A 55,598-nucleotide genomic window follows, 5' to 3' on the forward strand; every position below is an offset into this window, starting at 1 on the left:
TAGGTGTTTAATAGGAGGTGATTGTTGCAGTTCAGACTGCGGGTCAGGAACCCTGCCCGCCGCACTTCTCGGTCTTGGTGTTGTAGTTGCCGCACTTCTTGCCAACCCAGTCGCCGATCAGGTCCCTGGATCCCTCGAGCTCCTTCGACCAGGCGTCGCCGGCCACCAGGCCCGGGGTCTTCCACACCACGTCGAACTGGCCGTTGGCTTTGATTTCGCCAATGAAGACCGGCTTGGTGATGTGATGGTTCGGCAGCATCTTGGAGACGCCGCCGGTCAGGTTCTTGGCTTCGATGCCGGGCAGCGCGTCGATCACCTTGTCGACGTCGGTCGACTTCACCTTCTCGACCGCCTTGACCCACATTTCGAAGCCGATGACGTGCGCTTCCATCGGGTCGTTGGTCACCCGCTTCGGATTCTTGGTATAGGCCTGCCAGGCCTTGATGAACTTCTCGTTTTCCGGGTCCTTGATCGACTGGAAATAGTTCCAGGCGGCGAGATGGCCGAGCAGCGGCTTGGTGTCGATGCCGGCGAGTTCTTCTTCGCCGACCGAAAACGCCACCACCGGGATGTCGGTCGCCTTGACGCCCTGGTTGCCGAGTTCCTTGTAGAAGGGGACGTTGGCGTCACCGTTGATGGTGGAAACCACCGCGGTCTTCTTGCCGGCCGAGCCGAACTTCTTGATGTCGGCTACGATCGTCTGCCAGTCGGAATGACCGAACGGCGTATAGTTGATCATGATGTCTTCCTGCTTGACGCCCTTTGACTTCAAGTAGGCTTCGAGAATCTTGTTGGTGGTGCGCGGATAGACGTAGTCGGTGCCGGCCAATACCCAGCGCGTCACCTTCTCGTCCTTCATCAGATAATCGACCGCGGGAATCGCCTGCTGGTTTGGCGCGGCGCCGGTGTAAAACACGTTGCGCTCGCTCTCCTCGCCCTCGTACTGCACGGGGTAGAATAGGATGCTGTTCAACTCCTTGAACACCGGAAGCACGGATTTGCGCGAAACCGATGTCCAGCAGCCGAACACAACCGAAACCTTGTCCTTGGTGATCAGTTCGCGCGCCTTCTCCGCAAACAGTGGCCAGTTCGACGCCGGGTCGACCACGACGGCCTCAAGCTTCTTGCCAAGCACGCCGCCCTTCTTGTTCTGCTCGTCGATCAGAAAGAGAACGGTGTCTTTCAGCGTGGTTTCGCTGATGGCCATGGTGCCGGAAAGCGAGTGCAGGACGCCGACCTTGATGGTCTCTTGCGCCTTAGCGCTGGTGAACGCGGCCAAACCCAGAACCATGCCGGCGGTCGCCGCCAACCAACGGCGGCGGCTGAGCGTCGCTGTATCGTGAGTGAATTGTATAGGCATGAAATGTCATCTCCCTGACGCAGGCGTTGAAACGCTGCGAAACGGCCCCACGGCCGCCTGCGTTAACGGAATCGCAAGAACCGTGCCACGGCTCAGGCACCGTATAAGCCCATCAAATCGCTTTGGAATCTTCGTCGGACACAAAAACGTCGCGGCAGACTGCCTGATATTTGGACGCGAGAATTGTTGGCTTTGGAAGCAAACTGTACTTTTTATAGGCAATCCGAGCAATTTGGCTAAATTTCTTGCAGACCCTATCAAGCCGATCGTGCAAGCGGGCGCCGAGATTAGTTGGCAAACCTGAGAGTGCCGCCGGTTTTTTAACCTCGCTCGCAGCGGTTGCGGGATTTAGCTTGAAAGAACAGGCTGGGTACTCCATATGAACGAGGTGACCTTGAGAATCATCAGGTCCTTGCGAGCCGCGTGTTCTGATCCCGTTCAACGGTTTCTGGCTTGCCCCCTCAGCTAGCAAAACCGACGCCCCAAACACGCGGGTGTCTCTGACACCTCTCGCGCGCTCCTGGCCATGAAGCCGGGCGCCTGCCTTTTAATGGAAAGAACCCGCTTTTGACCTCCTTTCAGGATTTCGGCCTTGCCGATCCGATTTCGCGTGCGCTCAAGGAAGAGAACTATCTCACCCCCACGCCGATCCAGACCCAGACCATCCCTCTCGCATTGACCGGCCGTGACGTCGTCGGCATCGCCCAGACCGGCACCGGCAAGACGGCTGCCTTCGCGCTTCCGATCCTGCACCGCATTCTCGAGAACCGCATCCGCCCGCAGCCCAAGAGCTGCCGCGTGCTGGTGCTCTCGCCCACCCGTGAACTGTCGGGCCAGATTCTTGACAGCTTCAACGCCTATGGCCGCCATATCCGGTTGACATCGGCGCTGGCGATCGGCGGCGTGCCGATGGGCCGACAGGTCCGCTCGATCATGCAAGGCGTCGAGGTGCTGGTGGCGACCCCCGGTCGGCTGCTCGATCTTGTGCAGAGCAACGGGCTCAAGCTCGGCCAGGTCGAATTCCTGGTGCTCGACGAAGCCGACCGCATGCTCGACATGGGCTTCATCAACGACATCAGGAAGATCGTCGGCAAATTGCCGATCAAGCGGCAGACGCTGTTCTTCTCGGCCACAATGCCCAAAGACATCGCCGAGCTCGCCGAAGCCATGCTGCGCGATCCCGCCCGCGTGGCGGTGACGCCGGTGGCCTCCACGGTGGATCGGATCACCCAGCGCATCATCCAGGTCGATTTCGCAGCCAAATCGGGGGTGCTGGCACAACTCCTGAAACAGGAACCGGTCGACCGCGCGCTGATCTTTACCCGCACCAAGCACGGCGCCGACAAGGTCGTGAAGACCCTGGAACGGGCCGGCATCGCCGCCAACGCCATTCACGGCAACAAGTCGCAGAACCACAGGGAACGCGTGCTGGCGGCGTTCCGAACCGGCGAGATCCGCACCCTGGTGGCCACCGACATCGCGGCCCGCGGCATCGACGTCGACGGCATCAGCCATGTCGTCAATTTCGACCTGCCCAACGTGCCCGAAACCTATGTCCACCGCATCGGACGCACCGCCCGGGCCGGCGCCGAAGGCATTGCGATCTCGTTGATCGCGGGCGCCGAGGAGATGGGCTATCTGCGCGACATCGAGCGGCTCATCCGCATTACCTTGCCTCGGGAAGACCGTCGCACGCCCGGCAGCCGCGACACCGCGCCGGCCCCCGCGTCGCGCCCGGCGCAACACCGGGGCGGCAGGCCCGCCCCGCGCGCCCACGCCGGCAGGGGCCAGGACCCGCGGGTTCATGAGCCGAGAGGACACGAACCGAGGGGTCATGAATCCGCTTCGGCGACAAAAGGCCCTCGCCGTCCCCGGCGCGGTGGTGGTAATAATCCGCCGCCGCCGAGCCGACACGAACAGCCGCGTCCGGTCCAGCAGGGCGGCAAGAGCCAGGCGGGCCAGAGCGAGGGTATTCAGGGCGTCGCCTTCTTGCATCGCGAGAGCCGTCCGAATACCCAACCGAACCGTACCCACCGACCGCAGCGCTAGCCTCGATCGATCTGGAGACAACCATGGCTAAAGAAGAGCTGATCCAGTTCGAAGGACTGGTCACTGAAATCCTTCCCGACGCGCGCTATCGTGTGCAGCTGGATGCCGGACACGAGATAGTCGCCTACACCGCAGGCAAGATGAAGAAGAACCGGATCAAGACGCTGGCGGGCGATCGGGTCACGATCGAGATGTCGCCCTATGACCTGGAGAAGGGCCGCCTGATCTTCCGGCACAAGGACGAGCGTCCCAACACCGGGGCTCCGCGTGGTGGGCCGCCGCGCGGCGGCCAGTTCCGCCGCCGCTAGCTCCCCCGCCAAACGCCGGCGAAGCCGCGCCCGACCTCCGATGTCGCGCGCGATCACGGCCGGCTGGCCGGGCGAATCAAAAAAACGCGGCTGTCAGGATTGTTTTGGACCCTGCCATGGAATAATATTGTCCATCGATTTTCGGCCGGACGACATTAGCTATCCACCGGTACAGCCGGTTTAGACGCTGACGACCCTTCCAAAAATTCGATCTCACCAGCCCATCGAAAGGTGGGTTACGACCTGTATATCTGAGAAGGGACTACCCACGTGAGCATGGGAACCGTGAAGTGGTTTAACGCAACCAAGGGCTATGGCTTCATCCAGCCGGATGACGGCGGCAATGACGTGTTCGTGCACATCAGCGCGGTCGAGCGTGCCGGCCTTGGGACGCTTCGTGAAGGCCAGAAGATCTCCTACGAGATCGTGGCGGATCGCCGCTCTGGCAAATCTTCGGCCGATAATCTACGCGCCGCCGGGTAAGGCGATTTTCCGCGCGCTCAGCCTCCTGCGCCGGTTGCAGCGCGCCTTGAAGATTGGCTCTGAATGAAGCGAGAGGCCGCGCCCATGGTGCGGCCTCTTTCCTTCTTACGTCGTGGTGCAAACTGTCGTGTTGTACATGACGCATTTGGACTGGCGCGGTCGGGTGTAGGTGAAATCGCTGAGCGTGATCCCGGCTTTGGCCAAGACGTAGCCGATGGTCGGCTCAAACTTGTAGCTGACTTGGCTGTAGATCAGATAGGTGTCGCCGACCTGGAGCGCGGTCGGGATCGGGACCGCGGTCCCGGCCGTGAGCGGCACCGCGCCCTTGCTCCATTGCACCCGCGCCTGCTTCGTCGCCGGATCCACGTAGAGTTGCGTGATCGTGGATTTCACCGGCGCCGACGTGTAGGGCGTCATGATGGCGGTGCTGGCATTATAGAAATTGTTCAGTTGGGCGTCCGTGACGGCCATATTCTGCGACGTCAGGTCAGACAGTGTTCGCGCCATCAGCGTCACCTTGCGCTTCACGGCGACGCCGGTCGAGAACTCTTCGGTTCCGAAGAACAGCACCAGCATCAGCGGGACGATCATGGCAAATTCGACCGCCGCGACGCCGCGCTTGTCGTTGAACAGGCCGCACGCCATACGGCGCATGCGGAGCCATATTTTCATCATCGGTTTCATGCTCTGCCCTAGAAGGGTTCGTTCTGGAAGGCGGCGGTTGCGGTCAACAGTCGCTGGCTGTTGCCGATATTCGCGACGTTGAAGCCGAGCCCGGTGACGAACAGCGGCCACTTGTAGAACAGCCGCACTACGACGATGTCGCCGGCGACGCCGGGAAGATAATTGTTCGGAGGCACGAAATTCTTGCCGGCGTCGATCGGGTCGGCAATGTTGACGGACGAGAACGCGGGATAGCTCTTCACGTCGATGGAAATTCCGTTCACGCAATCGAACATCACGGTAATCTTGCTGCAAACGAGATTCTTGAACTGCGCCTGCGTCAGCGACGCGCTCTGCACCTGACCGGTCATGATCAGGCGCGCCGAATCCTGCGCGACGGTCTCGAGCACCTGGCTGGCAAAGAACACCATCGCGATCTCGATGATCGCGAACAGCAGGCCGAAGAACAATGGTGCAACCAGCGCGAACTCGACCGCGGCCGAGCCACGCCGGTTGCGGCGGAATCGGCGCAGGATGTTTGCCTTGGGAACTCCGGGCGACGGCATCGAACAAACCTCGGGGCGCGAGAGGGCTACCGGTAGGAATTACCCTGAATCGATTGTCGAAGTGTTGCGCCGGACCCAGCCAGAGCGGCCCGTTGGGTTAAGCCTGCGTCAACCATGTTGAGCGATCGCCACGCCCGCGAGCGCGGCGCCCTGGTGGCGCTGCTTCAGTTGGGCTTGGCCGCCGCTGCCGCCGCGGCGGCGGATCCGCTGGCCTGGCTGCTGAGTGAGCCGGCCTGATCGATTGCCGCGCGGAAATAGCCGACCCCGTCGCCGAGGGTGATACGGCGCTGGCAGACCGGCATGCAGCTGTAGGACTCCCGCTCGACGCCGCGATAGACAGTGACGAGTTGATCGCTGGGACCCTCGACCTGAATCTGACGATCCACCAGCACTTCGCCATTGCGGTCCATGGCGATGAAGTTGGTGGCGCCGTAACCCTTGCCGGTCACCACGACAATGCCGCCGCTCTGCAGCGTGACGTCCGCGATCAGCGGGTTGCCGACGACGATCGTGGAAACCTTGGCCGGAAGCTTCACGAGCTTGGCCTGATCGACATAGACGGCGATGCGGTCCGGATCCGGTGCGGCAAGGCAGACGGCCGGCCACAACAGCATGGCCGTTGCGAGGGAACGCAACCCAAACCGCGCACGCGCGCGACTACGCTGGGACTTCAACGGCATATTCCAACTCCGGGGCGTTACAAGCCGGCAATAGCGATACGCTGCGGAACCGGCGCCCGACGGGGTGAATCTGACGACAATTCATGAACGAAGTGCAAATGGCGGCGAATGAATGGCGCCGTCAGCGGCCGCTAGCTTTTCCTTAAGCATGATTTGCGCGCAAGCACCGGGCCGGAGTCGATCAGACGTCTGTGGGCGCCAGTTCTGACGCGGTTATCGCCGTTGCTTCCGGAACGGATAGACCAGTTGTCCGACGAGGTCGCCGGGGAAAGAGGACGGCTCGTCCAGGCCATACTGGTCCGGCAGCCGATTAGCCGGCAGCCGGAAGGTTCCGAACAGAATATCCCACACGGGAAAGGTCCCCGCGAAATTGGTGTCGCCACCTTCCATGCGGGAGGTGTGGTGCCAACGATGAAACACCGGCGTTGCTACCACGTATTTCAACGGGCCGAGCGTCCAGTTCAGGTTGGCGTGGACGAACGCCGAATGGAAGATGTTGAACGGCCCGAGCCAGAGCATCACGACCGGCGAAATCCCTGCCAGCAGCAGCGCGGCGTCGATGCCGATGGTTCCCAGCAGCAGGTTCACGGGGTGAAAGCGCGCCGCGGAAATCCAGTCCACGTCCTGGGATGAATGATGGATGGCGTGGTACTTCCAGAATCCGCCGCCATGAAACATCCGATGCAGCCAGTACATCATGAAATCGGCCAGCACCAGGAACACGATCGCCTGCAGCCACAATGGCAGCGTCGACAGCGGGCCATGGCCGTTGTCGTAGAAGGCGATCAGTTCGTCGGCGTCGCTGATCCCGAACAGCAGCCCGCTGCCGAGCACCAGCAGCCCGATCCGGAAGACGCGCGCAAACAACGGCACCAGGAACCAGTAGGAAATGTCGGCTATGAGTTCGCGCTTGCGCCACCAGGGCTTGCCGGGATTGCAGGCCCAGAAATGCGTCAACACCGAGAACACCAGCGCCAGCGCAAGCGTCACAGGCAGTACCTTGACGAGGGTCTGGCCGAGCATCTCAAGGATTTCCAGGCCCACGGACATTGCCGCCTCTCGTGATCAGCCTCAAGGCTTTGAAGCACAACGTGCAGCGAGCAAATGAGACAGTCAATTGGCCTTGCGGGCGTGTACCACGGATGTTTCGTCCACATGGACGCGCTGCCAGCCATCGAGATGATCGAGCAGCGTGATCGCGGGCGTCCCAGGCGTCAGCAGCACGGCGTCGATGTCGTAGTCCCGGAGAATATCGAGCAACTGGTTGACGTCCTTGAGCTGCAGCGCGCGAAAATATCTCGTCACGAACTTTTCACCGTATAGTTCGGATCGTCCGTCTATGAACACCGGCATTCCGCGCGCGATGAGGTATCCACCGAACGGAAGATCGTTGAGGATACGCTTGGCGTTCTCTCGTTTCAGTACGTCCACCGCGGCGGCCGGCGAATGGGCCGGCCTCGGCGTGTACTCACGGTGGGCAACGACCGCCCCGGTCAGGACCCCGACAGCCGCGGCCAGTGCGACCGCTGACGCGGCCGGAAAGCCGGCTCGCGCCGGCCCCGAGGTCCGCAGGCCGAACTGCTCCACTATCGGCTTCAGCACCACCAGCGGCATCAGCAGAGCGAATATCTCGAAGTTCCTGACGTGGGAAAGCGTCATGTGGAGCAGGACCAGCACCAGCAGGATACGCGGCGGCGACAGCTTGACACCCCAGAACAGGGCGCCGGCGATCGACAGCAGGATCACGCCTTCGAACGGGCTGAAGGAACTGAAATTGGCCGGCATCCATTCGGCGATCAGCTGCAACAATTCGCCGAGCTGAAGAATCTTGCGGGAGGCCAGGATGGATTCCCATCCGTAGGGCGTTACGCAGGTGGCGGCCAGCGCGCAGGCGCCGAACGCAGCCCAGCGCAGCCCCAGCGATACGGGCTGCGAAGATCGCGCATTCCACACCGCATCCAGCGCGAAGGCCCCAACCAAGACCAGTCCGAGCAGGAATCCGCCATGCAGATTGGTCCACAGCACGATCAGGGGCAGCAGCCAGAATGACGGCGCTTCGCCCCGCTCGCTCGCCGACATCAATCCGTACACCCATGCCAGCATCACCGGCAACGCCAGCACATGCGGCCGGGCGAACGCGTGCCCGATCGAAAGCAGCAACGCCGCGACTGCAATCATGATGACAAAGGCTGCGGGAACACGTCGGGAAAGAATGTAACAAAGAAGCGCGAAAGTCGCCGCGAACGAAGCCGCGGAGAGAACGACGGGCCCCGCCCAGCCCGCAAGCCGGTAGGCTCCGGCAAACAGCACTTGCGCAAGCCAGGCGGTTGAGATCCATGCTTCACCCGGCTTTGTGAACGAATAGATGTCGACGCGCGGCAAGGCGCCGTGATCGAGGACCCAGTTGCCCGTCGCCACATGCCAGTAGGTGTCGGTGTCGTTGAGCAGCAGGTTGCCGTTGATCAGTACGACCACGTACACCCAGATTCCCATCCAGGCCCAGGCCGGGACGTGCGCGAGGCTGAACGCTTTCGCTGGGCTGCCGGCTGCAACGGTCTCGGTCATCAAGAACGCTTTCCCCGACACGCTACTGCCGAAACGGATATGCCAGCTGACCACCGATCGCGGTGGGGATCTGATCGCTTACGCCGTAATCGTCCGGCAGCCGGTTCTCCGGCATGCGGAACGTCCCGAACAGGATATCCCAGAGCGGAAACGTACCGGCGAAATTGCTGTTGCCGCCTTCCTCGAGCGAGGTGTGGTGCCAGCGATGGAAGACCGGCGTGGCGAGCACGTATTTGAAAGGCCCGAGCGTCCAGTTCAGATTGGCGTGAACGAAGGCGGAGTGAAAGGTGGTGAACGGCCCGACCCACAGCATGATGTTGGGAGAGATGCCGGCCATCAGCAGGATAGCGTCCACCAGTATCGTTCCGATCAGCAGATTGACCGGATGGAACCGCGCCGCCGAAATCCATTCCAGGTCGGCGGAGGAGTGATGGATGGCATGATACTTCCAGAAGCCGCCGCGGTGAAACATCCGGTGCAGCCAGTACAGCATGAAGTCGGACGCGACCACAAACAGCACCGCCTGAATCCAGAGCGGCAGCTGCGCCAGAGGTCCATGGCCGTTATCGTAGAAGGCGATCAACGCGTCGGCATCGTGAATGTCGAAGAGCACCGCAGCGCCCAGCACCATCAGCCCGATGCGGAAGATGCGGGCGAACACCGGTACGAAGAACCAGTAGCAGACGTCGGTCACCAATTCGCGCTTGCGCCACCACGGCTTGCCGGGATTGCAGGCCCAGAAGTGCGAGAGAACCGTGAATACCAGCGCGAGCGCGATGGTGACCGGCAGGATCTTCGCCATCGTCTGGCCGACCATCTCGATAACTTCAAACGGCAAAGTGGACATGGCGGCCTCGCTGGACGGGACTTCCCAAGCGGTATCTGCTCGCGCTTAAAGAGCCATGAATGCTGTGCGCCCGTTGCTGCGCCGCGCGGCTAGCAAGCCCGCGTTTCGCAATATACCTCACGCCTTAATCCCGCATTTACTGTGCTCAAGAACAGCGGATTAGGGCTGTCTTTACCTGATCGAATTAACTGCGTCGAAATTGTCGCAACCTAGGTTACCGCCATGGTCACGGTGCTGAGAACGCCGGGGAGACCAATACTCGTTTGAACAGCCACTGTGTACACAGGAGCCATATGTATGAAGAACCTCGTTTCGCGTTTCGTGAAGGATGAGTCCGGCGCCACCGCCATCGAGTACGGCCTGATCGCCGCCGGGATCGCGATTGCGATCATCACCGCCGTCCGCGGCGTCGGCACCCAGCTGTCCGGCAACTTCGACAAGATCTCGACGTCGCTGAAGTAAGCGACCGTTCGCGCTTGTCGTCAAAGGCCCCGGCAATGCCGGGGCCTTTTTCGTCTTGTTTCCAGCCGGCGGCCCTGCGCAACTGCCGCGCCGCCGTTTCCCGATCATTTACCTGTCGCCAATAGGCTGCAGCGAAGTCCTGATCGCATCCTTATCCCAACGGACCGGCCGCCCCATGATGCTCGACATTGCGCGCTTGATGCTGTTCCCGGCCCTGATGGCGTTTGCGGCCTCGAGCGACCTGTTCACGATGACCATCTCGAACCGGATATCGCTGGCGCTGATCGCTGGCTTCCTGGTGCTCGCGTTGCTCGGCGGCATGAGCGCGCACGCCATGCTGCTGCATGCCGGCGCCGGCGCCGCCGTGCTGGCGGTGGCGTTCGCCTGTTTCGCGATGGGTTGGGTCGGCGGCGGCGACGCCAAGGTCGCGGCCTGCGTGGCGCTCTGGTTCGGTTTCGACCATCTCTTCAACTTCCTCATCTATGCCTCGCTGTTCGGCGGCGCGCTGACGATGTTGCTGTTGCAGTTCCGGCAGTGGCCGCTGCCCTACCCGCTTTCTGGTCAACCCTGGCTCAACCGGTTGCACGACAGGCAGAGCGGCATCCCCTACGGCATCGCGCTCGCGCTCGGCGCGCTGATGGTCTATCCGGACACCGAGTGGATCAAGGCGATCGACCTCACGCGCCTCGCGATGCGCTGAGTTGTCCTGGTAACGGACTGTTAAGGCAATTTACACACGCCTCATTAACCATGCTTTGACGAATAGCTGGTCAACTCCCGTTTGCGGCGACGGAAGCGTCGCGGCGTAATGTGGAAAGTGAAGCGTATGAATACCGCACGCATTGTCGTCCTGACCATCGCCGTCGGCGCTGGCGGCATTGCCGCGTATCTCGCCAGCGGGTCGGATCAGGCTGCGCCGGCCGCGCCCGCCGCCCAGATGCAGACCGTTGAGATCCTTGTTGCAAAATCGGACATTGGCCTCGGCCAGTCGGTCAAGTCCGACGATATGCAATGGCAGAGCTGGCCGGCCTCGACCGCCAGCAACAATTTCATCAGCCGCGCCAGCAAACCTGACGCCGTGAAGGAAATCACCGGCACGATCGCGCGCGCGCCGTTCATCGCGGGCGAGCCGATCCGGGAGCAGAAACTCGTGAGAGCCGATGGCTCCGGTTTCATGGCGGCGATCCTGCCGCGCGGGTTCAGGGCCATTTCCACCGAGATTTCACCGGAGACCGGCGCCGGCGGCTTCATCCTACCGAACGACCGCGTCGACGTGATCCTCTCCAAGCGCGAGAAGAACCCTGACCGCGCGGGCGCGGACGTCGTCAGCTCCGAAATCATCATGACCAATATTCGCGTCCTGGCGATCGACCAGGCGCCAAAGGAGAAGGACGGCAGCAGCACGATCGTCGGCAAGACCGCGACGCTAGAAGTAAAGCCCGAGCAAGCCGAAACGCTGGCGCGTTCGCGCCAGGCCGGCACCATATCGCTGGCGCTGCGCAGCATCGTCGACGTCAACGCCATCGAGAAGGTGGAAGAGCAGATCAAGCGCGGCGAAAGCCTCAACATCGTTCGCTATGGCGTCGCCATCCCGCAGACGATGCAGAAATGAGCAATAGGATGCACGAGATGAAATGCAGGGGAAATCGACCGATGCGGACGTTGGTGGTCCGCGCCCTGTCGTTTTCGGCCGCGGCTGCGCTCACGCTCAATCCGGCGCTGACGCCGGTCGTGGCCAGCGACTATCGCGCCGTCGCACCTGTCGCCGCCGACGGACAGCTGGGCGCGCGCTCCCTTTCGCTCGGAATCGGAAAATCCATCGTGATCGACCTTCCGCGGGACATCAAGGACGTGCTGGTCGCCGATCCAAAGATCGCCAACGCCGTCGTCCGCTCCACCCAGCGGGCCTATATCATCGGCGCCGCGGTCGGCCAGACCAACATCATCTTCTTCGACACCGCGGGCCAGCAGATGGCGGCCTATGACATCGCGGTCAAGCGCGACCTCAACGGCCTTCGCGCCGCGCTGAAGCAGTCGCTGCCCAATTCCGATATCCAGATCGAGGGTGTCGGCGAAGGCGTCGTGCTGAGCGGCACCGCCGCGTCTCCGATCGAAGCCCAGCAGGCCGCCGACATGGCGACCCGTCTGGTCGGCGGCGGCGACAGGGTCGTCAATTCGATCGCAGTTCGCGGGCGCGACCAGGTGATGCTGAAGGTGACCGTCGCTGAAGTCGCGCGCAACATCGTCAAACAGATGGGAATCGACCTCACTGCCAGCATGACCTATGGCACGGCGGTCGTGAATTTCAGCAACGCCAACCCGTTCACCGCCTATGGCCGGTCACTGGTCGGAACCAACAGCTTGAGCGGATCGTTCGGCAGCGTTCCCTCGGTGACCGCAACCCTCCGCGCCATGGAGAGCGCCGGCGTCGTGCGGACGCTGGCCGAACCCAATCTGACGGCAATCTCCGGCGAATCCGCGACCTTCATCGCCGGCGGCGAGTTTCCGGTGCCCGCGGGCTATTCCTGCGATCCGGTCACGCGCGTCTGCACCACCCAGATCAACTTCAAGAAATTCGGCATCTCGCTCAACTTCACTCCGGTCGTTCTGACCGAAGGCCGCATCAGCCTCCGCGTGATGACGGAAGTGTCCGAATTGTCGAACGACAATTCGATCACGCTGTCCCAGGCCGTCAGCGCCACGGCAACGAACTCGCTCACGATCCCCTCGATCAAGACCCGCCGGGCCGAGACGACCCTGGAGATTCCCTCGGGCGGCTCCATGGCGATGGCCGGCCTGATCGCAGAACAGACCAAGCAGGCCATCAACGGCCTTCCGGGCATGTCGCAGATTCCGGTTCTCGGCACGCTGTTCCGCAGCCGTGACTACGTCAACAACCAGACCGAGCTGATGGTCCTGGTCACGCCCTACGTGGTCCGCGCGGTCGCCCAGAAGGACCTGTCGCGTCCTGACGACGGTTTCGCCAGCTCATCGGATCCCCAGGCCGACCTGCTTGGCAGCATCAACCGGATCTACGGCGTTCCAGGTCGGGCCGAACCGGCGCGGGCACGGAATTATCGCGGCACCTACGGCTTTATTACGGACTGAGACGGGACGATGACAGCACAGACGAGACCCAAGAGACCCGCCGGTCACCTCCGCGCTCCCCGGCTGGCGATAGCGCTGGTCGGCATTGCCGTGGCATTGACAGCCTGCAAGCATGCCGCCGAGGACCTGACGACCGCTGGCGTGCCGGACGACTACCGCCTGCGGCACCCGATCGCGATCCAGGAGGCCGACCGCTCCATCGTCGTATTCGTCGGTCGCGGACGCGGCGGGATTTCCGCCGCGCAGCGCGCTGACGTGATCGGCCTGGCGCAGGCATGGCTTGGCGAAGGCACCGGCGCCATCAGCATCGACGTGCCCGTTGATACCCCGAACGCGCGGGCCGCCCAGGATTCCTTGCGGGAGATCCAGGCAACCCTGGCCGCGGCTGGATTGCCGCCGCGCGCGGTCACTGTCCGCCCTTATCGCCCGGATGATCCGCGGCACATGGCGGCGATCCGGCTGAATTATCCGAAGATTTCTGCAGTGGCCGGCCCGTGCGGCCTGTGGCCCGAGGATCTCGGTCCCTCGATCAACAACAAGGGCTATTTCGACAACAAGCCGTATTACAATTTCGGCTGCTCCAACCAGCGCAATCTGGCGGCGATGGTCGACAACCCGTCGGACCTGGTGCAGCCGCGTCCCGAGACACCCGCCTACACGCCGCGGCGCAGCATCGGCTTCGACAAGTATCGCCGGGGCACCACCACCGCCACCTCCTATCCCGAGTCCGACAGGGCCAAACTCAGTGACGTCGGCAAATGATCAACCACGCGCGCCATAACACGCAATTGCAGGCGGACGGCTCGGCTCCGGCTACCGACGATCACATCGCGCCAGCGCCGCGGGTGTCGGTTCAGGCGTTCTGCGAGACGGTCGAAACCGCCGCTGCCGTGCAGGCGGCGGGCGAAGACCGTCGCCTCGGCAAGGCCCATCTCAAGATTCAGATGGGCGGAATGGCCGCCGCCATCGAGGCTTACCGATCGGCGCCGACGCCGAACGTGATCATCCTGGAAACCGAAGGCCGCACCGAGATTCTCCACGGCCTGGACCAGCTCGCCACCGTGTGCGACGCCGGAACCCGGGTCATCGTGATCGGCCGCATCAACGATGTCACGCTCTATCGCGAACTGGTGCGTCGCGGCGTCAGCGACTATGTCATCGCCCCGGTCGCAACCATCGACGTCGTCAGGTCGGTTTGCAACCTGTTCTCGGCGCCGGAGGCCAAGGCCGTCGGGCGCATCATTGCCATCATCGGCGCCAAGGGCGGCGTCGGCGCGTCCACCATCGCCCATAACGTTGCCTGGGCGATCGCACGCGATCTGGCGCTGGATTCCGTAGTTGCCGATCTCGATCTTGCTTTCGGCACCGCGGGCCTCGACTACAATCAGGATCCGGCGCAGGGCATCGCCGACGCGGTGTTCTCGCCCGACCGCGTCGATACCGCCTTCCTCGACCGCCTGTTATCGAAATGCACCGACCATCTCAGCCTGCTGGCGGCGCCGGCGACGCTGGACCGGGTCTACGATTTTGGCGCGGAGGCCTTCGATTCGATCTTCGACACGCTCCGCACCACCATGCCCTGCATCGTGCTCGACATTCCCCATCAATGGTCCGGATGGACCAAGCGGGCGCTGATCGCGGCCGACGACATCCTGATCGTCGCGGCGCCCGATCTCGCCAATCTGCGCAACACCAAGAACATATACGACCTGCTGAAGGCGGCGCGTCCGAACGACCGCCCGCCGCTCTACTGTCTGAACCAGGTCGGGATACCGAAACGGCCGGAGATCCCGGCCAGCGAATTCGCCAAGGCGATCGAGAGCCACCCGATCGCCACCATCCCGTTCGAGCCGCAGATCTTTGGTGCGGCCGCCAACAACGGCCAGATGATCGCGGAAATCTCCGCCACTCATCGCACCACCGAGATGTTCCTGCAGGTCGCGCAGCGGCTGACCGGGCGCGGCGAGACCAAGAAGCCCAAGAGTTCGTTGTTGTCACCTCTGATCGCCAAGTTGCGGGCCAAGAAGTAAGCAGGCCGGCTGGAGTATCATCGTGTTCGGTAAGCGTAGCGGAAATGAAAGTGATACGCGGGTATTGAAGCCCGCGATACAGGCGCCGGAACTGGTTTCCAGCGCGCCGGCCGCCGCGCGCGAGGCGGTCGCTCCGACTGTCGTGTCGCCGCCGATCGCTCCCGCGAAATCGCCACCCGCACCCACCATGGAAGCGCGGCGGTCCGACAACTACTACCAGGTCAAGGCGACGATCTTCGGCGCCCTGATCGAGGCGATCGACCTCGCCCAGCTGGCCAAGCTCGACGGCGAGTCGGCGCGCGAGGAAATCCGCGACATCGTCAACGAGATCATCGCGATCAAGAACATCGTGATGTCGATTGCCGAGCAGGAAGAGCTGCTCGACGACATCTGCAACGATGTGCTCGGCTACGGCCCGCTGGAGCCGCTGCTGTCGCGCGACGACATCGCCGACATCATGGTCAACGGCGCCGGCACGGTATTCATCGAAGTCGACGGCAAGATCCAGAAAACCGGGATCCGCTTCCGCGACAATCAGCAGCTTCTCAACATCTGCCAGCGCATCGTCAGCCAGGTCGGACGACGGGTCGACGAATCCTCGCCGATCTGCGACGCGCGGCTTGCCGACGGCAGCCGCGTCAACGCCATCGTCCCGCCGCTGGCGATCGACGGTCCGGCGCTTACCATTCGAAAATTCAGGAAGGACAAGCTGACGCTCGATCAGCTCGTCAAATTCGGCGCGATCTCGCCGGAAGGGGCCCAGATCCTGCAGATCATCGGCCGCGTCCGCTGCAATGTGCTGATTTCCGGCGGCACCGGCTCCGGCAAGACCACGCTGTTGAACTGCCTGACCCAGTTTATCGAGCACGACGAGCGCGTGATCACCTGCGAGGATGCCGCGGAACTCCAGTTGCAGCAGCCGCATGTGGTACGGCTGGAAACCCGCCCGCCCAACATCGAGGGCGAGGGCCAGGTCACGATGCGCGAACTGGTCCGCAACTGCCTGCGTATGCGGCCGGAACGCATCATCGTCGGCGAAGTCCGCGGACCCGAGGCATTCGACCTTCTGCAGGCCATGAACACCGGCCACGACGGCTCGATGGGGACGCTGCACGCCAACAACCCCCGGGAAGCCCTGTCGCGCTGCGAATCGATGATCACCATGGGCGGCTTCTCGCTGCCCTCGCGCACCATCCGCGAAATGATCTGTGCCTCCATCGACGTCATCATCCAGGCAGCGCGCCTGCGCGACGGCTCGCGCCGCATCACCCACATCACCGAGGTGATGGGGATGGAAGGCGACACCATCATCACCCAGGACGTGTTCCTCTACGACATGATCGGCGAAGACGCGAACGGCAAGATTGTCGGGCGGCACCGCTCGACCGGGATCGGCCGTCCACGGTTCTGGGAACGCGCGCGGTATTACGGCGAAGAGAACCGGCTCGCGGCCGCGCTCGACGCCGCCGAAGTCATCGTCAAGGATTGAGAGGGCGACCTGCATGCAAACGCTCGCACTGGCCTTCATGGCCGCCACCGCCATCGGCGGCCTGGCATGGGTCTTCATCTATCCCGCGCTGTCGGGCGAGAGGATGGCTCAATCGCGCCGCGCCTCGATCGCGCGCTCCGAACCCGCCGCGCGCCAGACCGAAAAGAGCCAGCGCTCGCGCCGCGAACAGGTCGAAGGATCGCTTAAGGAACTCGACGCCCGCCGCCAGAAGGAAAAGTCCGTTCCCCTCAGCGTCCGGCTTGCCCAGGCCGGTCTGGGATCCTGGACGACGCAGAAGTTCTGGATCGCGTCCGGCGTTCTCGCCGCAGCGGCATTCGCTCTCGCGTTCATGGTTGGCGGCGGATTGCCTGGCGCCGCGGCCATGGCCTTTGCCGCCGGCCTGGGCTTGCCGCGCTGGATCCTGGGCTACCTCAAGAAGCGCCGGGAAAAGGCATTCCTGAAGGCACTTCCCGACGCCGTCGATGTGATCGTGCGCGGCATCAAGGCCGGCCTGCCGCTGTTCGAGTCGATCAAGGTGGTCGCGGCCGACGCGCCGGAGCCGCTCAAGAGCGAGTTTCTGGCCATCATCGAGACGCAGGCCATAGGCATGCCGCTGGGCGAAGCCTGCGCGCGCCTGTACGAGCGGATGCCGGTGCCGGAGGCGAACTTCTTCGGCATCGTGGTCGCGATCCAGCAGAAGTCGGGCGGCAACCTGTCGGAAGCACTCGGCAACCTCTCCAAGGTGCTGCGCGACCGCAAGAAGATGGCGGAGAAGATTCAGGCGATGTCGATGGAAGCCAAGGCCTCGGCTGGCATCATCGGATCGCTGCCTCCGATCGTGATGCTTCTGGTATGGATTACCACCCCCGACTACATCGCGTTGCTTTGGACCCATCACATCGGCCAGTTCATGCTCGTTGCCTGCGTCGGCTGGATGACGATCGGCGTCCTGGTAATGAAAAAGATGATCAACTTCGACTTCTGACGGTGTGCCATGATTGAACTTATTGTCTCCAAGCTCCACGACGCGCGGTTCATGACGATGCTGCTCGCCGCCATCGCGGCCAGCGCGACCGCTTACACGCTGATCATGCCGCTGTTCGCCGGCGAAGGCCTGGCCAAGCGGATGAAGGCGGTCGCCAGCGAGCGCGAACGGCTCCGCCAGCGCGAACGCGACCGTCTCGCCAAGACGGAGAAGGTGTCGCTGCGGCAGACCCCGAAGCAGCTCGTCTCCAAGGTGGTGGAAGATTTCAACCTGACCAAGTGGCTGGCACAGGAAGCCGCCCGCGACAAGCTGGTCATGGCGGGCTATCGCGGCCAAGCGCCCTACGTCACCTTCCTGTTTGCCCGCGCGGTGACGCCGATCGCACTGTTTCTTGGCGCAGCCCTCTACGTGTTCGTCATCACGCCGCTGGACAAATCGCTCGCGATCAAGCTCGGCATCTGTATCGGGGCCGCCTATCTCGGGCTGCAGGCGCCGATGCTGTTCCTGAAGAACGCCATCGGCAAACGCCAGCTTTCGATCAAGCGCGCCTTTCCGGACGCGCTGGACCTGCTGTTGATCTGCGTCGAGTCAGGCATGTCGGTCGAGGTCGCCTTCCGCAAGGTGGCTGCCGAAATCGCAGGCCAGTCGATCGCGCTGTCGGAGGAGTTTGCGCTGACGACTGCCGAATTGTCCTATCTGCAGGACCGCAAGGTGGCCTACGAAAACCTCGCCAAGCGCACCGGCCTCGAGGGCGTGAAATCGGTCTGCCTGGCGCTGATGCAGTCGGAACGCTACGGAACGCCGCTCGGCCAGAGCCTGCGCGTGATGGCGCAGGAGAACCGCGACATGCGGATGAACGAGGCCGAGAAGAAGGCGGCCGCGCTGCCGCCGAAGCTCACCGTGCCGATGATCCTGTTCTTCCTGCCCTGCCTGTTCATCGTCATTCTTGGACCGACCTACATCAAGCTCCAGACGATGCCGCATTAAGACGTTCGGCGCAGCGAAGCCGCGCCGGCGAAGTTCCCACAGGTCTGGCGTAGCGGCGGATCAGTTCGGCCGGTCGAGCGCTGCCACCGGCACCGTCGGCCTGCTGCCGGGAGGACGCGAATTGTTCTTGTCCTTGCGGCTCAACATCTCCCGAAGGTAAGCGACATTGGCCGCCGCCTCTTCGGCCGGCAGGTCGCCCTTGGCAATGGTCTCGGCTTCCGCAAAGCGGCCCTGCAGGCCCACCACCAGCGCCAGGTTCTGTCGCACCCGGCCATCGGCCCGCGGATTGCCATGGGCCCTACGCAACGTTTCCTCGGCCTGCGGCAACTCCCGCGTCAGCATGTAGGAGAGGCCGAGGTTGGACAGCACCGACGGCTCTTCCGGCACGATCTTCAGCGCGCTGGCGTAGTAGCGGCGGGCGTCCTCATGCTTGCCGAGCTTGTCCAGCGTGGTGCCCTGCACCGACAGAATGCGCCAGTCGGGATTGGCCGGGGTATGGGCACGGGCAAGCACGTCGAAGGCGGCCTGCGAACTACCGTTGTCGGCGAGCGCGCGGCCGTAAGCGGCCAGCAGCGTCTTGTTGCCGGGATGAGCGATCGTGGCCTGTTCCAGCACGGCGGAGGCCTGGGCGCGCTGGCCGGAGGCCCGCAGCGCCTGGCCGTACGCCAATGCCGCTTCTGCATCCTTGGGGTTGGCGCGATAGCGCTCGCCATAGACTTCCACGGCGCGGCGCGGATCGTCGGGAACAGGTGCTTGCGCCTTCGAGGATGCCAGCGCTCCCGTGACGTCGGATACGGTCTGGCAGCCGCCAAGGCCCGCAGCGAGAACCGCCGACACGGCAACGGAGCCAAGGAGCCGCGCAAGAACCCGGATATTGCTGGACTGTCGACGCATGGCACTTCAACTCGGGGATATCTGGCGAATGGATCGATCCGGACGGACCAGCAATAGACTGTTAACCCTAACGGCCGGTTAATTCGCCGTGCTATGCCAGCGGCGTGACCCCGCCCTTGCGAGACGCAGCATGCATTCCCTGTTTGAAACCGCTACCGCCTCCACCACCGCCATCCCGATCACCTTCGCCACCAGGACGACATGGGCCGCCATCGCCGACGGCCTTCCCGCACCGGCGAGGCGGTTTGCGACGGCTAACGGTTTCACCGCCAAGCCCGGCAGGTGCCTGACGTTACCCGGGCCGGACGGGCAGCTCGCCCATGTCGTTTTCGGACTCGACGACGAGAGCGACCGGGCGCGCGATCCGTTCCGACCAGGCGCGCTGCCCGGCCTGCTGCCCTCCGGCCTGTACCGTTTTGCCAATGCCCCGCATGACGCCCGCCTCGCAACGCTGGCATTCGCGCTAGGCGCCTACCGCTTCGGCCGCTACCGGAAGAACGAGATGCCCGCGGTCCGGCTGGCGCCGCCCGATGGCGTCGACATCGCCGACGTCGTGAGGATGGCGGCGGCGGCTTCGCTGGCGCGCGACCTGATCAATACGCCGTCGAACGACATGGGCCCGGAGCAACTGGCGCAGGCCGCGCAAGCGCTGGCTGCGCGCTTTGGCGCGAGCTTCACCTGCATCGTCGGCGATGAACTCGTCAAACAGAACTTCCCGTTGATCCACGCGGTCGGCATGGCCTCGACACGCGCGCCGCGCCTGATCGACATCAGCTGGGGCGATCCGTCTCACCCCAGGGTAACGCTGGTCGGAAAAGGCGTGTGCTTCGATACCGGGGGCCTCGACCTGAAGCCATCCGGCGGCATGCTGATCATGAAAAAGGACATGGGCGGCGCCGCCAACGTGCTGGCGCTGGCGCAGATGGTGATGGATGCGAAGCTGAAGATCCGGCTGCGCGTCCTGATTCCGGCGGTGGAGAACGCGGTGGCCGGCAACGCCTTCCGACCGCTCGACGTCTTCAAGTCGCGCAAGGGACCGACCGTCGAGATCGGCAACACCGACGCCGAGGGGCGGCTGGTGCTGGCGGACGCGCTGGCGCTCGCCGACGAAGAGAAGCCTGACCTGCTGATCGATCTCGGCACCCTGACGGGTGCAGCGCGGGTGGCGCTGGGACCGGATTTACCGCCCTTTTACACCCATGATGAGACGCTGGCCGCGAGCGTCGCAGCCCACGCGAAAACGGAGAACGACCCGTTATGGCGGTTACCGCTTTGGCCGGCTTACGATTCCTGGCTGGATTCGAAAACAGCCGACATCAACAACGCGCCGTCCGGCAGCTTTGCCGGCTCGATCACCTGCGCGCTGTTCCTGCAGCGCTTCGTGACCGAGGCGAAGAGCTGGTTGCATGTCGATATCTACGGCTGGACGCCTTCCGCCAAGCCGGCGCGCCCCGAAGGCGGCGAATGCCAGGCGGCGCGCGCGATCTACAAGCTCTTGAGCGAACGCTATGGATGATCCGCGCCTGACCCCGGCGCGGCCCGATCTCGCCGCGAAATATCTCGAGGGCAAGGTGGAGGCCGCGCGCTTCGTCGCCGGTGAGGAGTTTTGCGTCGCCGCGGCCCTCGCACCGCTGCGCGGATCGCCCGCGCACGACGCCGTGCTGCTGACCGAGGCGCTGAAAGGCGAGCGCGTCACGATCTACGACCGCAACGGCGAAGGCTTCGCTTGGGGCCAGTTGCACGGCGACGGCTATGTCGGCTGGATCGCGGATGCCGCGCTGGCAAGGCCCGCGGCCGCACCGACGCACAAGGTTACGGCGCTGCGGACGTTGGCCTTCCCGGGCCCCTCGATCAAGCTGCCGCCGGTCGAGACGCTGTCGTTCGGCGCTGGGCTGACGGTGGTTCGCGAAGCCGGAGCATTCGCCGTATCCAGCGAGGGATGGCATCTGCCGAAGCCGCACCTCGGTGCCATCGAGGCGATGGAGACGGATTTCGTTGCGGTCGCCGAGCGTTTCGCCGGCACGCCCTATCTGTGGGGCGGCAAAAGCAGCCTCGGGATCGATTGCTCGGGACTGGTGCAGCTGTCGCTGAACGCCGCCGGCACCGGCTGTCCCCGCGACAGCGACATGCAGCAGGATGGACTGGGCCGAACGTTGAGTCTGGCTGAAACGAAGAAGCTGCAACGCGGCGACCTGATCTTCTGGCAAGGCCACGTCGCCATCGCCCGCGATGCCGACACCATCGTCCACGCCAATGCGCATCACATGGCCACCGTGATCGAAAGCACGCGCGAGGCAATGGCGCGGATCAAGGCCGCCGGCAGCGAGGTGACGGCGATCAAGCGGCTATAGCTAGCCCCGCATCGTCATTCCGGGGCACGCGCCAACGCGCGTGAACCCGGAATCCAGAAATTTTATGCGGGTCGAGATTCCGGGTTCGCGCTGCGCGCGCCCCGGAATGACGGTCAGGTAGCAGGCGCGTCCGGCGCGGCTTCGATCCGGAACGCGGCGGCGAACAGGGCGCGGGTGTAGTCGCTCCTGGGATTTCTGAACAGTTCGGCGGCCGGCCCCTCCTCCACCACCTTGCCGTGACGCATCACGATCAGGTGGCTCGCCAGCGATGCCACCACGCGCAGATCGTGCGAGATGAACAAGTAGGTCAGGTCGCGCTGGCGCTGCAGCTCGCGCAACAGATCGACCATCTGGGCCTGGAACAGCATGTCGAGCGCCGAGGTCGGCTCGTCCAGCACGACGAAATTCGGCTCCAGCACCACCGCGCGCGCGATCGAAATGCGCTGGCGCTGGCCGCCGGAGAATTCATGCGGGTAGCGGAACCGGGTCCGCGGATCGAGTCCAACATCGTTCAACGCCTTGACCACCCGCGCCTCGCGTGCCTCGTGCGACAGGCCGGGCTGGTGAACGCTAAGACCCTCGGCGACGATGTCGCCGACCGACATCCGCGGGCTCAGCGCGCCGAACGGATCCTGAAACACGATCTGCATGTCACGCCGGAACGGCAGCATGGCCTTGAAGCGCAGGCCCTGAATATTGCTGCCGAGAAACACGATCGGCCCCTCGGAGGAGATCAGCCGCAGCAGCGCCAGGCCCAGCGTGGTCTTGCCGGAGCCGGACTCACCGACGACGCCGAGGGTTTCGCCCTTGCGTACTGCAATGCTGACGCCGTCCACCGCCTTGATGTGGCCGACGGTCTTGCGCAACAGCCCCCGCTTGATCGGAAACCAGACCTTGAGATTGTCGGCCGACATCACCACGGGCGAACCCGGTCGCGGCGGCGCCGGGTCGGGCTTCGGCTCGGCCGCCAGCAGCGCGCGCGTATAGGCGTGCTTCGGCGCGGTGAAGACCTGCTCGACCGGCCCCTGCTCGACGATCTTGCCCGAATTCATCACGCAGACGACGTCGGCGATGCGCCGGACGATGCCGAGATCATGGGTGATGAACAGCATGCTCATGCCGAGCCGGGCGCGAATCTCCGCCAGCAGCGCCAGGATCTGGGCTTGCACGGTAACGTCGAGCGCGGTGGTCGGTTCGTCCGCGATCAGCAGATCCGGTTCGTTGGCGAGCGCCATCGCGATCATGACACGCTGGCGCTGGCCGCCGGACAGCTGATGCGGATAGCTCTTCAGCCGGGTTTCGGGATCGGGAATTCCGACCTGCGTCAATAGTTCCAGCGTGCGCGCCCGCGCCGTCGCGCCGCCGACACCGCTATGCAGCAACAGGACCTCGCCGATCTGCGCCTCGATCGTGTGCAGCGGATTAAGCGAGGTCATCGGCTCCTGGAAGATGATCGAGATATCGTTGCCGCGGATTTCGCGCATCTCGCCTTCCGCCGCCATCAGCAGGTCACGGCCGCGGAAATGGATCTGGCCGGAGGGATGCGAAGCGCTCGGATAGGGCAGCAGCTTCAGGACCGACAGCGCGCTGACCGATTTTCCGGAACCGGACTCGCCGACCAGTGCGACGCATTCGCCGCGCCTGATGGAAAACGAGACATGATCGACTGCGAGCGTGTCGCCGAACGCCACCGAGAGATCACGGACATCGAGCAGGGGCTGGTTGATCGCATCCATGCCGTGGCCCCTACCGGAACGTCTTGCGCGGGTCGAAGGCGTCGCGCGCCGCCTCGCCGATGAAGATCAGCAGCGACAGCATGATCGCTACCGAGAAGAAGCCGGCGAGACCGAGCCACGGCGCCTGCACGTTGGCCTTGGCCTGCGACAGCATCTCGCCAAGCGACGGCGAGCCCGGCGGCAGGCCGAAGCCGAGGAAATCCAGCGCCGTCAGCGTCATCACCGAGGACGACACGATGAAGGGCAGGAACGTCATGGTTGCCACCATGGCGTTCGGCAGCAGGTGACGGAACATGATCTTGGCGTTGGAAACGCCGAGCGCCCGCGCCGCCTGGATATACTCGAAGTTTCGCCCGCGCAGGAATTCGGCGCGCACCAGGCCAACCAGCGACACCCAGGAGAACAGCAAGAGAATGCCGAGCAGGATGAAGAAACCGGGCGGAAGCACCGCCGATATGATCAGCAACAGATAGAGCGAAGGGATCGCGTTCCAGACCTCGATGAAGCGCTGGAACAGGAGGTCGACCCAGCCGCCGAAATAGCCCTGCACGCCGCCGGCGGCGATCCCGATGATGGAGGAGACGATGGTCAGCGTCAGGCCGAACAGCACCGAGATGCGGAAGCCGTAGATCAGGCGCGCGACCACGTCGCGGCCCTGGTCGTCGGTGCCGAGCCAGTTGTATTCGAGGTCGCGGCAGCCGCTGAGGCCCTTCTTCTGCACCACCTCCCGGCACTGGGCTTCCGTCAGCATCCAGGTCGGCTTCGACGGCGCCGGCGTCGGCAGGTCGAGATTGTGGGTGGCGTAGGAATAACGGATCAGCGGCCAGATCACGGTGCCGCCCTTGGCCGCGATCTGCTTCTGCAGGTACGGATCGCGATAGTCGGCGGCGGTCTCGAAGTCGCCGCCGAAGGTGGTTTCCGAATAGCTGACGAAGGCCGGCCAATAGAGACTGCCATCATACTTGATCAGGAACGGCCGGTCGTTGGCGATCAGCTCGGCAAACAGCGAGACCACGAACAGAACCGTGAAGATCCAGAACGACCAGTAGCCGCGGCGATTGGCCTTGAAATTCTGCCAGCGGCGGCGGTTGAGCGGCGACGGCGAAAATCGGTGCCGGGTGACCGGCACCGCCTCGCCGAGCGGCGATTGCGTCGAGGTCTCGACCGGCTGGGGCGCGGTGATCGTCATCAGACCTCGCGCGCCTCGAAATCGATCCGCGGATCGATCCACATGTAGGCAAGGTCCGAGATCAGGTTGATCACGAGGCCGACCAGCGAAAAGATGAACAGCGTTCCGAACACCACAGGGTAATCGCGGTTCAGGACGCTTTCGAAGCCGAGCAGGCCGAGGCCGTCGAGCGAGAAGATGGTCTCGATCAGGAGCGAGCCGGAGAAGAAGGCGTGGATGAAAGCGCCCGGAAAGCCCGCGATCACGATCAGCATCGCGTTGCGGAAGACGTGGTTGTACAGCACCTGCCGCTCGCTGCAGCCCTTGGCGCGCGCGGTCATGACGTATTGTTTGCGGATCTCATCGAGGAACGAGTTCTTGGTCAGCAGCGTCATGGTGGCGAAGGCGCCGAGCGCCATCGAGACCAGCGGTAGCGCGAGGTGCCAGAAATAGTCGATGATCTTCCAGTACCAGGGAAACTGCGCCCAGCCGTCCGAGGTCAGGCCGCGCAGCGGAAAAATGTTGAAGAACGAGCCGCCGGCAAACAGGATGATGAGCAGGATCGCAAACAGGAAGCCCGGGATCGCGAACCCCACGATGATCACCGCCGACGTCCAGGTGTCCAAGCGCGTCCCGTCCTGCACCGCCTTGCGGATCCCGAGCGGGATCGAGATCAGATAGGTCAGAAGCGTCATCCAGATGCCGAGCGACATCGAGACCGGCAGCTTTTCCTTGATCAGCTGGATCACGCTGACGTCGCGGAAGTAGCTCTTGCCGAAATCAAAGCGCGCAAAATTCCACAGCATCAGCGCGAACCGTTCCGGCGCCGGCTTGTCGAAGCCGAACTGCGTCTCGAGCTTCTTGATGAATTCGGGATCAAGCCCCTGCGCCCCGCGATATTTCGAACTGACGGCGTCCGCCGACGCGCCGACCTGGGGCCGCGCGCCGAAATCACCGCCGGAGGAGCCGGAAACGCGGGAGGCCGCGCCGGTGTCGGATCCCGAGAGCTGCGCGATCACGCGCTCGACCGGGCCGCCCGGCGCGAACTGCACCACCACAAAGGACACGAACAGGATACCGAGCAGGGTCGGGATCATCAGCAGCACGCGGCGGGCGATATAGGCGGTCATGGATTACCTGGCCTGCTCGAGTTTCGCGGCCTTGGCCTGATCGTACCACCAGGTGTCCGGCGCCCCCCGCGCATAACGCGGCTTGGTCGGCGGGAAACCGAACTGGTCCCAGTAGGCGATCCAGTGCGAAGCCTTGTTCCAGTGCGGAATCCAGTAACGTCCGGATCGCAGCACGCGGTCAAGGGCGCGGCAGGTGTTGTTGAGGGTTGCCTGCGTCTGCGCGCCCACCGCTTTCTCGACCAGCGCGTCGACGACAGGGTCGGAAATTCCGGCGAGGTTGCTGGAACCCTTGGTTTTGGCGAAATCGCTCGAAAAATAGTTTCGCAGCGAGCTTCCGGGAATTTGCGGGAAAATAAACCGCGCAATGGCGATGTCAAAATCGAAATCCTTCAGCCGAGCCTCGGCTTGCGCCGGATCAATCAGCCGAATGTTGGCGTCGATGCCGAGCACGCGAAGGTTCTTGATGAAGGTGGTGTGATGCGGCTCGAACGACCGCTCGGTCAGCAGGAATTCGACCGCCAATTGCTCGCCCCCGGCGTTCAGCCGGCGGCCGTCTTTCACGGTCCAGCCCGCGGCATTGAGCAGGTCGCCCGCGCTGCGCAAAAGCTTGCGATCCTGACCCGAGCCGTCGGTCTCCGGAGGTATCCATGCCTGCCCGAACACTTCCGGCAACACGCGGTCGCGGAACGGCTCCAGCAGCGCCACCTCGTCCGGCGACGGCTCTCCCCGCGCCATCATCTCGGAGTTCTGGAACACCGAATGGGTGCGCTGGTAGGACCCGTACATCAGGTTCTTGTTGGTCCATTCGAAATCGAAGGCGATCGTCAGCGCCTCGCGAACGCGCCGGTCCCTGAACTTTTCCCGCCTGGTATTGAACAGCCAGCCCTGCGCACCGGAGGGCCGCTCGTCGGGAATCACTTCCCGCCTGACGCGGCCGTCGCGCAGCGCGGGGAATTCGTAACGCGTCGCCCAGACCCGCGAGGTGAACTCTTCCCGGAACAGGTAGTTGCGGCCCGTGAACGCCTCGAAGCCGGCCTCGCGATCCCGGTAGTATTCGTCCCGCACGACATCGAAATTGTACTGGCCGCGCGATACCGGCAGATTCTCGCCCCACCAGTTCTGGACCCGCTGAAACTCGGCGAAACGACCCTGCTCGAAACGAGCGAGGCGATAAGGACCCGACCCCAGCGGCGCCTCCAGCGTGGTTTCGTCGAACGACCGCGTCGAATAGTACTTTTCGGAGAAGATCGGCATCGTGGCGGCGAGCGCCGGCACGTCCAGGCCGCGGGTTGGATGAAAGCGCAGCTGCACCGTCCGCTTGTCCTCGGCCGTTGCTTCCGCGAGATCGCGGAGCACCGAGGAGAAGGTCGGATGACCCTTGCTCTTCAGCGTCGTCAGCGAGAAGGCGACGTCCGAGGCGTTGATTTCAGAACCGTCATGAAAGGCTATTCCCGGCCGCAGCCGGAAGCGAAAGACCAAACCATCGGCGGAAACCGTCAGCTCTTCCGCGGCCAGAGGATAGACCGCGTCCGGTTCATCGAGGGCGCGTGCCATCAGCGAGGCGAAAGTGAGATACATCCCGCTCGCCACATCGCCCTTGACAATGTAGGCGTTCAGCGAATTGAAGGTCGAGCCCCCGGCGCCGACCAGTTGCGAAAACGTCCCGCCTTTCGGGGCGTTGGCGTTGACGTAGCTGAAATGGGGAAAATCCGCCGGATATTTCAGGTCGCCGAATGCCGAGAGGCCATGCAGCTTCCTGTCGCCGCCCTGCGCCAGCGCCGGGCCGAAACCGGCTGCGCTCAACGCGCCCACGCCGAGACCCAGCACGAGCCGGCGATTGAGCTGCGGCATGCGCGATCCCTTCAACTACGCCTTCCGATCCTGGCAGCCTTTTCGGCGTCGTACCACCACAGCGACGGGAAAGCGGACTGCCCGTATTTCGGCAGTTCGGCCGGACGGCCAAAACGATCCCAGCGCGCGGTGCGGACCTTGGGGTAATTCCACTGCGGCACCACATAGTGGTTCCACAACAACACCCGGTCGAGCGCCTTGGTGGCTGCGACGAGTTCGTCCCGGTCCTTGGCGAAGATCACGCGCTCGATCAGCTTGTCGACCGCCTTGTTCTTGATACCGATGATATTGCGCGACCCCGCCATGTCGGCCGCCTGCGAACCCCAGTATTCGCGCTGTTCGTTGCCCGGCGACAGCGACTGCCCCCAGGAGGAAGTAACAATATCGAAATCCCAGCTCCGTAGCCGGTTTTCATACTGCGTCGGATCGATCGTGCGCACCCCGACGGTAATGCCGAGCCGCTCCAGCGAAGGCTTGAAGAACAGCATGACCCGCTCGAAGCTCGGATCCGCACTGAGCAGTTCGAGCGCGAACGGGGTTCCCGTCTTGCTGTCGATCAGCTTGCGCTCGCGCACTTCGTAGCCGGCCTCCTTTAGCAGACGCAGCCCCTCGCGCAGGTTTTCGCGCACGGCTTCCGGATTGCCCCCGACCGGGTTGCTGTAGGCTTTCGTGAACACTTCGGCAGGCACGTCGGCACGGACGGTTTCGAGTATCTCCAGTTCCTTGCCTTGCGGCAGGCCGCTCGAGGCGAGCTCCGTTCCGTCGAAATAACTGCTGATGCGCTTGTACTGGTCGAAGAAAATCTGCTTGTTCATTTCCTCGAAGTCGAAGGCAAAATTCAGCGCACGACGCACCCGCGGGTCGCTGAATTTCTCACGCCGGATATTCAATGCAAAGCCCTGCATGATGCCGGAGCTGCGGTTTGGAAACTCCTCCAGCAGCACGCGCTTGTCGGTGACGGCGGGAAAATCATAGGCCGTTGACCAGTTCTTTGCGCTGTTCTCGGTGCGCCAGTCCACCTGGTCGCCCTTGAAGGCTTCAAGCGCCACCGACCCGTCGCGAAAATATTCGTAACGCAGTTCGTCGAAATTGTTGCGCCCGATGGCAAAGCCGAGGTCACGGGCCCAATAGTCCTTGACCCGCTCCAGCGTCACCGTTCGGCCGGCAACGAAATCCTTGATGCGGTAAGGCGCCGAGCCGAGCGGCTTCTCCAGCGTGGTGACGGAGACATCGCGCTTGCGGCCTTCGCTATCGGTGCCTTCCCACCAGTGCTTCGGCAGGATTGTCAGCTGCCCCACGATTTGCGGCAGCTCGCGATTGCCGGGGGTATCAAAGGTGAACTTGATGTCACGCTCGCCGATTTTCTCGGCCTTCACGACGTGGCGGTAATAGGCCGAGTATTGCGGATGGTGCTTCTTGAAGGAATCCAGCGAGAAGATCACGTCTTCCGGCGTCACCGGCTTGCCGTCGTGCCATTTCGCCTGGGCTCGCAACCGGTAGATCACGAACGAAAAATCATCGGGATGGCTGACCGACTCGGCCAACGCGCCGTACTCGGTCGAGACTTCATCCAGCGCCGGCGTCATCAGCGATTCGTAGATCAGGCCAACGGCGGCAGCGAGCGAGCCTTTGACCCCGGCCACCGCGACATTGAAATTGTCGAAGGTCCCGACCAGAATCTGGCGGGCCAGACCGCCCTTGGGCGCGTCGGGATTGACGTAATCGAAGCGCTTGAAGCCGGCCGGATATTTGACCTCGCCGAACAGCGACAGCGCGTGCCGCCACGCCGGCTCGCCTGATTGTGCGTAGCCTGGAGCGATCGCCGGTGTGCCGGGGGCGAGCCCGAGCCCCGGAGCCAGGGCGGCTACGGCGCTGCCTTGCAGAAGGTGTCGTCGGGTAATGGCCAAGTGCGGAAATCCTGTTGCTGACGAAAGCTAGCCAGCACCCAATATAAGGCAAGGGTTCGACAAATTGCGTTGCTTTTTCCTCATGATACCAGCCCGTGTGCGGCGGCGCTGCGGCGAAAGGTCCCGATGATGCCGCAGCCCCCAAATGGAAACGGCCAGGCAATGCCTGGCCGTGATGTCGCGCAGAAGTCCATGCCGGACTTTCGAAATGTTATTTCGCCGCGGTCGGAAGCGGAACCGGACTATCCGCCATCGTGCGCAGATAATTGATGATATCAGCTCGCTCGCTGTCCTTTGGCACGCCGGCAAAAGCCATCGAGGTGCCGGGGAGGAAGCTTTTTGGACTCGCGATAAACTTGTTCAGATCGTCAAAGGTCCACTTGCCGGGCTTGCCCTTCAGCGCGGCCGAATAGTTGAACCCGGCCTCGCTGCCGCGCGCCCGCTCGACAATGCCGAACAGGTTCGGGCCGACGCGGTTCGGGCCACCCTTCTCGAAGGTATGGCAGGCCGCGCACTTCTTGGCGGCGGCGGCGCCCTTCTCGACGGAGGCTGTCTGCAGCAGCTTTTCGATCGGCTCGGACGGTGCCGCGGCTTCCTTGGCCCCGCCGCCTGGCGCCGCTTCCTTCACGGCGATCTCGAACCCGGGCTTGGCCGGCATGACCGGCGTGAAAATCGCGGAGGCGGCAAAGCTCGTGACCAGGAGGACAAGGCAGGTGGCGAGGATGGCGCCGAGAATCTTGTTGAGTTCGAAGGAGTCCATAGTTGGATCAGGCTCCAGGCCGGAAGATCGACTTTAAGGCCGGCGAAACGGCCGCGAATTCGCGTCAGGAATCAGGCTTTCGCGCCGCAACCTTCAGCCCGGTTGAGATATCGGTTTGCCCGCGCTCTGGCAACCCGTATAAACGCGCCGACTTTCCGCCGATCCCCCATTTTTCCTGGCCTGTTTTCGCGAAGGCCCTGGCCCCGTTCCGAATGACCGAAGCCCGCATCCTGGTGCTGATTCCCGCCCGCATGAAGGCCAGCCGCCTGCCCGGCAAACCGCTGTTGGATATTGGCGGCGTGCCAATGATCGTCCACGTGTTGCGGCGGGCTGAAGCGGCCGGGATCGGGCGGGTCGCGGTTGCCACCGACACGTCGGAGATCGCGGACGCCGTGCGATCCCATGGCGGCGAGGCGGTCATGACGCGGGCCGATCACCCCTCCGGCTCGGACCGGATCCACGAGGCGCTCGGGCGGCTCGACCCGGCGGGCCAGATCGAGATCGTGGTCAATCTGCAGGGCGACTTCCCGACCATATCGCCCGACAATATCCGGGACGTGTTGCCGCCGCTGGCCGATCCTGCCGTCGATATCGCAACCCTTGCCGCCCGGATCCATTCCGAGGAGGAGGACCGCAATCCCAACGTGGTCAAGGCGGTCGGCTCGCCGATCGGCCCCCGGCGGCTGCGCGCACTGTATTTTACCCGCGCCACCGCGCCACACGGCGATGGGCCGCGCTACCACCACATCGGCCTCTACGCCTATCGCCGCGCCGCGCTGGAGCGGTTCGTGGCGTTGCCGCCCTCCCCGCTTGAGCAGCAGGAGAAGCTCGAACAGCTCCGGGCGCTGGAAGCCGGCATGCGGATCGACGTCACCATCGTGGACACGGTGCCGCGCGGCGTCGATACCCCCGCCGACCTCGAAACCGCCCGCCAGATGCTCAGGCCTGCTTGAACGAGGCTTTAACCTTTGTTTGGACGCGTTTTCCTGCCGCGAAACGCCACCCATTTCGCTTGAAAACGCTATAGCCAACGCCTGAACGGCTGATACAAGGCCTCCCATGACCAAGAAGCTCACCATTGCATTCCAGGGCGAGCCCGGCGCGAACTCCCATATCGCCATCGTCGAGGCCTATCCGGACGCCGCGCCGCTGCCTTGCCCGACCTTCGAGGACGCGCTGGCCGCGATCTCCGCCGGCGAGGCCGATCTCGGCATGATCCCGATCGAGAATTCGGTCGCCGGCCGCGTCGCCGACATCCACCATTTGCTGCCGGCATCCGGCCTGTTCATCGTCGGCGAGTGGTTTCTGCCGATCCGCCACCAGCTGATGGCGCTGCCGGGGACCCGGCTCACCGACATCAAGACGGTGGAGAGCCACGTCCATGCGCTCGGCCAGTGTCGCCGCATCATCCGCAAGCTCGGCGTCAAGCCGATTGTCGCAGCCGACACCGCCGGCAGCGCGCGCGACGTCGCCGAACGCGGCGACAAGACGGTGGCCGCGATCGCCTCGCGGCTGGCCGCCGAAATCTACGGCCTCGAGATCCTGGCCGAGGACGTCGAGGATGAGACCCACAACACCACGCGCTTCGTGGTGCTGGCGCGCGACGCCGATTGGGCCAAGCAGGGCTCGGGACCGCTGGTCACCAGTTTTGTTTTCCGGGTGCGCAACCTGCCCGCCGCGCTCTACAAGGCGATGGGTGGATTTGCCACCAACGGCGTCAACATGACCAAGCTGGAAAGCTACATGGTGGACGGCAATTTCTTTGCGACCCAGTTCTATGCCGATGTCGATGGCCATCCCGAGGACAAGGGGCTTGCCTTTGCGCTGGAGGAACTGAAGTTCTTTTCGCGCGAACTGCGCATCGTCGGCGTCTACCCGGCGCATCCGTTCCGCGCCACGTTCAGCGAGAAGGCCGAGTAACGCTGTCATTCGGGGGCACGCGACGCGTGAACCCGGAATCTCGAGATCGTAGCTCGGCGAGATTCTCAGGTGCGCAATTGCACACCATGGTTCGATGCTTCGCATCGCCCCGGAATGACGGAGACTAAGCAGCCACCTGCTTTGCCAGCCCGAAGGCGTCCGCCAGCAAACTATACGACTTCTTGCGCGCATCGTGGTCGTAGACGGCGGTGATGATCATCAGCTCATCGGGGCGGCCCGCGTCGATCATCGGCTGCAGCTTCGCGATGATGGTCGCGGGGCTGCCGACGAACAGCCGCGCGCGGTTGCGGGCGACCGAGGCGCGCTCGGCGTCGGAATAGCGATAGGCCAGCGCTTCCTCCACGCTCGGCAGCGGCAGAAATTGCCCGCGGTCGCGGCGCAGGCGGTTGAGGTCCATCGACGAGGCCAGCCGTTCCGCCTCCGCATCGGTTTCGGCAGCGACGGCGGCGACCGCGAGAATGCCGTGCGGCGTCGCGCGCCAGCCCGACGGTTCAAAGCGGCTGCGGTAGTGGGTCAGGGCTTCGATCGCGTCGTATGAGGCGAAATGGTGGGCGAAGGCAAATCCCATCCCGACCTGGGCGGCGAGTTCCGAACTGTAGTCGGACGAGCCGAGCAGCCAGATCGGCGGCAGGGGCGCGTCGTCCGGCATCGCCACCACGTTGTTGTAGGGATGGCCGGGCGGGAAATCGCGGGTTTCCCACAGGCACAGTTCATGCAGCCGCTCAAGGAAGTCGTCGCCTTCGCGGCGATCGAGCCGGCTGCGCAGCGCATGCGCAGTGGCGCCGTCGGTGCCGGGCGCCCGGCCAAGACCGAGATCGATGCGGCCGGGAAACAGCGCCTCCAGCATCTTGAAGCGTTCGGCCACCACCAGCGGCGCGTGGTTGGGCAGCATCACCCCGCCGGAGCCGACGCGGATGTTCTTCGTGACCGCCGCGATCTGCCCGATCATCAGGTCGGGCGCCGGGCTCGCCACCGACGCCAGATTGTGGTGCTCGGCAAGCCAGTAGCGGACATAGCCGAGCGCATCGACATGGCGCGCCAGGTCGATGCTGTTGCGCAGCGCCGCGGCGGGCTTCGTGCCTGTGGTGACGACGGAGAGGTCTAGGACGGAAAGCGGGATCATTGCGCTAACCTAGTGCGGCAAGCGGAGGCAACAAAGTCCCGGCTGACGCAGGTCAGGCCCGCGCGCGCGGGCAATGCAGTACCTTAGCAGATGCCGGAAGGTGGGGCGGTATTCGCAAGATTGCACACTATATCGACCTGCCCCACGCCCACAAAACCATCGGATCGCGCTATTCCATAAAAAATACCGCTATTTGTGAGGAATTTCAGGTTATTTTTGTTTGGTAGTCTAGCCCACATATCTGAGCTCCCAGCAGCTACTCCAGATCTTCTTGATGAAAATGGGCCATTTCCCACTCTTGATGGGCTGTTTGTCTGACCCTGTTTGTCTTATTTTAGCTGATGGGCGCTAGGCCTGATAGGCGCCGATCTCGATGGAGCCCGATGAGTGCCATGACCGAAGTTACGCCCCCTGCCGGTGACGGCCATCGCGCGCTGCATTCGCCGAAGATTTCCTTCGAATTCTTTCCGCCCAAGACGGCGGAGATGGAGCGCAGCCTGTGGGAAACCATCAACCGGCTGGCGCCGCTTGCGCCCAGCTTCGTGTCGGTGACCTACGGCGCCGGCGGATCGACCCGCGAGCGCACCCATTCGACCATCGCGCGCATCCTCAAGGAGACCCGCCTGACCCCGGCGGCGCACTTGACCTGCGTCGGCACGCCCAAAGGCGAGATCGACGACGTCGTGGCGCGCTATCACGAGATCGGCGTCCGCCACATCGTCGCCCTGCGCGGCGACCCCACCACCGGCATCGGCACCGCCTATCACGCCCATCCCGACGGCTACCAGAGTTCGCCGGAGCTGATCGAAGGCATCAAGCGGCGCTATCCCGACATCGAAATCTCGGTCTCGGCCTATCCGGAGAAGCACCCGGAGAGCCCGACGCTTGACGCCGACATCGACACGCTGAAGGCCAAGGTTGACGCTGGCGCGGCGCGCGCCATCACCCAGGTGTTCTTCGACAATGATCTGTATTTCCGCTACCTCGACCGCGTCCGCGCCCGCGGCATCGACATTCCCGTCATTCCCGGCATCATGCCGATGCACAATTTCAGGCAGGCGCGCGGCTTCGTGACCCGCGCCGGCACCTCGGTGCCGGAATGGCTGGCGGAAAAATTCGAAGGCCTCGACGACGACGCCGAGACCCGCAAGCTGGTCGCCGCCACCGTCGCCGCCGGACAGGTCCAAAAGCTCGCCAAGCACGGCGTCGATACTTTTCATTTCTACACCATGAACCGCGCCGACCTCGTGTTCGCGATCAGCCATCTCCTGGGCATCCGACCCAATGGCGCGCAGAAAGCCGCCTGACCGATGCCCTCTTCGCGTTCTCCCAAAGTTTCGCCGAAGCGCACCGCCCTGCTCGCCGCCGCCCGCGAGCGCATCCTGGTGCTCGACGGCGCCATGGGCACGATGATCCAGGCCCTCGAATACGACGAGGCCGCGTTTCGCGGCGCGCGCTTTAAGGATTTTCACCGCGACGTCCGCGGCAACAACGATCTCCTGATCCTGACCCAGCCGCGCGCGATCGAAGACATCCACGCCGAGTATCTGCGCGCCGGCGCCGACATCGTCGCCACCAATACCTTCTCCTCGACCTCGATCGCGCAGGCCGACTACGACATGTCGAACCTCGCCTACGAGCTGAACCGCGACGGCGCCAGGCTCGCCTGCGCCGCCGCCGCGCGCGTCACCGCCGAGGACGGCAAGCCGCGCTTCGTCGCCGGCGCGCTCGGCCCGACCAACCGCACCGCCTCGATCTCGCCCGACGTATCCAGTCCAGGTTACCGCGCCGTCACCTTTGACGATTTGCGCCAAGCCTATGGCGAGCAGATCAACGGCCTGCTCGACGGCGGGGCGGATCTGCTGCTGGTCGAAACCATTTTCGACACGCTGAACGCCAAGGCCGCGCTCTACGCCATCGCTGAAATCACCGAGGCGCGCGGCATCGACGTGCCGGTGATGATCTCGGGCACCATCACCGACAAGTCCGGCCGGCTGCTGTCAGGACAACTGCCCGAAGCGTTCTGGAACTCGGTGCGCCACGCCGATCCGATCACCATCGGCTTCAACTGCGCGCTCGGCGCCGAGGACCTGCGCGCCCACATCGCCGACATCGGCCGCGTCGCCGATACGATGGTCTGCGCCTACCCGAACGCCGGCCTGCCCAACGAATTCGGCCAGTACGACGAAAGCCCGGAATACATGGCGCGCCTGATCGGCGAGTTCGCGCAAGCCGGCCTCGTCAACATCGTCGGCGGCTGCTGCGGCACCACCCCGGACCACATCGCGGCGATCGCCGCCGCGGTCGCCCCGCACCGGCCGCGCGCGATCCCTGCGATCGCACCGCGGCTGCGGCTTTCGGGGCTGGAGCCGTTCGAGCTGACGCCGGCGATCCCCTTCGTCAATGTCGGCGAGCGCACCAACGTCACGGGATCGGCGAAATTCCGCAAGCTGATCACGGCGGGCGATTACACCGCAGCCCTTCAGGTGGCGCGCGAGCAGGTCGAGAACGGCGCCCAGATCATCGACGTCAACATGGACGAAGGCTTGCTGGATTCGGAAGCCGCGATGGTGACGTTTCTCAACCTCGTCGCCGCCGAGCCTGACATCGCCCGCGTGCCTGTGATGGTCGATTCCTCGAAATTCACCGTGATCGAGGCCGGGCTGAAATGCGTCCAGGGCAAGCCGGTGGTGAACTCGATCTCGATGAAGGAAGGCGTTGAGAAGTTCGTCCACGAGGCCCGCATCGCCCGCCGCCACGGCGCCGCCGTCGTCGTCATGGCGTTCGACGAGATCGGCCAGGCCGATACGTTCGCGCGCAAGACCGAAATCTGCAAGCGCGCCTACGACATCCTGATCGACGAGGTCGGCTTTCCACCCGAGGATATCATCTTCGATCCCAACATTTTCGCGATCGCAACCGGGCTGGAAGAGCATAACAATTACGGCGTCGATTTCATCGAGGCGACGCGCTGGATCCGCCAGAACCTGCCGGGCGCCCATGTCTCCGGCGGCGTCTCCAACCTGTCGTTCTCGTTCCGCGGCAATGAGCCGGTGCGCGAGGCCATGCATTCGGTGTTCCTCTACCACGCCATCAAGGCCGGCATGGACATGGGCATCGTCAATGCCGGGCAGATGATCGTCTATGACGACATCGACCCCGAGTTGCGGCAGGTTTGCGAGGACGTCATCCTCAACCGCGACCCCGGCGCGTCCGAGCGGCTGTTGGCGCTGGCCGAGAAATTCCGCGGCAAGGAGAAGCAGACCAGGGAGCAGGACCTGGCCTGGCGCGAATGGCCGGTCGAGCAGCGGCTTTCCCACGCGCTGGTGCACGGCATCACCGAATTCATCGAGGCCGACACCGAGGCCGCGCGGCAGACGGTCGAGCGGCCGCTGAACGTGATCGAGGGCCCGCTGATGGCCGGCATGAACATCGTCGGCGACCTCTTTGGCGACGGCAAGATGTTCCTCCCGCAGGTGGTGAAGTCGGCGCGGGTGATGAAGCAGGCGGTGGCCTATCTGATGCCGTTCATGGCGGAGGAAAAGGCGCGCAACCTCGCCAACGGCATCGCCGGCGACGGCCGCAACAGCGCCGGCAAGATCGTGCTGGCGACCGTCAAGGGCGACGTCCACGACATCGGCAAGAACATCGTCGGCATCGTGCTGCAATGTAACAATTTCGAGGTCATCGACCTCGGCGTGATGGTGCCCGCGGCCAAGATCATCGAGACCGCGAAGGCCGAGGGCGCCGACATCATCGGGCTGTCCGGCCTGATCACGCCCTCGCTCGACGAGATGAGTTTCCTGGCCGGCGAAATGCAGCGGCAGGGCATGACGATGCCGCTGCTGATCGGCGGCGCCACGACGAGCCGGGTCCATACCGCCGTCAAGATCGACCCCAATTACAAGGGCGGCCCGGTGGTTCACGTCAACGACGCCAGCCGCGCCGTCGGCGTCGCGTCGTCGCTGCTCGCGCCCGACCGGCGCGAGGCCTATGCCGCCGACATCCGCGCCGACTACGCCAAGATTTCCGCGGCGCATTTCCGCGCCCAGGCCGACAAGAAGCGGCTGAAGCTGGCGGACGCCCGCGCCAATGGCGTCCGGATCGACTTTGCGAAGACGCCGCCGAAGAAGCCCTCGTTTCTGGGCATCCGCAGCTTTGACGCCTACGACCTTTCGGAACTGGCCGAGTACATCGACTGGACGCCGTTCTTCCAGACCTGGGAATTGACCGGGCGCTTCCCCGCCATCCTCGACGATCCCAAGGTCGGCGAAGCCGCGCGCTCGCTCTATGACGACGCGCGCGCGATGCTCAAGCGCATCATCGCCGAGAAATGGTTCACGGCCCGCGCCACCATCGGCTTCTGGCCGGCCAACGCGGTCGGCGACGACATCGTCGTCTATGCCGACGATACCCGCAAAACCTCAATCGCGACCCTGCATACGCTGCGCCAGCAACTGGAGAAGCGCGAGGGCCGCTTCAACGCCGCGCTGTCGGATTTCATCGCGCCGACGTCTTCCGGCGTGCCTGACTATATCGGCGCGTTCGTGGTCACCGCCGGGATCGGCGAGGACGTGGTCGCCGACCGCTTCAGGAACGCCAACGACGATTACTCCTCGATCCTGTGCAAGGCGCTGGCCGACCGGCTGGCGGAAGCCTTCGCCGAGCGGATGCATGCGCGCGTCCGCCGCGAGTTCTGGGGCTACGCGCCGGACGAGACGCTGACGCCCGACCAGTTGATATCGGAGCAATATGCCGGCATCCGCCCGGCGCCCGGCTATCCCGCGCAGCCCGACCACACCGAGAAAGCGACGCTGTTCAAGCTGCTCGACGCCGAGAGCACCGCCGGCGTCACATTGACCGAGAGCTTTGCGATGTGGCCGGGCTCGTCGGTGTCGGGGCTTTATTTCTCGCATCCCGAGAGCTTCTATTTCGGCGTCGGCCGAATCGAGCGCGACCAGGTCGAGGACTACGCCGCGCGCAAGCGCATCAGCGTGGCCGAGGCCGAGCGCTGGCTGGCGCCGGTATTGAACTACATTCCGGCGCAGGCGGCGGCTACGAAGACACCGATGGCGGCCGTGCCCGCCAACGATGTCGCCGCCAGGGAGCTGGCCGCGCATCCGCCGGGTTGCAATTGCGCAGTGCATCTAGCCTGGCGCAAGAAGGCGGTGGGGGCGTAGCGGCTTTCCTCCCTTCTCCCCTTGTGGGAGAAGGTGGCGCGCAGCGCCGGATGAGGGGTCTGCATCCGCGGAGAGAACCCCTCACCCGTCTTCGCTTTGCGAAGCCACCCTCTCCCACAAGGGGAGAGGGGAACAACAGTGCGGGGCGCCGATGAAATTCTTCTCGTTCTGGCGGTCGCTGGCGAGCTTTCGCCTCCGCATTGCGCTCAACCTGAAAGACCTCCCGGTCGAGGTGGTGTTCGTCGACATCGACGCCAACGCGCACCGCGAACCCGCCTATCGCGCGGTCAATCCGCAGATGGCGCTGCCGGCGCTGGTGACGGATGACGGCGTCACGCTGTTCCAGTCGCTCGCCATCCTCGAATATCTCGACGAGAAATATCCGGCGCCGCCGCTGCTGCCCGCCGACCCCGCCGGCCGCGCCCGGGTGCGCGCGCTGGCGCTGATGGTCGCCTGCGAGGGCCACCCGCTGCTGACGCCGCGGGTGCGGCGCTACCTCGATCAGGAACTGAATTTGCGCGACGCGCAGCAGGCGGCGTGGCGGCGGCACTGGACGGTGGAGACGCTGGCCGCGCTGGAAGGCCATCTCGCGGGCCACAAGGACACCGGGCGCTTCTGTCATGGCGACGCGCCGACGATGGCCGATATCTGCATGGTCGGCCACGTCACCGCCGCCGTGAACCAGCAGATCGAGCTTTCGACCTGGCCGACCGTGAAGCGCATCTTCGAGACCGCAATGGCGCTGCCGGCCTTTGCCAGCGCGCATCCCTTGGCGCAGCCGGACGCTCCGCGCTCCGCCTGACAAAAAAAGCGAAAACAACCCCATGCAAAGGCAGATTTCGGGCCTATGGCTCACGCGCAGCCGTACTCCCTTACCTCACCCCGCTTGCGGGGAGAGGTCGGATCACATCGCAGAGGTAGGGTGGGCAAAGGCGCGTTTGCCCCGTGCCCACCATCCATCTTCCGATCATCGTGGATGGTGGGCACGTGGTGGGCACGCTACGCTTTGCCCACCCTACGAAGCCCTCTACCCCTTTGGCGGCGCCAGCGGCTGCACGAAGGCCCGGAACGGCGGCAGCGCTTCGCAGCGCGCGGCATGCGCCCGCAGCGCCGGATAGCGCGCGTCGAACAGAGCGGGATGGGCCTCGCCGACAAAGCGCAGCACGCAGGCAACCGCGATGTCGGCATGGCCGATGGTTTCGCCGAACCAGTACGGCGTCGTCACAGCCGCGCGCTCCTTCTCCAGCACATCCAGCACGCCTGAAATCTGTGTCTTGCAGCGCGCGACCCAGAGGTCAAGCTGCCTGTCCTTGCGCAGCACGCGCTCGTAGAGCAGGCTGACGGCCTTGTCGCCGAGCCCCATCGCCAGCGCCGAAATCCGCAACTGCCGCCGTCGGACCGCGCCGCTGCGTGGGATCAGCGCCTTGTCGGGGCCGACGCGGTCGTCGAGATAATCCAGGATCACCGCGCTCTCGATCAGCGCCTCGCCGTCATCCAACACCAGCGTCGGCACCCGCCGCAGCGGATTGTACGGCGCGATTTTCTCCGCATCGCCGAAGGTCGACCACGGTCTGTGTTCGAACGGCAGGCCATACAGCCGCATGGCGATGGCGACGCGGCGGACAAAGGGGGAGTCGTACTGGCCGATCAGGAACATGAGAGATCACCATTTTTCGGACGGGCGGGGGAGCCAGTGTAACGGACTGTCATGCCCCGCGAAAGCGCGGTATCAGCACGCTGCGACTTCTCGATTCCATCACTGCTGCCTCTGGAATACTGGGTCCCCGCCTTCGCGGGGATGACGGCCGAGAGTGAGGACGGTTCAGTGCCTCACTCTATGACCGGCACATGTTTCGCCACCTCGCGCGGCGCGGTGCCGTCGAGCCTTGGATCATCGGACACCTCGACCTGGCGGCGGCAGGCGCGAAACCCCGAGCGCTGGTAGAAGGCGAGCGCCGCGGGATGATCGAAGGTGCAGGTGTGCAGCCAGACGCGCGTGACCGGCCGCGACCATGCGATCTCAAGCGCGCGGTTCATCAGCCAGCGGCCGGCGCCGGTTCCGACCAGTTTTGCGGTGACGCCGAACATGCCGATCTCGCAGTGGCCGGACTCGCGAAAGTCCAGTTCGAGCAAGCCCTCGTCGCGCCCGCCATCGACGAGCGCATAAACTTCGACATCCGGCGAATGAATCCGCTCCGCCAGTTCAGCGTCGGGCATCCTGATCCGCGAGAACCACAGCCACTCCTCGCCGACGCGCCGGTAGAGATCGCGAAACCAGTCGAGCGGCGGCGTCTCGACCCGGCGCAGCGACCAGGCTCGGGGCGGATCGGAGCGCGGCGCCGGGCGAGTCGTCATTTCCAGATGCGTGACGATCGCGGCGACCTTGCCGGCGGGGACGTCGGAGTATCCGTCGGGCAGGATCATGGCGCACTTCTTCGCATCGTCATGGCCGGGCTTGTCCCACGGCCATCCACGTTTTCGCTGCAGGCCAGACAAGCACGACGTGGATGCCCGCGACAAGCGTGGGCATGACGGCGGGACGGAGCTACCCCTCCCCCTCGTCGCTCGCCAGCACGCCCTTCACCGCGCGCGCCCAGCCGGCGAGCTTTCGTTGCCGCGTCGCCGCGCTCATGACAGGCTTGAAGCGGCGTTCCAGTCGCCAGTTGTCGGCGAATCTTGCCGGCTCGGGATAGACGCCGGCCTTCAGCCCGGCGAGATAGGCGGCGCCCAGCGCGGTGGTTTCCTGGATCATCGGGCGGTCAACGGGGGCGTCGAGCAGATCGGCCAGGCGCTGCATGGTCCAGTCCGAGGCGGTCATGCCGCCATCGACGCGAAGGACGATGTTGGCTCCGTCGGCGTCGGGCCAGTCGGCGCGCATCGCGGCCCAGAGATCAAACGTCTGGTAGCAGACGCTTTCCAGAGCGGCATGGGCGAGCTCGGCGGGGCCGGTGTTGCGGGTGAGCCCGAACAGCGCGCCGCGGACGCGGGGATTCCAGTAGGGCGCCCCTAAGCCGACGAAGGCGGGAACGAGATAGACGCTCTGGGTGGAATCGGATTTTTCGGCGAGCGGGCCGGTCTCGGCGGCCTGCCTGATGATGCCGAGACCATCGCGCAGCCATTGCACGGCGCTCCCTGCGACGAAGATCGAGCCCTCCAGCGCGTAGGTGCGCTTGCCGCCGAGTTGATAGGCGATGGTGGTGAGCAGCTTGTTGCTTGAAGCCACCGGCGTCGCGCCGGTGTTGAGCAGCGCGAAGCAGCCTGTGCCGTAGGTCGACTTCATCATGCCGGGCTCAAAACAGGCCTGGCCGATGGTCGCGGCCTGCTGGTCGCCGGCGATGCCGGAGATGGCGATCGCGCCGCCGAACAGGTCCGGCGCGCTGTCGCCGAAGCGGGCGGAGGAATCCTTCACCTCAGGGAGCATCGAGCGCGGCACCCGCAGCAGCTTCAACAACTCGTCGTCCCACTGCCCGGTATGGATGTTGAACAGCAGGGTGCGCGAGGCGTTGGTGGCGTCGGTGGCGTGCACCTCTCCGCCGGTCAGCCGCCACAGCAGATAGCAATCGACGGTGCCGAACAGCAGTTCGCCGCGCCCCGCGCGCTCGCGCGCGCCCGGCACGTGGTCGAGGATCCATGCGACTTTGGTGCCGGAAAAATAGGGATCGACGATGAGGCCGGTCCGGGCCGATATCGCCGGCTCGTGGCCTTCGCTCTTTAACCTGGCGCAGATATCGGCGGTGCGGCGGTCCTGCCAGACGATGGCGCGGTGCACGGCCTGGCCGGTGGCGCGGTCCCAGACAATAGTGGTCTCGCGCTGGTTGGTGATGCCGATCGCGGCGATGTCTTTGGCGGTGATGCCGGCCTTTTCCAGCGCCGCGCGGCAGACCGCCACGGTCGAGGTCCAGATGTCCTCCGGCTCGTGCTCGACCCAGCCCGAGGCCGGAAAATGCTGCGGGAATTCCTGCTGCGCGGAGGATGCGATGGAAATATCGCCGCGGAACACGATGGCGCGCGAAGATGTGGTGCCCTGATCAATGGCCAGCACGTAGGACATGACGCTGCTTTCCGGGGTTGGCGGTCAGCGCAGGAGGCAAGCGGATTGGGGGGCGAAGGTCAATATGAGAAGCCTGCCGCGCGTTCGGTGCGCTCCCTCTCCCGCTTGCGGGGGAGGGTCGGGGTGGGGGTGCCGCCGCGGTGATAGCGTCAGAGGTCAAGCGCGGCTGGCGCAAAATAAAGTAGAGACGGATTCGCGGAGATTCCCCCACCCACCTCGCTTTGCTCGGCACCCTCCCCCGCAAGCGGGAGAGGGAAGAATCACACCGCCGCCGTGGTCACGCCGCCGTCGATCACGATGGTCTGGCCGGTCATGAAGCTGGAGGCGTCGGAGGCGAGGTAGGCCACGGCGCCGGCAATCTCTTCGGGCTCGCCGATCCGCCGCAGCGGGGTGCTCGCGGTGCGGCGCTTGAGATTGTCAGGGTCTTCCCACAGCGCGCGGGCGAAGTCGGTCTTGACCAGGCCGGGCGCGACGCAGTTGACGCGGACGCCCTTCGGGCCCCATTCGCCGGCAAGGCTGCGGCACAGCGAAAAATCCGCCGCCTTGGAAATCCCGTAGGCGCCGATCACGGTGGAGCCGCGCAGGCCGCCGATCGAGGAGATGATGACGACCGAGCCGTTGCCGCGCGCGGCCATTGGCGGGATCGCCAGCGCGCAGAGCCAGATGTTGCTCTTGACGTTGGAGCCCATGATCTTGTCGAAGGCCTCGTCCGTGATGTCGAGCAGCGGGCCGTAATAGGGATTGACCGCGGCGTTGCAGACCAGGATATCGACCTTGCCGTAATGCTTCGTCGCGCCCGAGATCAGCGCCTCGACTTCGTCGCGGCGCGAGATGTTGCAGGGGATGACGTGGGCGTCGCCGCCGGTCTTCCTGATGCCCTCGGCGACCTCCTGGCAGGCGTCGACCTTGCGGCTGGAGATCACGACCTTGGCGCCGAGTTTCGCCATCAGCTCCGCCGAGGAGCGGCCGATGCCGCGGCTGGAGCCGGTGATGACGGCGACTTTTCCGGTGAGGTCGAACGGGGTGTTTTTCATGGTTGTTGGCTCCCTGTTACCATTCATTCAGTCGTCATCGCCCGGCTTGGCCGGGCGATCCAGTATTCCAGAGACGGCTGCGCAAGAGTCGATAGGCCGCGGCGTACTGGATCCCCCGCTTTCGCGGGGGATGACAGTCAGCGGGCGCTACACCAGCCCGCCGCCTTCGGTGACGCGGCGGAGGTGGTAGTCGGTGTCGCCGAAGGTGTTCTCGATCATGGTCAGCCGCTTGAAGTAGTGGCCGATCTTGACTTCCTGGGTCATGCCGATGCCGCCGTGGAGCTGGATCGACTGCTGGCCGATATATTTGCCTGACTTGCCGATCTGGACCTTGGCGGCCGCGACCGCGGTGGCGCGATCCTTCGCGTTGTCGAAATCGACGGCCATGGTCGCGAACATCGACATGCTGCGGGCCTGCTCGAGGGCGACGAACATGTCGGCGGCGCGGTGCTGCAGGGTCTGGAAGCTGCCGATGGCGACGCCGAACTGCTTGCGGGTCTTGAGGTACTCCACCGTCATCTTCAGCGATTCATCCATCGCGCCGACCGCTTCGGCGCACATCGCGGTGCGGGCCTCGTCGACCACGCGCTCGATCAGCGCCAGGCCGTTGTCGGGATCGCCGATCGCGGCGTCGGCGCCGACCTCGACGCCGGTCAGCGTGATGTCGGCGGCGTGCAGGCCGTCCTGGGTCGGGTAGCCCTTGCGGGTGACGCCCTTGGCGTCGGCCGGCACCAGAAAGGCGCCGACGCCGGTCCTGTCGCGCTGGCCGCCCCTGGTGCGCGCGGTGACGATCAGGGTGTCGGCGTTCTCGCCGTTGAGCACGACGAATTTCTCGCCGTCGATGGTCCAGCCCGCGCCTTTTTTCTTGGCCGTCGTGGAAACGTCGGCGAGATCGTAGCGCGAGTTCTTTTCGAGCTGCGCGAAGGCGAAGGTCTTGCTGCCGTCGATGATGCCGGGGAGATATTGGGCCTTCTGCGCGGCCGAACCGCCATGGCGCAGGAAGCCGCCCGATATCACGACTGTGGCCAGATACGGCTCCAGCACCAGAGCCCTGCCGAGCGCCTCCATCACGATCATGGTTTCGACCGCGCCGGCGCCGAAGCCGCCGTCGGCCTCCGCGAACGGCAGGCCAAGCAGGCCCTGCTCGGCGAGCTTGCCCCAGACCGCGCGGCTCCAGCCGCCCTTCTCCTTCATGTACTTCTTGCGCGCATCGAAATCGTAGGCGTCGGTCAACAGACCGTCGATGCTTTCCTTGAGCAGGCGCTGCTCCTCGGACAGGTCAAAATCCATGTTGTTTACTTTCTCAAATCATTCGAACGAACTCGTAGGATGGGTAGAGCGAAGCGAAACCCATCGCACTGTTCGGTCTTGTTATGATGGGTATCGCTTCGCTCCACCCATCCTACGAACTGACTCTCGATCGTCATCCCCGCGAAAGCGGGGATCCAGTAATCGCCGGCGCGTCGTGAGCCACAACCGCCTCGGCGTACCGGGTCCCCCGCCCCAGTGCGCAATCGCGCACAAGGCAGGGGACGACACCTCTGTGGTTCGCTGAGCCTTGTCAGAGCCCGAGCACCGCCTTGGTGATGATGTTGCGCTGGATCTCGTTGGAGCCGCCATAGATCGAGACCTTGCGATTGTTGAAATAGCTTGGCGCGATCTGGGCGGTCCAGTCCATCGCCTCGTTGGAGCCGTCGTCGCCATGCTCGTCATAGGGTGCGGCGAACGGGCCGATCACTTCCATCAGCAGCTCGGTGGTGGTCTGCTGGATTTCCGATCCCTTGATCTTGAGCACCGAGGACGCCGGGTTGGGCTTGCCCTTGCCGTGCTTGCCCTCGTCGGCGACGACGCGCAGCTGCGTCAGTTCGAGCGCCTTCAATTCGATCTCGCAGGCCGCGAGCTTCTCGCGAAAGCCCTGGTCCTGAATGATCGGCTTGCCGCCGGATTCGACCTTGGAGGCGAGATCGCGGATCCGGCGCAGCCGCTCCTTGGAGACGCCGACGCGGGCGATCCCGGTGCGCTCGTTGCCGAGCAGGAACTTGGCGTAGTCCCAGCCCTTGTTCTCCTCACCGATCAGGTTCTCGACCGGCACCTCGACGTCGTCGAGGAACACCTCGTTGACCTCATGGCCGCCGTCGATGGTCTGGATCGGCCGCACGGTGACGCCCTTCGACTTCATGCTGAATACGATGAAGGAGATGCCCATCTGCTTCTTGGCGTTGTTGTCCGTGCGGCACAGGCAGAAGATCATGTCGGCATGCTGGGCCAGCGTGGTCCAGGTCTTCTGGCCGTTGATGATGTACTTGTCGCCCTTGCGCTCGGCCCTGGTTTTCAGCGAGGCCAGATCGGAACCGGAGCCGGGTTCGGAAAAGCCCTGGCACCACCAGTCCTCGACATTGGCGATCCGCGGCAGATATCGCTTCTTCTGCTGCTCATTGCCGAAGGTATAGATGACCGGACCGACCATGCTGACGCCGAAGGCGAGCGGGGCCGGCGCCGGGTGCATCTGCAGCTCCTCGTTGAAGATGTAGTGCTGCACCGAGCTCCAGCCGGTGCCGCCATATTCCTTCGGCCAGTGGGTGACGCCCCAGCCCTTCTTGTTCAGGATGCGCCACCAGGCGACCATCTCGTCCTTGGAGAGGTGACGGCCCTCGACCATCTTGCGCCGCGTGTCCGGCGGCACGTTGTCCCTGAAGAAAGCCCGCACCTCCTCACGAAACGCCATTTCTTCCTTGCTGAAAGCGAGATCCATCGGATCCTCCTGTGAGCGAACTTTGATTCCTTGGTAACGCGAAGTCTCAATCTCGTCGTCCCTGCGAAAGCAGGGACCCATAGCCACCGGCACCAATTTTACGAAAGCCGTCTCCCCAAGTGCCCCGAACAGAAGCCGCGGCGTATGGGTCCCTGCTTTCGCAGGGACGACGGCGAAGTTCAGGAACGACCTCCCGTTGCGACGTGTTGCGGTTTGACCGACGCGGCCGGCGGCGGCGACTGCCGCTGGCGCAATTCGTGGCGCGAGAGCTTGCCGACGGAGGTGCGCGGCAGCTCATCGACGAAATCAAGCGCGGCCGGAATCTCGTGGCGACCGAGCTTGCCGGCGAGGAAGGCGCGTAATTCGTCCAGCGTGAAGGCTTTCGCGCCGTTGCGCAGCCTGACGAAGGCCTTGGCGGCCTCGCCGCGGTAGTCGTCGGGGATGCCGATCACGATCACTTCCTGCACGGCGGGATGGGTGTAGATCGCCTGCTCGATCATCTGCGGATAGACGTTGAAGCCGCCGGAAATGATCATGTCCTTCTTGCGGTCGACCAGGTAGAAATAGCCGTCGGCGTCCATGTAGCCGATGTCGCCGGTGAGGAAGCGGTCGCCGACAAAGGCCTCGGCGGTTTCCTTGGGCCGGTTCCAGTAGCCCCTGGTGACGTTGGGGCCGCGAATGCGGATTTCGCCGACCTCGCCAACCGGCATCAGTTGCGTCGGGTCTTCCAGCGACACCACGTCGATCTCGATGCCGGGCAGCATCAGGCCGATCGAGCCCGGCTTGTCCGGCCCTTCCTTCGGATGGCCGGTGCCGGGCGAGCAGGTCTCGGTCATGCCCCAGCCGCTCTTCAGCTTCATGCCGACCTTGCGCTCGAAGATGCGGGCGACCTCGACCGGCAGCGGCGCGCCGCCGGAGCCGCAGGAGACCAGCGAGGACAGGTCACGCTTGTCGAGATCGGGAAGTGCTGCGATCGCGATCCACATCGTCGGCACGCCGGGGAAAGCCGTGGCGCGCTTGACCTCGATATCGCGCATCACGGCCTCGACGTCGAAGCGCTGGTGCAGCGAAATCAGATGGCCGCGCCGGATCGACGACAGCAGCACGACCGTCAGCGCGAAGATGTGAAACAGCGGCAGCACGCAGATCACCCGCTCGACCGCGTTGCGCTCGGCGCGCGCAGGCTTGCCCCAGACATCATAGACCGACACCGCCGCGGTCAGATTGCCGTGGCTGAGCATCGCGCCCTTCGGCAGTCCGGTGGTGCCGCCGGTATATTGCAGCAGCGCGACGTCGTCGGCCGATATCGCGGGCCACCGCAAAGGCCTTTCCGCGCCGGCGGTGAACTGCGCGGCGGTGACGATCCTCGGATCATCCGGCAGCGGCGTCTGCGGCGTGCCGGCCCTGCCCCAATGGTCGTCCTCGCAGACGATCAGCCGGTCGAGCAGGCCGCCTGCGAGGAATTTCAGCGCGGTCGGCAGCAGCGCCGACAAATTGCTGGTGACGAGCACGCGCGCGCCGGAATCGGCGAGCTTGTGCGACAGCGCGATCTCGCCGTCGAGCGGCGACAGATGCACCACGCGGGCGCCGGCCTTGAGCGCGCCAAAGAAATGGACGGGATGGTCAGGCGTATTGCCGAGGAACAGCGCGACCGAACGATCCCTGCCGTAGCCGGCGCGCAGGAAGGCGGCAGCCGCATTCTCCGCCAGCGCTTCAAGCTCGCCATAGCTGATCGGGCGGTCGCGAAATTCGATCGCCGGCTGCGCGCCGAATTCAGCGGCGGCCTGCGACAGCAGATCCGGCAGCGTGCCGCGCGCGATCGGATCGTCCCAGCGGACGCCTTGCGGATAGAACTGCTCGCCGGGGTGGGTCATGGAAGCTTTCGGCCAGTCCCACAAACATCGTCATTCCGGGGCGCTCGCGACCAGCGAGCGAACCCGGAATCTCGAGATTCCCCGATGCGCATAGCGCATCTGAGGTTCGCGCTGCGCGCGCCCCGGAATGACAGAGAGAGAGTGCGCCGCCCCATCAAGCCGCCTTCGACTGCTGGGCCAGCGAGGCGAAGGTCTTGCCTTCCGCGGCGAGGCGCTTGAGCAGCGGCGCCGGTTCGAGCGAGGGATCGTTGGTCTCCTTCGCATAGTACGACAAACGCTCGGCGATGTGCTTCAGCCCGACCTGGTCGGCGTAGAACATCGGGCCGCCGCGGTAGATCGGCCAGCCGTAGCCATAAAGCCAGATCACGTCGATATCGCTCGGACGCGCCGCGATGCCCTCTTCGAGAATCCGCGCGCCCTCGTTGATCATCGGGTACATCATGCGCTCGAGGATCTCGTCTTCGCTGACCACCCGCTTCTTGCGGCCGAGGCGCTGCAGCGTCTCGTCGATCAGCTTCTCGACTTCCGGATCGGGCAGCGCCGCGCGCGAGCCACCCTCATACTTGTAATAGCCCTTGCCGGTCTTCTGGCCGAACCGTCCGGCTTCGCAGAGCGCGTCGGCGATTTCCGACTTGATGCCGCGGTCCTTGCGTGAGCGCCAGCCGATATCGAGGCCGGCGAGATCGCTCATCGCGAACGGCCCCATCGGCATCCCGAATTTTGTCACGACGGCGTCGACCTGCTGCGGCAACGCGCCTTCGAACAGCAGCTTCTCCGACTGCTTGCCGCGCTGCGCGAGCATGCGGTTGCCGACGAAGCCGTCGCAGACGCCGACCACGGCCGGCACCTTGGCGATCTTGCGGGCGACGGCGACCGCGGTGACCAGCGCGTCGGGCGCGGTCTTGTCGGCACGCACGATCTCGCACAGCTTCATCACGTTGGCAGGCGAGAAGAAGTGCATGCCGAGCACGTCCTGCGGACGTTTTGTGACCTTGGCGATCTCGTCGATGTTGAGGTAGGAGGTGTTGGAGGCGAGCACGGCGCCCGGCTTGGCGTGCTTGTCGAGTGCGGCGAACACTTCCTTCTTGACCGCCATGGTCTCGAACACCGCCTCGATCACGAGATCGGCGTCCTTGACGTTCTCGAGGCCGACCACGCCCTTGATCAGGCCCATGCGCTTGGCCGGGGCGTCGGCGGGGATGCCGCCGCGGGCGGCGGTGGCCTCGTAGTTCTTCTGCATCACGCCCATGCCGCGCTTGAGCTGCTCCTCGCCGGTCTCGATCAAAGTCACCGGAATGCCGGCATTGGCGAACGACATCGCAATGCCGCCGCCCATGGTGCCGGCGCCGATGATGGCGACGCGCTCGACATTGCGCGGCTTGGTGCCGTCGGGCACGCCGGCGATCTTGGCGGCCTCGCGCTCGGAGAAGAAGGCATAGCGTTGCGCCTTCGACTGGTCACTCGCCACCAGCTTGAGGAAACCTTCGCGCTCCTTCTTCAGCCCCTCGTCGAACGGCAGGTCGATGGCGGCGCCGACGGCGTCGGCCGCGGCGAACGGCGCTTCCAGTCCGCGCGCCTTCTTGGTCAGGGCGGCGACCGCGTTGGTGAAGATCGAGCGGTCGGCCCGGGCGGCGGCGAGCTTGGAATCGTCGTCGCGCAACTTGCGCAACGGGCGCTTCTCCGCCAGCACCTTGCGGGCGAAGGCTTCGCCGCCGGAGGCCGGGCCTTCGACGATCTCCTCGATCAGCCCGTGCTTCTGGGCTTCCGCCGCGCTGATCGGATCGCCGCCGACGATCATCTTGACCGCGAGCTCCGGACCGACCGCCCGCGGCAGCCGCTGGGTGCCGCCGGCGCCCGGCAGCAGGCCGAGCTTGACTTCGGGCAGGCCGAGGCGGGCTTCCTTGGTGGCGACGCGGTAGTGACATGCCAGCGCGACTTCCAGCCCGCCGCCGAGCGCCGTGCCGTGAATGGCGGCGATGATCGGCTTCGGCGAACTCTCCATCAGGTCCAGCACCTCATGCAGGCCGGGCGGCTTCGGCGGCTTGCCGAACTCGGTGATGTCGGCGCCGGCGATGAAGGTGCGGCCGCCGCACGTCAGCACGATCGCCTTGACCTCGGGATCGGCGATCGCGCTCTTCATGCATTCGAAGATGCCGCCGCGCACGGCGGCGCTGAGCGCGTTGACCGGAGGGCTGTTGACCGTGACGATGGCGATGACGTCATGACGCTCGATTTTTACCACTTCGTTCACGGCACTCTCCCTGGATGCTTGTTCTTGAATCGGTTTCTTGAATCAGTTTCCCGGATTCGCTTCTCGACTTTTTGCCCTGCGACTTGCGTTCAGTCGCTACGTTCGCTTTTTATCGATTTCGCACTGCGAAATTTAATTCCACGTCTTGACAGCGAGGGTTATTTTGAAGCACGTCCGTTGTCAACGAGCTCATCAGCAGCAGGCAATGAAGCGTTCCGGGAAGAAAACGGCGACCGATCGCAGCTTCGTCGTCGCGCTCTCCCGCGGACTTGATGTGTTGCGCGCATTCCATCCCAATGACGGGCTTCTTGGCAATCAGGAGATCGCCGCCCGCACCAAATTACCCAAGCCGACCGTTTCCCGGATGACCTACACTCTGACCAAGCTCGGCTACCTTACACCGGTTCCGCGGTTCGAGAAGTACCAGCTCGCGCCATCAGCCATGGCGCTGGGGTATGCCGCGCTGGCCAATCTCGGCGTGCGGCATTTGTCGGAACCCTATCGCGAGGAAGTGATGCGCGCGACCGGCGGCGCGGTAGCGGTCGGCGGGCGCGACCGTCACAGCATGATCTATTTCGGGCAAAGCCGGAACGGGCTGACGCTGGGCGTGCAGCTCGACGTCGGTTCGCGGGTACCGATTGCGACCTCGGCGATGGGACGCGCCTATATCTGGGCTTTGCCCGACGACGAGCGCGCCGCCTTGCTGCGCGAATTGCGCGACCACTACGGCAGCCGCTGGTCGCGGATGCGCGACGGCATCGAGCGTTCCGGCGAGACGGTGGCCAAGCACGGATTCTCCATCTCGGCGGGCGAATGGCAGAGCGATGTGCACGCAGTAGGTGTGGCGCTGAAGCTCAATGACGGAACCGGACCGTACGCCTTCAACTGCGGCGCGCCCGCATTCCGTTTCACGGAAGACCGCTTGATGAACGATATTGGACCTCGTCTGGTGGCGATGGTAAGGAACATCGAGACCGCGCTGGGCGGCGCAGTACCGGCTTCCAAAAATGCAGAGAACAAGAAGTTGAAAGCAGGAGGGAAAGTTGCACGTTTGGCCGAGGGAATCAGGTAGCCTTCATCATGACCGGCGCGAATTGCGCGGTGCTTGCCGCTCCATGACGGGCGCGACGTGATGGCGCAGGCACAGCTCGCGCAGGGAAATGCTCCCCTGCTCGCGGTTCGCGACGTCAGCGTCGTGTTCGGCGGCATCATCGCGTTGAACGGCGTGTCCTTTGACATGCACAAGGGCGCCATCCTCGGCCTGATCGGACCGAACGGCGCCGGCAAGACGACGCTGTTCAACTGTCTCTCCAGGCTCTACCAGCCGAGTTCCGGCGATATCCTGATGGAAGGCGCGAGCATCCTGACGCGGCCGCCGCACCGGATCGCCGAGATCGGCATCGGCCGAACCTTCCAGAACGTGGCGCTGTTTCCCAACCTGTCGGTGCTGGACAATGTCCGCGTCGGCACCCACTCGCGTACCTCCAGCGACATCATCTCGGACTCCCTGCAGCTCGGCTGGGTCCGGCGCGGCGAGGCCGAGATCAACAGGAAAGTGGTCGATATCCTCGACTATCTGAACCTCGGCAGCGTCGCTCACACCGTGGTTTCTGGCCTGCCTTTCGGCACCCAGAAGCGCGTCGAGCTGGCGCGCGCGCTCGCCGCCGATCCGAAGATCCTGCTGCTGGACGAACCCGCCGGCGGCCTCAACCACGAGGAAGTGCACGTTCTCGGCGATCTGATCCGCCGGGTGCGCGACGAGCGCCACGTCACGGTGCTGCTGGTCGAACATCACATGGGCCTGGTGATGTCGATCGCCGACCACGTCGTCGCGCTCAATTTCGGCCGCAAGCTCGCCGAGGGCACCCCGGCCCAGGTCCAGGCCGACCCCGATGTCATCAAGGCCTATCTGGGGAGCAAGGACCAATGACCGCGATGCTCAACGTCAAGGACCTCCGTGCGTATTACGGCCAGGTTCAGGCGCTTCATGGCTTGAGTTTCGCCCTCGACGAGGGCAGCCTGACCACGCTGCTCGGCGCCAACGGCGCCGGCAAGACCACCACCCTGCGGGCGATCTGCAACATGGTGCGCTCGACCGGCGCCATCGAGTTCGAAGGCAAGCCGCTCACCGGCCGCTCGACCGAAAACATCGTCCGCCTCGGCATCGCGCACGTACCGCAGGGGCGCGGGACCTTCACCACCATGACGGTGGAGGAAAACCTGCAGCTGGGGGCGATCTCGCGCAACGACAGGAAGAACGTGGTTGCCGACATCGAGCGCATGTACGAGCACTTTCCGGTGCTGAAGGAGCGGCACACCCAGCAAGCCGGCACGCTGTCCGGCGGCGAGCAGCAGATGCTTGCGGTCGCCCGCGCGCTGATGCTGCGCCCGCGGCTGATGCTGCTGGACGAGCCTTCCTTCGGCCTGGCGCCGCTGATCGTGCGCGAACTGTTCAAGATTCTGGGCAAGATCAACCGCGAGGACAAGGTGACCATCCTGGTGGTCGAGCAGAACGCGCAACTGGCGCTTGAGCTCGCCGACCAGGCCTATGTCATCGAAACCGGGCGGATCGTGATGTCGGGCGACGCCAAGGACATCGCGACCAACGAAGACGTCCGCAAATCCTATCTGGGCTACTGAGGAGCACGGCCATGGAACTGTTTACCAACCAAGTCCTGGCCGGCATCGCCACGGGCGCGATCTACGCCTGCATGGCGCTCGCCGTGGTGATGATCTACCAGGCGATCGACCATCTCAATTTCGCCCAGGGCGAAATGGCGATGTTCTCGACCTTCATTTCCTGGCAGTTGATGCAGTGGGGCGTCCCCTACTGGTGGGCCTTCCCGATCACGCTGATAATCTCCTTTGCCGGCGGCATCGCCATCGAGCGGTTGCTGTTCAAGCCGCTCGCCAAGGCGCCGGTCCTGACCAACGTCGCCGGCTTCATCGCGCTGTTCGCCATCGTCAACTCCGTGGCCGGGCTGATCTGGGACTTCACCATCAAGCAGTATCCGACCCCGTTCGGAACCTCGCCCTTCCTCGGCAGCCAGCTGATCTCGACCCACCAGGCCGGGATGATCGGCGTCACGCTGGTGCTGCTGATCGCCCTTTACTTCTTCTTCCAGTTCACGCGCATCGGGCTTGCAATGCGGGCCGCCGCCGCGCTGCCCGAATCGGCCCGCCTCGTCGGCATCAACACCTCGTGGATGATCGCACTGGGCTGGGGCATGGCGTCGGCCATCGGCGCGATCGCCGGCATCCTGATCGCGCCCGTCGTGTTCCTGGAGCCGAACATGATGGGCGGCGTGCTGGTCTACGGATTTGCCGCAGCGGTGCTCGGCGGGCTGTCCAGCCCGCTCGGCGCTGTCATCGGCGGCTTCCTGGTCGGCGTCTTCGAGAACCTCGCCGGAACCTACATTCCCGGCATCGGTAACGAGCTGAAACTGCCGATCGCGCTTGCGCTGATCATCACCGTACTGGTTGTCAAACCGGCTGGACTCCTGGGCCGGCCCATTGTGAAGCGAGTTTGATCATGAGCGCTGCTGAGGAAGTCATCACAAAAGCACCGGCTGTCGAGGCCGTCCCGAAGCGAGGCATGACGCTCGGCCTGGGCGCCTCGCTGGTGATGCTGGCCGCGCTGATCATCGGACCGCTGTTCCTCAAGAACTTCATCATCTTCCAGATGACGATGCTCCTGATCTACGGGCTGGCGGTTCTCGCACTCAACATCCTGACCGGCGGCAGCGGACAGTTCTCGCTCGGCCAGAGCGCGTTCTACGCGGTCGGCGCCTATACGTCGGCGATCCTGATGGAACATGCTGGCGTGAATTACGCGCTGACGCTACCGGTCGCGGGTCTTATCTGCTTTGGCTTCGGGTTTGCGTTCGGCCAGCCCGCGCTGCGACTGAGCGGGATCTACCTCGCGCTGGCGACCTTCGCGCTGGCGGTCGCCATGCCGCAACTCCTTAAGCTAGGCTTTTTCGAGCATTGGACCGGCGGCGTGCAGGGACTGGTCGTTACCAAGCCAGACCCGCCGTTCGGCCTGACGATGTCGCAGGACATGTGGCTGTATTATTTCACACTGGCGATCAGCCTCGGGATCTATATCGCCTCGGTCAACCTGCTGCGGTCGCGCTCGGGCCGCGCCTTCATGGCGATCCGCGACAACGAGATCGCCGCGTCCGCGATGGGGGTCGACGTCGCGCTGTACAAGACGCTGGCGTTCGGCGTCTCCGCCGGCGTCACCGGCGTCGCCGGCGGTCTCGGCGCCATTGCGGTGCAGTTCGTGGCACCGGACAGCTACACCGTCACGCTCGCGATCTCGCTGTTCGTCGGCATGGTCATCGGCGGCGTCGGCTGGCTGCCGGGGTCGATCGTTGGCTCGGCCTTCATCATCTTCGTGCCCAATATCGCCGAACACATCTCCAAGGGTCTCTCCGGCGCGGTGTTCGGCGTGCTGCTGTTCCTTGCCATCTTCCTGGTGCCGCACGGCGCAAGGCAGGTTGCGATCGTCGCCGAGCAACTCGTCCGTAAACTGAAGAAGTAGTTCGCGCCGGGCGGTCAGAAATGGTAGGTTCCGGCGACGTCGTCAGCGACAGGGCCGGCATTTGGTTAATATTCCGCTCCCCGGACTGTCGCCCCGGGGGTGCGGTAAATACCCTCCCCGCGACACCGTCACGCGGGGGGCTTGTTGTTGCTGCACGCCGTTGAAAGGTATTGAATGCTGCCAAGAGCCGCCAAGCGCTCACGGCAGAAAGACCACACCGCATTCATTCACGATCCCAGGGAGAGAAAAGAATGTCCGTTATCAACTTGCGTTTGGGAGCCGTTTCGGCCGCCCTCGCATTGCTTGCCGCAACCAGCAGCGGCGCGTTTGCGCAGAAGAAATACGACACCGGCGCCACCGATACCGAAATCAAGATCGGCAATATCATGCCCTACAGCGGACCGGCCTCCGCCTATGGCGTGATCGGCAAGACCGCGGAGGCGTACTTCAAGAAGATCAACGCCGAA

General features: G+C 64.3%; 48 protein-coding genes and 1 pseudogene. 25 read left to right on the top strand and 24 right to left on the bottom strand.

Annotated elements, in window-relative coordinates; translation table 11 throughout:
• Positions 1-43: 43 nt before the first annotated feature.
• Complete coding sequence (gene urtA / locus Q0D31_RS18630; RefSeq protein ID WP_291854223.1) at positions 44-1,360, bottom strand: urea ABC transporter substrate-binding protein; 1,317 nt, start codon at positions 1,358-1,360, stop codon at positions 44-46.
• Between the two features lie 112 nt (positions 1,361-1,472).
• Positions 1,473-1,802 (bottom strand): hypothetical protein, encoded by a 330-nt coding sequence (locus Q0D31_RS18635; RefSeq protein WP_291854225.1) that lies wholly within the window; start codon positions 1,800-1,802, stop codon positions 1,473-1,475.
• A gap of 125 nt (positions 1,803-1,927) precedes the next feature.
• Here Q0D31_RS18635 and Q0D31_RS18640 point away from each other — a divergent pair, with 125 nt between their 5' ends.
• The 3 genes from Q0D31_RS18640 (at position 1,928) to Q0D31_RS18650 (ending at position 4,200) form a co-directional block, all read left to right on the top strand.
• Entirely contained in the window at positions 1,928-3,409 is a 1,482-nt protein-coding gene (locus Q0D31_RS18640) for a DEAD/DEAH box helicase (RefSeq protein ID WP_291854226.1), read from the top strand.
• A gap of 23 nt (positions 3,410-3,432) precedes the next feature.
• Positions 3,433-3,717 carry a translation initiation factor IF-1 gene (gene infA, locus Q0D31_RS18645; RefSeq protein WP_027538310.1) on the top strand — a complete coding sequence of 95 codons (285 nt, stop codon included), beginning with the start codon at positions 3,433-3,435 and terminating at the stop codon, positions 3,715-3,717.
• 270 nt (positions 3,718-3,987) lie between these two features.
• Positions 3,988-4,200 carry a cold-shock protein gene (locus Q0D31_RS18650; RefSeq protein WP_002714433.1) on the top strand — a complete coding sequence of 71 codons (213 nt, stop codon included), beginning with the start codon at positions 3,988-3,990 and terminating at the stop codon, positions 4,198-4,200.
• Between the two features lie 105 nt (positions 4,201-4,305).
• Here Q0D31_RS18650 and Q0D31_RS18655 read toward each other — a convergent pair whose 3' ends face one another.
• The 6 genes from Q0D31_RS18655 to Q0D31_RS18680 all read right to left on the bottom strand — a co-directional run bounded on the left by Q0D31_RS18655 (position 4,306) and on the right by Q0D31_RS18680 (position 9,521).
• Positions 4,306-4,872 carry a TadE/TadG family type IV pilus assembly protein gene (locus tag Q0D31_RS18655; RefSeq protein ID WP_291854271.1) on the bottom strand — a complete coding sequence of 189 codons (567 nt, stop codon included), beginning with the start codon at positions 4,870-4,872 and terminating at the stop codon, positions 4,306-4,308.
• Between the two features lie 20 nt (positions 4,873-4,892).
• Positions 4,893-5,429, bottom strand: coding sequence for a TadE/TadG family type IV pilus assembly protein (locus tag Q0D31_RS18660; RefSeq protein ID WP_291854273.1), 537 nt, complete (start codon positions 5,427-5,429; stop codon positions 4,893-4,895).
• A gap of 164 nt (positions 5,430-5,593) precedes the next feature.
• Positions 5,594-6,043, bottom strand: coding sequence for a pilus assembly protein N-terminal domain-containing protein (locus tag Q0D31_RS18665; RefSeq protein ID WP_291854275.1), 450 nt, complete (start codon positions 6,041-6,043; stop codon positions 5,594-5,596).
• Positions 6,044-6,322: 279 nt separating this feature from the next.
• Positions 6,323-7,159, bottom strand: coding sequence for a sterol desaturase family protein (locus Q0D31_RS18670; protein ID WP_291854277.1), 837 nt, complete (start codon positions 7,157-7,159; stop codon positions 6,323-6,325).
• 63 nt (positions 7,160-7,222) lie between these two features.
• Positions 7,223-8,674 (bottom strand): hypothetical protein, encoded by a 1,452-nt coding sequence (locus Q0D31_RS18675; RefSeq protein ID WP_291854279.1) that lies wholly within the window; start codon positions 8,672-8,674, stop codon positions 7,223-7,225.
• 22 nt (positions 8,675-8,696) lie between these two features.
• On the bottom strand, positions 8,697-9,521 hold the full coding sequence (locus Q0D31_RS18680; protein WP_291854281.1) for a sterol desaturase family protein: 825 nt from the start codon (positions 9,519-9,521) through the stop codon (positions 8,697-8,699).
• Positions 9,522-9,818: 297 nt separating this feature from the next.
• Here Q0D31_RS18680 and Q0D31_RS18685 point away from each other — a divergent pair, with 297 nt between their 5' ends.
• The 9 genes from Q0D31_RS18685 to Q0D31_RS18725 all read left to right on the top strand — a co-directional run bounded on the left by Q0D31_RS18685 (position 9,819) and on the right by Q0D31_RS18725 (position 18,582).
• On the top strand, positions 9,819-9,983 hold the full coding sequence (locus Q0D31_RS18685; RefSeq protein ID WP_291854283.1) for a Flp family type IVb pilin: 165 nt from the start codon (positions 9,819-9,821) through the stop codon (positions 9,981-9,983).
• Between the two features lie 175 nt (positions 9,984-10,158).
• Entirely contained in the window at positions 10,159-10,683 is a 525-nt protein-coding gene (locus Q0D31_RS18690; protein WP_291854286.1) for a prepilin peptidase, read from the top strand.
• A 126-nt stretch (positions 10,684-10,809) separates the two neighbouring features.
• Positions 10,810-11,595 carry a Flp pilus assembly protein CpaB gene (gene cpaB / locus Q0D31_RS18695; protein WP_291854288.1) on the top strand — a complete coding sequence of 262 codons (786 nt, stop codon included), beginning with the start codon at positions 10,810-10,812 and terminating at the stop codon, positions 11,593-11,595.
• A gap of 17 nt (positions 11,596-11,612) precedes the next feature.
• The gene (locus Q0D31_RS18700) at positions 11,613-13,091 is read left to right on the top strand and encodes a type II and III secretion system protein family protein (protein WP_291854363.1); all 1,479 of its coding nucleotides are present in this window, start codon (positions 11,613-11,615) and stop codon (positions 13,089-13,091) included.
• Positions 13,092-13,100: 9 nt separating this feature from the next.
• Positions 13,101-13,853 (top strand): CpaD family pilus assembly protein, encoded by a 753-nt coding sequence (locus Q0D31_RS18705; protein WP_291854290.1) that lies wholly within the window; start codon positions 13,101-13,103, stop codon positions 13,851-13,853.
• Positions 13,850-15,121: an AAA family ATPase gene (locus tag Q0D31_RS18710; protein ID WP_291854292.1), complete on the top strand. Its 1,272-nt coding sequence runs from the start codon at positions 13,850-13,852 to the stop codon at positions 15,119-15,121. The genes Q0D31_RS18705 and Q0D31_RS18710 overlap by 4 nt, the downstream gene beginning before the upstream one ends.
• Before the next feature lie 22 nt (positions 15,122-15,143).
• On the top strand, positions 15,144-16,610 hold the full coding sequence (locus Q0D31_RS18715) for a CpaF family protein (RefSeq protein WP_291854294.1): 1,467 nt from the start codon (positions 15,144-15,146) through the stop codon (positions 16,608-16,610).
• A gap of 13 nt (positions 16,611-16,623) precedes the next feature.
• On the top strand, positions 16,624-17,595 hold the full coding sequence (locus Q0D31_RS18720; protein WP_291854295.1) for a type II secretion system F family protein: 972 nt from the start codon (positions 16,624-16,626) through the stop codon (positions 17,593-17,595).
• A gap of 9 nt (positions 17,596-17,604) precedes the next feature.
• Complete coding sequence (locus Q0D31_RS18725; RefSeq protein ID WP_291854297.1) at positions 17,605-18,582, top strand: type II secretion system F family protein; 978 nt, start codon at positions 17,605-17,607, stop codon at positions 18,580-18,582.
• Between the two features lie 60 nt (positions 18,583-18,642).
• Here the strand turns inward: Q0D31_RS18725 and Q0D31_RS18730 are convergent, their stop codons facing one another.
• Positions 18,643-19,476, bottom strand: coding sequence for a tetratricopeptide repeat protein (locus Q0D31_RS18730; protein WP_291854300.1), 834 nt, complete (start codon positions 19,474-19,476; stop codon positions 18,643-18,645).
• 130 nt (positions 19,477-19,606) lie between these two features.
• On the opposite strand from Q0D31_RS18730, the gene Q0D31_RS18735 reads away from it, so the two are divergent.
• Positions 19,607-20,992, top strand: a complete 1,386-nt coding sequence (locus Q0D31_RS18735) for a leucyl aminopeptidase family protein (RefSeq protein WP_291854302.1) — start codon at positions 19,607-19,609, stop codon at positions 20,990-20,992.
• Positions 20,985-21,827 (top strand): NlpC/P60 family protein, encoded by an 843-nt coding sequence (locus tag Q0D31_RS18740; RefSeq protein WP_291854304.1) that lies wholly within the window; start codon positions 20,985-20,987, stop codon positions 21,825-21,827. Before Q0D31_RS18735 ends, Q0D31_RS18740 begins: the two co-directional genes overlap by 8 nt.
• A gap of 113 nt (positions 21,828-21,940) precedes the next feature.
• On the opposite strand, the gene Q0D31_RS18745 is transcribed toward Q0D31_RS18740, so the two are convergent.
• The 6 genes from Q0D31_RS18745 to Q0D31_RS18770 all read right to left on the bottom strand — a co-directional run bounded on the left by Q0D31_RS18745 (position 21,941) and on the right by Q0D31_RS18770 (position 30,379).
• Positions 21,941-23,563 carry an ABC transporter ATP-binding protein gene (locus Q0D31_RS18745; protein WP_291854306.1) on the bottom strand — a complete coding sequence of 541 codons (1,623 nt, stop codon included), beginning with the start codon at positions 23,561-23,563 and terminating at the stop codon, positions 21,941-21,943.
• Positions 23,564-23,573: 10 nt separating this feature from the next.
• The gene (locus Q0D31_RS18750; protein ID WP_291854308.1) at positions 23,574-24,752 is read right to left on the bottom strand and encodes an ABC transporter permease; all 1,179 of its coding nucleotides are present in this window, start codon (positions 24,750-24,752) and stop codon (positions 23,574-23,576) included.
• Entirely contained in the window at positions 24,752-25,861 is a 1,110-nt protein-coding gene (locus tag Q0D31_RS18755; RefSeq protein WP_291854310.1) for a microcin C ABC transporter permease YejB, read from the bottom strand. Before Q0D31_RS18755 ends, Q0D31_RS18750 begins: the two co-directional genes overlap by 1 nt.
• Positions 25,862-25,864: 3 nt before the next feature.
• Positions 25,865-27,712, bottom strand: coding sequence for an extracellular solute-binding protein (locus tag Q0D31_RS18760; protein ID WP_291854312.1), 1,848 nt, complete (start codon positions 27,710-27,712; stop codon positions 25,865-25,867).
• An 11-nt stretch (positions 27,713-27,723) separates the two neighbouring features.
• Positions 27,724-29,619 carry an extracellular solute-binding protein gene (locus Q0D31_RS18765; RefSeq protein WP_291854314.1) on the bottom strand — a complete coding sequence of 632 codons (1,896 nt, stop codon included), beginning with the start codon at positions 29,617-29,619 and terminating at the stop codon, positions 27,724-27,726.
• A 211-nt stretch (positions 29,620-29,830) separates the two neighbouring features.
• On the bottom strand, positions 29,831-30,379 hold the full coding sequence (locus Q0D31_RS18770) for a cytochrome c family protein (RefSeq protein ID WP_291854316.1): 549 nt from the start codon (positions 30,377-30,379) through the stop codon (positions 29,831-29,833).
• Positions 30,380-30,591: 212 nt separating this feature from the next.
• On the opposite strand from Q0D31_RS18770, the gene Q0D31_RS18775 reads away from it, so the two are divergent.
• On the top strand, positions 30,592-31,332 hold the full coding sequence (locus tag Q0D31_RS18775; RefSeq protein WP_291854318.1) for a 3-deoxy-manno-octulosonate cytidylyltransferase: 741 nt from the start codon (positions 30,592-30,594) through the stop codon (positions 31,330-31,332).
• Between the two features lie 106 nt (positions 31,333-31,438).
• Positions 31,439-32,299: a prephenate dehydratase gene (locus tag Q0D31_RS18780; RefSeq protein WP_291854320.1), complete on the top strand. Its 861-nt coding sequence runs from the start codon at positions 31,439-31,441 to the stop codon at positions 32,297-32,299.
• Positions 32,300-32,423: 124 nt separating this feature from the next.
• On the opposite strand, the gene Q0D31_RS18785 is transcribed toward Q0D31_RS18780, so the two are convergent.
• Positions 32,424-33,443, bottom strand: a complete 1,020-nt coding sequence (locus Q0D31_RS18785) for an LLM class flavin-dependent oxidoreductase (protein ID WP_291854321.1) — start codon at positions 33,441-33,443, stop codon at positions 32,424-32,426.
• Positions 33,444-33,835: 392 nt separating this feature from the next.
• On the opposite strand from Q0D31_RS18785, the gene metF reads away from it, so the two are divergent.
• The 3 genes from metF (at position 33,836) to maiA (ending at position 39,425) form a co-directional block, all read left to right on the top strand.
• On the top strand, positions 33,836-34,750 hold the full coding sequence (metF, locus tag Q0D31_RS18790; protein WP_291854365.1) for a methylenetetrahydrofolate reductase [NAD(P)H]: 915 nt from the start codon (positions 33,836-33,838) through the stop codon (positions 34,748-34,750).
• A 3-nt stretch (positions 34,751-34,753) separates the two neighbouring features.
• Positions 34,754-38,623 (top strand): methionine synthase, encoded by a 3,870-nt coding sequence (gene metH / locus Q0D31_RS18795; protein ID WP_291854323.1) that lies wholly within the window; start codon positions 34,754-34,756, stop codon positions 38,621-38,623.
• A gap of 151 nt (positions 38,624-38,774) precedes the next feature.
• Complete coding sequence (gene maiA, locus Q0D31_RS18800; RefSeq protein ID WP_291854325.1) at positions 38,775-39,425, top strand: maleylacetoacetate isomerase; 651 nt, start codon at positions 38,775-38,777, stop codon at positions 39,423-39,425.
• A gap of 225 nt (positions 39,426-39,650) precedes the next feature.
• Here maiA and Q0D31_RS18805 read toward each other — a convergent pair whose 3' ends face one another.
• The 8 genes from Q0D31_RS18805 to Q0D31_RS18840 all read right to left on the bottom strand — a co-directional run bounded on the left by Q0D31_RS18805 (position 39,651) and on the right by Q0D31_RS18840 (position 50,585).
• On the bottom strand, positions 39,651-40,280 hold the full coding sequence (locus Q0D31_RS18805; RefSeq protein WP_291854327.1) for a glutathione S-transferase family protein: 630 nt from the start codon (positions 40,278-40,280) through the stop codon (positions 39,651-39,653).
• A 173-nt stretch (positions 40,281-40,453) separates the two neighbouring features.
• The gene (locus tag Q0D31_RS18810) at positions 40,454-41,047 is read right to left on the bottom strand and encodes a GNAT family N-acetyltransferase (RefSeq protein ID WP_291854329.1); all 594 of its coding nucleotides are present in this window, start codon (positions 41,045-41,047) and stop codon (positions 40,454-40,456) included.
• 121 nt (positions 41,048-41,168) lie between these two features.
• A complete protein-coding gene (gene glpK / locus Q0D31_RS18815; RefSeq protein WP_291854331.1) occupies positions 41,169-42,674 on the bottom strand; it encodes a glycerol kinase GlpK in 1,506 nt (501 codons plus the stop codon).
• Between the two features lie 260 nt (positions 42,675-42,934).
• Positions 42,935-43,708: an SDR family oxidoreductase gene (locus Q0D31_RS18820; protein ID WP_291854333.1), complete on the bottom strand. Its 774-nt coding sequence runs from the start codon at positions 43,706-43,708 to the stop codon at positions 42,935-42,937.
• 147 nt (positions 43,709-43,855) lie between these two features.
• Positions 43,856-44,998: a pimeloyl-CoA dehydrogenase small subunit gene (gene pimD, locus Q0D31_RS18825; RefSeq protein ID WP_291854335.1), complete on the bottom strand. Its 1,143-nt coding sequence runs from the start codon at positions 44,996-44,998 to the stop codon at positions 43,856-43,858.
• A 271-nt stretch (positions 44,999-45,269) separates the two neighbouring features.
• A complete protein-coding gene (pimC, locus tag Q0D31_RS18830; protein WP_291854337.1) occupies positions 45,270-46,460 on the bottom strand; it encodes a pimeloyl-CoA dehydrogenase large subunit in 1,191 nt (396 codons plus the stop codon).
• A gap of 179 nt (positions 46,461-46,639) precedes the next feature.
• Positions 46,640-48,334, bottom strand: coding sequence for a dicarboxylate--CoA ligase PimA (gene pimA, locus Q0D31_RS18835; RefSeq protein ID WP_291854339.1), 1,695 nt, complete (start codon positions 48,332-48,334; stop codon positions 46,640-46,642).
• A 154-nt stretch (positions 48,335-48,488) separates the two neighbouring features.
• Positions 48,489-50,585 (bottom strand): 3-hydroxyacyl-CoA dehydrogenase NAD-binding domain-containing protein, encoded by a 2,097-nt coding sequence (locus tag Q0D31_RS18840; RefSeq protein WP_291854341.1) that lies wholly within the window; start codon positions 50,583-50,585, stop codon positions 48,489-48,491.
• A gap of 205 nt (positions 50,586-50,790) precedes the next feature.
• Between Q0D31_RS18840 and Q0D31_RS18845 the strand changes: the two genes are divergently transcribed.
• The 6 genes and pseudogenes from Q0D31_RS18845 to Q0D31_RS18870 all read left to right on the top strand — a co-directional run.
• Positions 50,791-51,657: an IclR family transcriptional regulator gene (locus Q0D31_RS18845; protein ID WP_291854367.1), complete on the top strand. Its 867-nt coding sequence runs from the start codon at positions 50,791-50,793 to the stop codon at positions 51,655-51,657.
• 60 nt (positions 51,658-51,717) lie between these two features.
• Complete coding sequence (locus Q0D31_RS18850) at positions 51,718-52,515, top strand: ABC transporter ATP-binding protein (RefSeq protein ID WP_291854369.1); 798 nt, start codon at positions 51,718-51,720, stop codon at positions 52,513-52,515.
• Positions 52,512-53,225 carry an ABC transporter ATP-binding protein gene (locus Q0D31_RS18855; RefSeq protein WP_291854343.1) on the top strand — a complete coding sequence of 238 codons (714 nt, stop codon included), beginning with the start codon at positions 52,512-52,514 and terminating at the stop codon, positions 53,223-53,225. The genes Q0D31_RS18850 and Q0D31_RS18855 overlap by 4 nt, the downstream gene beginning before the upstream one ends.
• A gap of 11 nt (positions 53,226-53,236) precedes the next feature.
• A complete protein-coding gene (locus tag Q0D31_RS18860; RefSeq protein ID WP_291854345.1) occupies positions 53,237-54,115 on the top strand; it encodes a branched-chain amino acid ABC transporter permease in 879 nt (292 codons plus the stop codon).
• A 2-nt stretch (positions 54,116-54,117) separates the two neighbouring features.
• A complete protein-coding gene (locus tag Q0D31_RS18865) occupies positions 54,118-55,131 on the top strand; it encodes a branched-chain amino acid ABC transporter permease (protein WP_291854348.1) in 1,014 nt (337 codons plus the stop codon).
• A gap of 251 nt (positions 55,132-55,382) precedes the next feature.
• Positions 55,383-55,598: pseudogene (locus Q0D31_RS18870) on the top strand (branched-chain amino acid ABC transporter substrate-binding protein); the annotation flags it as partial.

The organism is Bradyrhizobium sp. (genome assembly GCF_022844465.1).
Lineage (GTDB): Bacteria > Pseudomonadota > Alphaproteobacteria > Rhizobiales > Xanthobacteraceae > Bradyrhizobium.

Excerpts from the sequence above, each read along its gene's own strand:
- urtA (WP_291854223.1), bottom strand. The coding sequence starts at position 1,360 with ATGCCTATACAATTCACTCACGATACAGCGACGCTCAGCCGCCGCCGT.
- Q0D31_RS18710 (WP_291854292.1), top strand. The coding sequence starts at position 13,850 with ATGATCAACCACGCGCGCCATAACACGCAATTGCAGGCGGACGGCTCG.
- Q0D31_RS18775 (WP_291854318.1), top strand. The coding sequence starts at position 30,592 with ATGACCGAAGCCCGCATCCTGGTGCTGATTCCCGCCCGCATGAAGGCC.
- pimD (WP_291854335.1), bottom strand. The coding sequence starts at position 44,998 with ATGGATTTTGACCTGTCCGAGGAGCAGCGCCTGCTCAAGGAAAGCATC.
- Q0D31_RS18665 (WP_291854275.1), bottom strand. The coding sequence starts at position 6,043 with ATGCTGTTGTGGCCGGCCGTCTGCCTTGCCGCACCGGATCCGGACCGC.
- Q0D31_RS18845 (WP_291854367.1), top strand. The coding sequence starts at position 50,791 with ATGAAGCGTTCCGGGAAGAAAACGGCGACCGATCGCAGCTTCGTCGTC.
- Q0D31_RS18700 (WP_291854363.1), top strand. The coding sequence starts at position 11,613 with ATGAAATGCAGGGGAAATCGACCGATGCGGACGTTGGTGGTCCGCGCC.
- maiA (WP_291854325.1), top strand. The coding sequence starts at position 38,775 with ATGAAATTCTTCTCGTTCTGGCGGTCGCTGGCGAGCTTTCGCCTCCGC.
- metF (WP_291854365.1), top strand. The coding sequence starts at position 33,836 with ATGACCGAAGTTACGCCCCCTGCCGGTGACGGCCATCGCGCGCTGCAT.
- Q0D31_RS18660 (WP_291854273.1), bottom strand. The coding sequence starts at position 5,429 with ATGCCGTCGCCCGGAGTTCCCAAGGCAAACATCCTGCGCCGATTCCGC.
- Q0D31_RS18865 (WP_291854348.1), top strand. The coding sequence starts at position 54,118 with ATGAGCGCTGCTGAGGAAGTCATCACAAAAGCACCGGCTGTCGAGGCC.
- Q0D31_RS18730 (WP_291854300.1), bottom strand. The coding sequence starts at position 19,476 with ATGCGTCGACAGTCCAGCAATATCCGGGTTCTTGCGCGGCTCCTTGGC.
- Q0D31_RS18750 (WP_291854308.1), bottom strand. The coding sequence starts at position 24,752 with ATGACGATCACCGCGCCCCAGCCGGTCGAGACCTCGACGCAATCGCCG.
- Q0D31_RS18780 (WP_291854320.1), top strand. The coding sequence starts at position 31,439 with ATGACCAAGAAGCTCACCATTGCATTCCAGGGCGAGCCCGGCGCGAAC.
- Q0D31_RS18785 (WP_291854321.1), bottom strand. The coding sequence starts at position 33,443 with ATGATCCCGCTTTCCGTCCTAGACCTCTCCGTCGTCACCACAGGCACG.
- Q0D31_RS18850 (WP_291854369.1), top strand. The coding sequence starts at position 51,718 with ATGGCGCAGGCACAGCTCGCGCAGGGAAATGCTCCCCTGCTCGCGGTT.
- Q0D31_RS18690 (WP_291854286.1), top strand. The coding sequence starts at position 10,159 with ATGATGCTCGACATTGCGCGCTTGATGCTGTTCCCGGCCCTGATGGCG.
- pimC (WP_291854337.1), bottom strand. The coding sequence starts at position 46,460 with ATGGATCTCGCTTTCAGCAAGGAAGAAATGGCGTTTCGTGAGGAGGTG.
- Q0D31_RS18675 (WP_291854279.1), bottom strand. The coding sequence starts at position 8,674 with ATGACCGAGACCGTTGCAGCCGGCAGCCCAGCGAAAGCGTTCAGCCTC.
- Q0D31_RS18685 (WP_291854283.1), top strand. The coding sequence starts at position 9,819 with ATGAAGAACCTCGTTTCGCGTTTCGTGAAGGATGAGTCCGGCGCCACC.
- pimA (WP_291854339.1), bottom strand. The coding sequence starts at position 48,334 with ATGACCCACCCCGGCGAGCAGTTCTATCCGCAAGGCGTCCGCTGGGAC.
- Q0D31_RS18680 (WP_291854281.1), bottom strand. The coding sequence starts at position 9,521 with ATGTCCACTTTGCCGTTTGAAGTTATCGAGATGGTCGGCCAGACGATG.
- Q0D31_RS18705 (WP_291854290.1), top strand. The coding sequence starts at position 13,101 with ATGACAGCACAGACGAGACCCAAGAGACCCGCCGGTCACCTCCGCGCT.
- Q0D31_RS18820 (WP_291854333.1), bottom strand. The coding sequence starts at position 43,708 with ATGAAAAACACCCCGTTCGACCTCACCGGAAAAGTCGCCGTCATCACC.
- Q0D31_RS18655 (WP_291854271.1), bottom strand. The coding sequence starts at position 4,872 with ATGAAAATATGGCTCCGCATGCGCCGTATGGCGTGCGGCCTGTTCAAC.
- metH (WP_291854323.1), top strand. The coding sequence starts at position 34,754 with ATGCCCTCTTCGCGTTCTCCCAAAGTTTCGCCGAAGCGCACCGCCCTG.
- Q0D31_RS18805 (WP_291854327.1), bottom strand. The coding sequence starts at position 40,280 with ATGTTCCTGATCGGCCAGTACGACTCCCCCTTTGTCCGCCGCGTCGCC.
- cpaB (WP_291854288.1), top strand. The coding sequence starts at position 10,810 with ATGAATACCGCACGCATTGTCGTCCTGACCATCGCCGTCGGCGCTGGC.
- Q0D31_RS18855 (WP_291854343.1), top strand. The coding sequence starts at position 52,512 with ATGACCGCGATGCTCAACGTCAAGGACCTCCGTGCGTATTACGGCCAG.
- Q0D31_RS18720 (WP_291854295.1), top strand. The coding sequence starts at position 16,624 with ATGCAAACGCTCGCACTGGCCTTCATGGCCGCCACCGCCATCGGCGGC.
- Q0D31_RS18770 (WP_291854316.1), bottom strand. The coding sequence starts at position 30,379 with ATGGACTCCTTCGAACTCAACAAGATTCTCGGCGCCATCCTCGCCACC.
- Q0D31_RS18670 (WP_291854277.1), bottom strand. The coding sequence starts at position 7,159 with ATGTCCGTGGGCCTGGAAATCCTTGAGATGCTCGGCCAGACCCTCGTC.
- Q0D31_RS18735 (WP_291854302.1), top strand. The coding sequence starts at position 19,607 with ATGCATTCCCTGTTTGAAACCGCTACCGCCTCCACCACCGCCATCCCG.
- Q0D31_RS18725 (WP_291854297.1), top strand. The coding sequence starts at position 17,605 with ATGATTGAACTTATTGTCTCCAAGCTCCACGACGCGCGGTTCATGACG.
- Q0D31_RS18745 (WP_291854306.1), bottom strand. The coding sequence starts at position 23,563 with ATGGATGCGATCAACCAGCCCCTGCTCGATGTCCGTGATCTCTCGGTG.
- glpK (WP_291854331.1), bottom strand. The coding sequence starts at position 42,674 with ATGTCCTACGTGCTGGCCATTGATCAGGGCACCACATCTTCGCGCGCC.
- Q0D31_RS18810 (WP_291854329.1), bottom strand. The coding sequence starts at position 41,047 with ATGATCCTGCCCGACGGATACTCCGACGTCCCCGCCGGCAAGGTCGCC.
- Q0D31_RS18860 (WP_291854345.1), top strand. The coding sequence starts at position 53,237 with ATGGAACTGTTTACCAACCAAGTCCTGGCCGGCATCGCCACGGGCGCG.
- Q0D31_RS18760 (WP_291854312.1), bottom strand. The coding sequence starts at position 27,712 with ATGCCGCAGCTCAATCGCCGGCTCGTGCTGGGTCTCGGCGTGGGCGCG.
- infA (WP_027538310.1), top strand. The coding sequence starts at position 3,433 with ATGGCTAAAGAAGAGCTGATCCAGTTCGAAGGACTGGTCACTGAAATC.
- Q0D31_RS18755 (WP_291854310.1), bottom strand. The coding sequence starts at position 25,861 with ATGACCGCCTATATCGCCCGCCGCGTGCTGCTGATGATCCCGACCCTG.
- Q0D31_RS18740 (WP_291854304.1), top strand. The coding sequence starts at position 20,985 with ATGGATGATCCGCGCCTGACCCCGGCGCGGCCCGATCTCGCCGCGAAA.